Genomic DNA, 56,165 nt, shown 5'->3' on the forward strand with positions numbered 1-56,165 from the left:
CCGGCCACATCCAGCCGGGCCAGCATCGACCACACCGCAGCCAGATCCCCGAACTGCTTGTGCTGGCTACGGATCGGCTGCCCGGCCGGCGTCTCGGACAGCTTCGCCATCACCTCCTCCGCGCTGCCCAAATACTGCTGAGACACGATGCGCGGCTTGCCCTGCACTCGGGCCGATTCCACCAGGTAGTAATAGGTCTGCTTGCCGCGTCGCTTACCCACGATCGACGCCATATATGGGTAATACACTCCAAACCCACAAACCTCAAGCACCACAACACAAGACACGCCGCTCAACCACGAAGGCCGGAAACTCCCGCTAGGACCTGCGGCTCAGCGCGTCGGCGGCAGCTTCGGCCCACTGCCGCCACTGCTCGGCGTTCGCCTTGGCCTCTTCGGCTTCCTTGGTCCTGCCAGCGGCGGCCGCTTTCGCGGCCTGCTGCTCGAACTGCTCGGCGCGGGCGCGGAATTGTTCGGCGCGTGCCTGGGCTTGCGGGTCCGCCCAATCCGATTCGCCGGCGTCGCGCACCTTTTTCTCCACCGCGCGCAAGCGGCGCTCCAACTCGGCTGATCGCTCCCGCGGTACCCGGCCGACCGCGTCCCACTTGTCGGTAATGGTCCGCAGCGCCGCCCGGGCCGCGTCAAGGTTGCTGGTGTCGAGCTTTTCGGCTTGGGCCAGCAGTGCTTCTTTGGCCTTAGCATTGGCTTGCAGCTCGGCATCTTTTTCCGCGGTCGCGGCGTTGCGGACGGTAAAGAACGCATCCTGGGCGGCCTTGAAACGGCGCCACAAGGCGTCGTCGACGTCCTTGCTGGCCCGTCCGGCGGCTTTCCATTCGGTGAGCAGCTTGCGGAATTCCGCGCTGGTGGCGGTCCAGTCCGTGGAGTCGGACAATTCCTCGGCGCGCTCGCAGAGCCGTTCCTTGGTCTGACGGACACCGGAACGCTCCCGGTCGAGTTCGGCGAAGTGGGATCCGCGCCGGCGGTTGAAGGTCTCGCGGGCCGCCGAATACCGCTTCCACAGTGCGTCGTCGACTTTGCGATCCAGACCGGTGATCGTCTTCCATTCGTCGAGGATCGCCCGCATCCGATCACCGGCGGCCTTCCACTGGGTGGAGTTAGCCGCCAACTCCTCGGCTTCGGCGGCCAGTGCCTCCTTGCGCGCGGTCTGTGTGGCACGGTGCTCGTCGCGTCTGGCGCGGTCCGCCGCGACGACGGCCTCGGCCCGCTCCCGAAGGGAGTTCAGCCTTTCCGCAAGCGCCTCGACATCGCCCAACACGCTTGCCGTGGGCAAGGTCTCGGCCACTGCCACGGCGTTGGCCCGGATCTTGCGGGCATCTCCGGTGCCCGAGGCAAGTCGCTCTTCCATCAGCGTGACCTCGGTGCTCAGGTCGTCGAACCGCCTGCCGAAATGCGCAAATGCAGCTTCCGGATCGCCCGCCTGCCAGGTGCCGACAACGCGCTCGCCGGCCGAGGTGATCAGCCACACCGTGCCGTCGTCGTCGACACGCCCGAAGCGGTGCGGATCGCTGTGCGGGGGTGCTGCCACCGGGTGCCGGACGGGCCGCGACACCGGACCCGGGCGTGGTCCCGGACGTGGCACGGCGCCTGGAACGGGCCTCGGAACCGGCCCCGGCACCGGCGGGTGCGGATCGCTGCTGCGGGGCTCGTTAGCCGTCATGTGCTCGTCACCTACCCTTTGCACCCTTTCGCGCGTGGGATACCCGCGCATCGGCCGCGCGAAGCGGCACCGTACGGCCGGCAGGCCTGATGGGCCCTATGCGTCACCAGGGTTTCCGACCGGTTCCAACAGTATTGAAGCAGCTTGCCGGGCCGTGCGCCGCCACCTTATTCGGCGTCGCGCTACGGGTGCCCGATCACCAGTGCTTTTTCCACCAGGCGTAGAGCTGGTCGAGGTTGGGTCCCTCGGGATCCCCCTGGGCGAGGAAGATCATCAGTTGGGCCTCGTTGGTCCATACCACCGTCGGGCTGCTTTCCTGGACCGCGCAGAAGACCATGCCGCCCACTTGCGTGCTCTCGGGGCGATGCCAACCCGTCGGCGACTTGGATTCCCCGGGACAGTTGACCATGATGTCGGTTCGCAGCAGTCCGTCGAAGAATTGGCGCAAGGTGGCGGTTTCCCCGAACAGTGTGTAAATCGCGCGGGAGGGTCCGCCGGCGTCGACGTTCTTGTCGCAGATGACCCTGGCCAGTGCGTCTTTGGGCGGCAGGAAAGGCCTGCAGGTGCCTGGTGCATAGCCCAACGGCAGCAGGCTGAGCAGCCGGGCCAACGCGTCTGCGGATGCCGTCGAAGCGGGAGACGTCGGTGACGGGGAGGCTGTGACCGTCCGGGGACCCGATGCCGTGTTCGGCCGAACGGTGAGCCAGATTCCCTGCGCCGCGAACACCAGCAATACCGTCAGAGCTGCGGCCGCCAGCAGTATCCACGGGTTGCGCAGCCGCCCGGAAAACGACGGCGCGCGCCGGCCGGAAGGTGGCGTGGCATCCGTTTTTTGCGGTGGTGGCTGCGGCGGCGACGGCGGCGGTGGTGGTTGCGGTGCTGGGGTGCTGGCCACGCCGGGCCAGGAGCTGGCCTCCGGGTTGGACGACGAAATGTTCACCTCCGACGTCGGAAGTGACGGAAGTGCCAGCGGCGCGGACACATTGAGGTCCGGCTGCGCCGTCGCCGCTACCGGGGTGGGCACCGATGGCGTGGAGGTCGAAAGACTCCCGTAGGTGACGCCGGTGATGCCTTCAGCCAGGACGTCGCCGTACAGGCCGCCAGCCTCCTCGCTGCGCTTGAGGATGCGAAACTCCTGCGCTTGGTGTGCTCCACTGAGTGCTTGATGAGCCGCCAGCGCCAAGTCACCCGCGCTTGCGTAGCGGTCCTCCGGCCGTTTGGCCATCCCTCGTGCGATCACCGCGTCGAAAGCGGCGGGGATCCCGGGGCGTAACTGGCTGGGGCGTGGAATCGGTGCCATCAGGTGGGCGGTGATCAGCATGCCGGCGCTGTCGGCCCGATACGGCGGCGTCCCGGTCAAGCACTCGTGCAGCACGCAGGTCAAGGAATAGATGTCGGCGCGGTGCGTCACCTCGGCATCGGAAAATCGTTCCGGGGCCATATACCGCCAGGTCCCCACCGCACTGCCGAGTTGGGTCAGCTTCTCGTCCGTTGCCGCGCTGGCGATCCCGAAATCCACCAGGTACACAAAGTCGTCGCGGGTGACCAGGATGTTCTCCGGCTTGACGTCGCGGTGCATCACCCCGGCCGCATGGGCGGCGTCCAACGCCGAAGCCACCTGATGGACCAGGGCCACCGCCCACGGGGGCGTGACCGGGCCGAACCGTTCCAACAACAGCGCCAGATGGGTGCCCTCGATCAAGCGCATGTCCAAGTACAGTTGCCCGTCGATTTCTCCGTAATCGTGGATGGGCACCACGTGCGGTTCCTGCAGCCTGCCCGCGTTGCGGGCTTCGCGTTGCATCCGCATGCGGAACACCGGATCGTGGCTCAGCGACTCCGACATCAGTTTCAGCGCCACTACCCGCTGCCTGACGGTGTCGACGGCCTCGTAGACCTCGCCCATCCCGCCGGTACCCAGCAGCCGCTTGAGGTAGTAGGGCCCGAACCGGGTACCCACTCGCGAACCTCGCGTGGAGGCACTCATCGCCGACTCCTCAAACCAACGGGTAATCGCACCAGCAAGCCACACTCACCGGCCGACCTGCTGACCGCACACCCCGGCCTAGCAATCATGACGGTAATTGCTTGCTAAAGCGGGCGCACCAAAAATGAAGCATCCGTCCCACAGCTGCAATCGTTCCGTTAGCCGGGGTGCCCTACTGCGGTAGCGGATGGGCAAGGGTGATCGGCCACGCCGGTGCCGCAACCCGACCGTGCGATATGTGCGTGCAGCACGACTGGCGCCCGATTTGTGGTGTTCGACGGTAATCGGCGTGGGGCCCGGATCAGCGCTGTCAGCGGCGTTGCTCACCGTCGGCGCTGACCTCAGGTCGCTTTGCCGGCCGAGTCGGATTTTCGGCCGCGGAGCGAGGCCGGAAATGACGGCACCGTGATTCGCATCGTCGCGAACATCGGTGGCTTGTGGTCCGCAGAGTGCGAGGGCGGCGGCAACTGAGCCATTTCGAACGGAAAGTCCCGTTGTGATGCTTAACCAGCGCACAAGAGTCATTATTGAACAAGTGTGTATCAGACGTTCGTCTGAGCGCTTCCGGCCGTTCGCAGGGAGGTCACCTTGGCCAACGTCGAGTTCGCGACGTTACTCGCGCTGGGCGCCGCGTTGCTGGCCGGCGTCGGATATGTGACCCTTCAGCGGTCCGCTCAGCAGGTCACCGACGAGGAAGTCGGCCACTTCACGTTGTTCCATCTGTCGCTGCGCCACGCCCTGTGGTGGCTGGGCAGCCTGGCCGCCCTGGGCAGTTTCGGTCTACAGGCGGTGGCACTGACCATGGGATCGGTGGTGTTGGTGCAGTCCCTGCAGGCTACGGCGCTGCTGTTCGCCTTGCCGATCGACGCTCGCACGGCCCACTACCGGTGCACCGCCAGGGAGTGGATGTGGGCGGTGTTGCTGGCCGGGGCGGTTGCCGTCATCGTTCTGGCGGGTGATCCGACGGCCGGCCACGCCCGTGCTCCGCTGTCGGACTGGGCCGTGGTCGCGATCGTGATCGTTCCGGCGGTGCTGCTGTGTGTGGTCGGCGCGCGTGTCTGGTCGGGTGCAGCGTCCGCGGTGTTGCTGGCGCTGGCGTCGTCGGCGGCTTTGGCGGTGTTCACCGTGCTGACCAAGGGAGTCGTGGCCGAACTGGCGCACGGGTTCGAGGCGATGTTTCGGACTCCCGAGTTCTATGGCTGGATGTTGGTCCTGCCGATCGGGCTGATGCTTCAACAATCGTCGCTGAGGGCGGGGTCGCTGACGGCATCACTGCCGACGATCACGGTGGCCAGACCGGTGATCGCGTCAGTGCTGGGAATCACCGTGCTCGACGAGGCGGTCCACTCGGGTGAAGGGCAGCTGTTCACGCTGGCGGTTGCGGTGGCGGTGGTGGTTGCGGCGACGGTGGCCCTGGCCCGCGACGAGGCTGCCATGATGGCCGCACCGGTGCGCGATCTGAACATGCCGGGCCAGCTTGCGGTTCCCTGACGGGCCCTTCTTGCCCCGACTTGTCCAGTCGGGTCACAGTTCGGTTGCCTTCGGGCGCGCATCGGTGACGACCTCCACGCGACCGGTAGCGTGGCTGAGAACATCGGCGAGGCGGCATGGGGCCGCGTGAATCGGACCGGCCGGTGTTGCCGGTGGGGTGCTGACGGGGGTATCACCGTAGCCGGGCCGACCCTCGCGGCGCTGCTTTCGCTCGTCGCCGCGCTCGGGTTGGTCGGCGGTCAGTCCCGCCGCAGCGGGCTGGGCATAGCCGACGTGGCTTACGTGCCGTTGACATAGGGGTTCACAGCCGCCGCATAGCTGGTGACAGGTCGTGCATAGGCGGTTGGGGAAGTATCGGGGATTGACAACCGGCGAGCAACAGGCGAAGCCTCAGGGAACGTGAGCAGCGCCATAGGATCTTCGGTGAACTGCTAGCGAACAACGGGTGTACGTGCAGTTGACCGGGGGAACGCTGGTAGGCGAGCGGAGAGGTGGAGGGTCGGCCATGTCGAAGGTTGAGGTTGCCGCGCTGATCGCATTGTGTGCGGCGCTGGCATCGGCGGTGGGCGACGTGATTCGCCAACGATCCGCCCAGGAGATTACCGACAAGCAGGTGGGTCACCTGAGGCTGTTCGGCCTGTCTCTACGTGACAGCCGGTGGTGGCTGGGCGGCGCGGCCGCGGTTCTCAATTACAGCCTGCAGGCATTGGCACTGGCCTGGGCGTCGGTGATGCTGGTGACCTCGTTGCAGGTCACCGCGCTGCTGTTCGCCCTGCCTATCTACGCGCGGTTCGCGCATCACCGGATCACCCGTTGGGAGTGGATGTGGGCGCTGGCCTTGGCGGCCGCGTTGGCGGTGGTCATCATCGTCGGAGACCCGGCGGCCGGCCATCAGCGCGCCCCGCTGCACACCTGGGTCATCGTCGGTGTGGTCCTGGGCCCGATTTTGGTGTCGTGCGTTCTTGCGGCCCGGCTGTGCGTCGGTCGCCCCCAAGCGGCGGTGTTGCTGGCGGTGGTGTCGGGTGCATCGCTGGCATTGTTCGCCGTACTGACCAAGGGAGTGGTCGAGGTTGCCGAAGACGGCCTGGGCGCGGTGCTGCTTGCACCGGAGTTCTATCCCTGGCTCTTGGCGGCATTGGCCGGCATGATTTTCCAGCAGTCCGCTTTTCGCGCTGGTGCGCTGACCGCCTCGCTACCCACCATCACCGTCGCCAAGCCCGTGGTGGCGGCGGTTCTGGGCGTTACCGTGCTCGGCGAGACCTTGGAAGCCAGCGGTCCGGAGGCGATTGTGCTGGTGCTCGCGGTGGCAGCGGTGATCGCGGCGACCGTGGCGCTGGCCCGTGGCGAGGCCGCGACCATGGTTGCTCAGACCGGGCGCGACAGGATACTGACAACGCCGCCGACGTCGTCGGCCAAGCGCGATGCCGGCGTCGGTCAGATCACCGAACCCATCGTGGTGGTCGACGGTCCGGTCTGGGGATCTTCCTCCGGGTAATCCCCGGGATGGGGTTGCCACGGGCCCGCGTGCCCGCCTGGTGCACCGCTGGACGCGTTAGTTTGGTGGCGTGCTGGGCGCCATCGCGATCGTTCCGTCCGCGCCGGTGCTCGTTGCCGAACTCGCTGGGGCGGCGGCTGACGAGGTGGCCGGCATCCGTGCGGCGGTGACCGCGGCGGCGGCCATGTTGCCGCCGCGGTGGATTGCCGTTGGGGTAGGCCCCGCCGACGGGGTCGTGGACTGCGATGCCGTCGGCACGTTCGCGGGTTTCGGCGCCGACGTCCGCGTCCGGCTCTCGCCGCTGCCCGACGACGAGCCGGGACCGCCGGCCGAGCTGCCACTGTGCGCGCTGATGACGGCCTGGATGCGGGGCCGGGCACGGCCGGAGGCCACCGCGCAGGTCCGCGTCTATGCCGGCGACCATGATGTCGACGCGGCGCTGGCGCGCGGCAGAGACCTGCGGGCCGAGATCGACCGAGTGCCCGATCTGATCGGCGTGCTGGTGGTGGCCGACGGCGTCAACAGCCTGACGCCGCAGGCACCGGGTGGTTACGACCCCGGCGGCGCCGACGTCCAGCTGGCCCTCGACGACGCGCTGGCAGCCGGCGACGTGGCGGCGCTGAGCACATTGCCGCCGCGGGTTCTCGGGCGGGCGGCATTTCAGGTATTGGCGGGCCTGGCCGGATCCGGGCCGCAATCGGCCAAGGAGCTGTACCGCGGGGCGCCCTACGGGGTGGGGTACTTCGTCGGCGTTTGGCTGCCATGAGGCCATTGGCGATCATCGGGCCGACGGGGACCGGCAAATCGCAACTGGCGCTCGATATCGCCGACCGGCTCACCGGCGAGCTGGGCGCGGAAATCGTCAACGCTGACGCTATGCAGCTCTACCGCGGCATGGACATCGGGACCGCGAAGCTGTCCGTCGAAGACCGCCACGGCATCCCGCATCATCAACTCGACGTCCTCGACGTCACCCAAACGGCGACCGTCGCGCGCTACCAGCAGGCCGCCGCAGCCGATATCGCGGACATCCGGGCCAGGGGAGCGCTGCCGATCGTGGTGGGCGGCTCGATGCTCTATGTCCAGTCGCTGCTCGACGACTGGACGTTTCCGGCCACCGACCCCTCGGTGCGCGCGCGATGGGAACGGCGCCTTGCCGAAGTCGGGGTGGGCGAGTTGCACGCCGAGTTGGCTCGCCGCGACCCGGCCGCAGCCGCAGTGATCCTGCCGACCGATGGGCGCCGAACCGTGCGGGCGCTCGAGGTGATCGAACTCACCGGGCGCCCGTTCGCCGCGTCCGCGCCGCGCATCCGGGCGCCCCGGTGGGGCACCATCATAGTCGGATTAGACTGCGCCACAACGCTTCTCGACGAGAGACTGGCGCAGCGAACCGACGCGATGTTCGAGCAGGGCCTGGTTGCCGAAGTTCGCGCGTTGCTCGGTGAGGGCCTGCGGGACGGCGTCACCGCCGCACGGGCGCTGGGTTATGCCCAGGTGATCGCGGCGCTGGACGCCGGCGGGACCGCTGCCCAGCTGCGTGACGCGCGCGAGCAGACCTACGTGGGCACCCGTCGCTACGTGCGACGGCAGCGGTCCTGGTTCCGTCGCGACCACCGGGTGCACTGGCTGGATGTGAGCTCGGCCGACAGCCTGGTGGACCACGCGATCCGCGCCTGGCGGGACGTACCCTGATCTGGTGATGTTCGCCAAGGGCCACGGCACCGAGAACGACTTCGTGCTGTTGCCCGACATCAAGGCGCAGCTGTCGCTCGGCACTGCCCAGATTGCCGCCTTGTGTGACCGCCGCCGGGGACTGGGCGCCGACGGGGTGCTGCGGGTCACCACCGCCGAAGCCGCGGTGGCCGCCGGTGTCCTCGACCGGCTGCCCGACGGCGTCGGTGCGGCCGACTGGTACATGGACTACCGCAATGCGGATGGGTCGGTAGCGCAGATGTGCGGCAACGGCTTGCGGGTGTTCGCCCACTACCTGCGTGCCAGCGGTCTGGAGCGCCGGGACGAGTTCGTCGTCGGATCATTGGCCGGCCCGCGGCCGGTCACCGTACACAGCGTCGATGCGACCAACGCCGACGTCACCGTCGATATGGGCAAGGCCAACCGGATCGGCACGGGCACCGCTGTGGTCGGGGGTCGGCGGTTCACCGGCCAGGCCGTCGACGTGGGCAACCCGCACCTGGCGTGCCTCGATCCCCGGTTGACCGTTGCGGAACTGGCGGCTTTGGACGTTGCGGCGCCGGTGAGCTTCGGCCCGGAGCAGTTCCCCGACGGGGTCAACGTCGAGGTGCTGACGGCTCCGGTCGACGGCGTGGTCAGCATGCGGGTCCATGAGCGAGGGGTGGGTGAGACCCGTTCTTGCGGCACCGGGACGGTCGCAGCCGCCGTCGCCGCGCTGGCCGGCGCCGGGGCCGAGACCGGCACGCTCACCGTGCGGGTGCCCGGCGGTGCGGTCACGGTGACCGTCACCGATGCCACCAGCTTCCTGCGTGGGCCGTCGGTGCTGGTGGCCACGGGTGAAGTCAGCGGGGAATGGTGGCGCGCCCAACAGCGTTAATTGAGGTGCACGACACCGATTCAGCGTGCACTATTGCTAATTGCCTATGACATATCCCAAATTTCCCCATCAAGATCCGTTGGAGCCCAGCACCGGCGAACTTGCCCTCGAGGACAGGTCGGCGCTGCGCCGGGTCGCGGGGTTGTCGACCGAGTTGGCCGACATCTCCGAGGTCGAGTACCGCCAGCTGCGCCTGGAGCGCGTGGTGCTGGTAGGCGTCTGGACCGAGGGCAGCGCCGCCGACACCGAGGCCAGCATGGCGGAGTTGGCGGCGCTTGCGGAAACCGCCGGCTCCCAGGTACTGGAAGGGATCATCCAGCGCCGCGACCGGCCGGACCCGTCGACCTACATCGGCTCCGGCAAGGCGGCCGAACTCCGCCAGATCGTCGTGGCCACCGGAGCCGATACCGTCATCTGCGACGGAGAGCTCTCTCCAGCCCAGCTGACCGCGCTGGAGAAGGCGGTCAAGGTCAAGGTCATCGACCGCACCGCGCTTATCCTCGACATCTTCGCCCAGCACGCCACCAGCCGGGAGGGCAAGGCCCAGGTGTCGTTGGCCCAGATGGAGTACATGCTGCCGCGGCTGCGGGGCTGGGGCGAGTCGATGTCGCGGCAGGCCGGTGGCCGCGCCGGCGGCAGCGGCGGCGGAGTGGGTCTGCGCGGTCCCGGTGAAACCAAGATCGAGACCGACCGGCGCCGCATCCGCGAGCGGATGGCCAAGCTGCGCCGCGAGATCAAGGAGATGAAGCAGGCCCGCGACACCCGGCGCAGCCGTCGGGTGCACAGCGACCTGCCGTCAATCGCCATCGTGGGCTACACCAACGCCGGCAAGTCCAGCCTGCTCAACGCGCTGACCGGGGCCGGGGTGCTGGTGCAGGACGCGCTGTTCGCGACGCTGGAACCCACCACCCGGCGCGCGGAGTTCGATGACGGTTCGGGCCGGCCGGGCCGTTTCCTGCTCACCGACACCGTCGGCTTCGTCCGGCATCTGCCTACCCAGCTGGTGGAAGCGTTCCGCTCCACCTTGGAAGAGGTCGTCGACGCGGATCTGCTGGTGCATGTCGTCGACGGCGCCGACGCGAACCCGCTGGCCCAGATCAACGCGGTGCGTCAGGTGATCTCCGAAGTGATCGCCGACCACCGGGCTGAGGGCGGGGACGCGCCGCAGGAACTGCTGGTGGTCAACAAGGTCGACGCCGCCAGCGACCTGGCGTTGGCCAAACTGCGTCACGCGCTGCCCGGCGCGGTATTCGTCTCGGCCCGCACCGGAGACGGTGTCGACGCGCTGCGGCGGCGGATGGCCGAGCTGGCCGCTCCCACCGACGCCGCCGTGGACGTCGTGATCCCCTACGACCGTGGCGATCTGGTGGCCCGCCTGCACTCCGACGGACGCGTCCAGCACGAGGAGCACAGCGCCCACGGCACCCGGATCAAGGCGCGGGTTCCGGCGACGTTGGCCGGGCGCCTGCAGGAGTTCGCCGTCCGCTGAGTTGCGCCGAGACTGCCGCGGCGTGTCGCATGCGCGGTGGTCATGTCGCGCAACCGGACCACTGACCTGGCGCGCCGATTAAGGCACCAGACCCTCGGCGGCTGCCGACCAACCGGCTGGTTGGTATATGTTGGGCAGCAGAGTTCGCTTCGCCGGAGGTTATTCATGGGCAGTGCCGTCAAGTACCAGCGCACGCTTTTCGAGCCCGAGCACGACTTGTTTCGCGAGTCCTACCGGGCCTTTCTGGACCGCCACGTGGCGCCGTACCACGATGAATGGGAAAAGGCCAAGATCGTCGATCGCGGGGTGTGGCAGGAGGCCGGCAAGCAGGGTTTCCTCGGCATGGCGGTGCCCGAGGAGTACGGCGGCGGCGGTAACCCCGACTTCCGGTACAACACAATCATCACCGAGGAGACCAGCGCCGGACGCTACAGCGGCATCGGCTTCGGGCTGCACAACGACGTCGTGGCGCCGTATCTGCTGGCGCTGACGACTGAAGAGCAGAAGCAGCGCTGGTTGCCGAAGTTCTGCAGCGGGGAGTTGATCACGGCGATCGCGATGACCGAGCCGGGAACCGGTAGCGACCTGCAGGGCATCAAGACTCGCGCGGTCAAGCACGGTGATCACTACGTGCTGAACGGCTCGAAGACATTCATCACCAACGGGATCAACTCCGACCTGGTGATCGTGGTCGCCCAGACCGACCCCGAGAAGGGCGCGCAGGGCTTTTCGCTGCTCGTGGTCGAGCGCGGGATGCAGGGGTTCGAACGCGGCCGCCACCTGGACAAGATCGGGCTGGACGCGCAAGACACCGCCGAACTGTCGTTCACCGATGTGAAGGTTCCGGCCGAAAATCTTCTCGGCGAAGAAGGCATGGGATTCATCTACCTGATGCAGAACCTGCCGCAGGAACGCATCTCGATCGCCATCATGGCGGCCGCCGGAATGGAGGCCGTGCTGGAGCAGACACTGCAATACGTCAGGGAACGCAAGGCTTTCGGCAAGCCGATCGGCAGCTTCCAGAACAACCGGTTCGTGCTGGCCGAGCTGGCCACCGAGGCCACCGTGGTGCGGATCATGGTCGACGAGTTCATCGCCCTGCACCTCGAAGGCAAGCTGACGGTCGAGCAGGCCGCCATGGCCAAGTGGTATTCCACCGAGAAGCAGGTGTACTTGAACGACCGTTGTCTGCAGCTGCACGGCGGTTACGGCTATATGCGCGAATACCCGGTCGCCCGCGCCTTTCTCGATGCGCGGGTGCAGACCATTTACGGCGGCACGACCGAAATCATGAAGGAGATCATCGGCCGCGGTCTGGGTGTCTAGGCGCCCGGTCGGCTCATCCGTGCGCTTCGTGTGCGTCGTGGGCGCTGCGCAACAGCGCCGTCAGCTCTTCTTCCTGCTTGGTCGGTGCGCGATACGTCTTTGAGAGCGAGTCGATCTCGTGTTCGGCGGCCAGCAGTGCCGCGAAGATCTTCTCGCGTTCGGCCGGATCCGCCTCGTAATGCAGGTCGAGATATTCCAGTGCGTGCCGGCGTGCCCGGGCGACGGCGTTTTGCTTGCGCCCGCGGGGCGAGAACAACGACGCCACGGTGGTGATGAACAGGACGGCGACGATCACCGTCAACGACGTCGCCGTCGTGATCTCTACGATCGGTACCGGCCTGCCGTCGTTGATGAAGGGAATGTTGTTGTCGTGCAACGCTTCCAGCATCAACTTCACGCCGATGAAGCCCAGGATCGCGGCCAGCCCGTAAGACAGGTAGATCAACCGGTCCAGCAGATTGTCGATCAGGAAGTACAACTGGCGCAGCCCCAACAGCGAGAAGGCGGTTGCGGCGAACACCAGGTAGACATTCTGGGTCAGTCCGAACAGCGCCGGCACGGAATCGAACGCGAACAGCACGTCACTGCCGCCGATGGCGATCATGACCAGCAGCAGCGGCGTCATCACCCGTTTGCCGTTTTCGACGACGAACAATCGGTCGCCGCGGTAGTCCGGGGATGTGCGCAAGAATCGGTTGGCCAGCCGCAGGATCAGGTTATCATTGCGGGTTTCGGGCGGTTCCGGTTTGGCGAGGTTGCCCGCCATGACCAGCAGACCCAAGCCGAACGCGTAGAACGTCCAGTTGAAGTTGTCGATGAGCGCGGCCCCCAGCAGGATGAATCCGGTGCGTGCGACGAGCGCGAACGCAATACCGAACAACAGCACCTTCTGCTGAGCGACCCGCGGAACCCCGAAGCTGCTGATGATCACCAGAAACACGAACAGGTTGTCGACGGACAGAGCCTCGTTGCTCAGGTAGCTCGCGAAGTACTCGATTCCCATGGCAGCGCTGCCGAAGACGGCCACCGCGATACCGAACAGCACGGCGAAGCCGATGAACATCGCCGACCACAGCGCGGACTCCCGTAGCGTCGGGCCGTGCGTATGCCGTACGTGGAAGACGTAATCCACCAGCATCAGGGCCGTGATCATGACGATCGTGAGGACCCAGACAACTACGGAAACACCCATGTCAGCTGGGTATCCTCTCGTGGGGTCAGTCGGGCTGGGCTCTCGGGCACGTTAGCGTACAACTGGTGCGGGCCGAGTTGCGGTTCCTCGCGACACGCACGCGATCCGGCATCATTTCGGAATCAGCTGGATATCCGTTTTCGGAATATTTACGATTTGACTTCGCATTTGTCGTTCGCTAGAGCAAAGTTATGCGGGCCCGGCGACGATGCGGAACGTAGCTGGGGGACGGCCCACAGGTGGGAAATCCGCCAGCTCGCGGCGCGGGCAGGGCATCGGCTGGGAGGCTTGGTGAACGGGCAGAGAGGTCAATTGAGCAGGCTGGTCGGGCGTGCGTTGCTCAGCTTGGCGGCTACGGTGCTGGCTGTCGGGCTGCTGGCGCCTACTGCGGCAGCGTCTCCGATAGGTGATGCGGAAGCCGCCATGATGGCCGCGTGGGAGAAGGCGGGGGGCGCGACATCGACGCTCGGCGCCCGGAAAGGTGACGTCTATCCCGTCGGGGATGGGTTCGGCCTGGACTTCGACGGCGGCAAGATGTTTTACACCACGGATACGGGTGCCAAATATGTGTACGGCCCGGTCCTGGCAAAATATGAGGCGCTGGGCGGGCCGGCCGACAGCGACTTGGGATTTCCCACCATCAACGAGGTTCCCGGCCTCGCCGGCCCCGACAGTCGGGTGAGCACCTTTTCTGCCAGCGACAACCCGGTGATTTTCTGGACGCCCGACCACGGCGCGTTCGTGGTGCGCGGCGCGATGAACGCTGCGTGGGACAAGCTCGGCAGCTCTGGGGGCGTGCTGGGTGCCCCGGTCGCCGATGAAACCTACGACGGCGACGTCGTATCCCAGAAGTTCACCGGCGGCGAAGTCTCCTGGAACAAGAAGACCAAAGATTTCACCACGAACCCGGCGGTATTGGCTGATCAGCTGAAGGGCTTACAGGTGGCGCTCGACCCCACCGCCGCCATCAACATGGCCTGGCGCGCCGCCGGCGGCGCCGCCGGCCCGTTGGGCGCCAAGAAGGGCGCGCCGTACCCGATCGGCGGTGACGGTATCGCCCAGGACTTTGTCGGCGGCAAGATCTTCTTCAGTCCGGCCACCGGTGCGAACGCCGTGGAGGGCGCGATCCTGGCCAAATACGAGTCGCTGGGCGGTCCGGTCAGCAGCGACCTTGGTTTCCCCATCGCCAACGAGTCCGACGGCGGCATCACGTCGGCCAGCCGGATCGCGGCGTTCTCCGCCGCGGACAAGCCGGTGATCTTCTGGACCCCTGATCACGGCGCCTTTGTGGTGCGCGGAGCGATGAAGGCCGCCTGGGACAAGCTCAAAGGTGCCACCGGCAAACTCGGTGCGCCGGTCGCCGACCAGACCGTCGACGGCGACGTGGTGTCGCAGAAGTTCACCGGCGGCAAGGTGTCCTGGAACCGCGCGAGCAATACCTTCACCACCGACCCGGCGAACCTGGCGCCGCTGCTATCCGGGCTGCAGGTGTCCGGGCAGAATCAGCCCAGTACCTCGGCGGCTCCATCGCACGGCAAGAAGTTCACCTGGCACTGGTGGTGGCTGGTGGCCGTGGTCCCCGTCGTGCTGCTGATCGTGATGTTCGTGTTGGTCGTGTTGGGCGTGCGCCGGCGGCGCACCGGCCAGCCCGCCGTCTACGAGGCATACGAGCACGAGCAGGATCGCGATGTGGAGGCCGGCTATGACGCCGCCGGTGGGCGCTGGCCGCACGACGACATCGATTTCGGCTCCGAAGACTTCCCGGCTGACGACCAGCACCTACAGGAACATCGCGGTCCGGACGCCGGGGCGCCGTCGCGGGTCAGCTGGCCACGGGGCGCCGCGACCGGCGCTGGCGTCGACCAATATGCCTCTGGCAGTGGCGAATACGGCGGCGATGCACTGCGCGCGTCGGATATGGGCTTCGAGTTTGACGAAGAAAATCCCGACGCGGTGGATACCACGCCGACGCCCATCGTGACCCGCGCCGACCTCGCGGAGGCGGCGGTGCCCGAGCCCGACGTTCCGGAAACCGTGCTTGGCGAACCCGTGGTACCAGAGACATATGCGCCGGAAGCGGCGGTTCCGGAGGCAGCGGCTCCCGAGGTAGCCGTGCCGGAGACCGCGGTTGCGGATGCCGCCTTCCCGGATGCTTTCGCCCCGCGCGCTGCCTCCGCCGATGCCGAGCCCGGCTACGCGGAGGTCGCCCCGGAGGCATTCCCGGAAGTCTTCCCGGAGGTTTCGGCTCCTCACGGGAGGACGGGGCGCCACGCTGCCGCGGAGCCTGAGGATGAGCCGCAAGCGCCGGAATCGGCTCTCACGCCCACGGTTGCTTCCGGGCCGGGCCCGGCTGTGCGGCCGACCATCCACATGCCGCTGGACCACGACCCATATCAGGCGCCAGAGGGATATCCGATCAAAGCCAGTGCCCGGTTCGGCTTGTATTACACGCCCAGCAGTGCGCTCTATTACGACACGCTTGCCGAGATCTGGTTCGCCAGCGAGGAAGCCGCCCAAGCCAACGGTTTCATCAAAGCGGACTAGAGGAGTCCGGCTCCCGGCGATGTCTGCCGGGTGGCGGGTCGGCCCTATATCTTGCGGATCACCGTGACGACCTTGCCCAGCACCGTTGCGTCGTTACCGGGTATCGGGTCGAAGGCCGGATTGTGGGGCATCAGCCACACCTGACCGCCTGCGCCTTTGAAGGTCTTGACGGTGGCCTCGCCGTCGATCATTGCCGCGACGATGTCGCCGTTGTCGGCGACGTTCTGCTGTCGCACGACCACCCAGTCGCCGTCGCAGATCGCGGCTTCGACCATCGAGTCGCCGACGACCTTGAGCAGGAACAGCGTTCCCTCGCCGACGAGCTCACGCGGCAGCGGGAACACGTCTTCGACGGCTTCCTCGGCAAGGATCGGGCCGCCGGCCGCGATGCGCCCGAGGACCGGGACAAAGGTGGGCTCGGGCAGGGCGTCCGAGCCGGCGACCTCGGTGACCGCCGCCGGTGTCACGATGTCTTCGACACCGCGGACGTCGACCGCACGCGGGCGGTTCGGGTCACGCCGCAGATAGCCCTTGCGCTCCAGTACGCGCAGTTGGTGGGCTACCGACGAGGTCGACGTGAGACCGACGGCGTCGCCGATCTCGCGGATGCTGGGGGGATATCCGCGGTTGGTGACCGAGGTGCGGATGACGTTCAAGATGGTGCGCTGCCGCTCGGTGAGCGTGGGGTCCACGGAACCGACCGAGGGGGCGTTGCTGTCGCTCATGGCTCTGAATGTAACCCGACGGCGCCCGAGAATCAAACATGTGTTCGACCCCAGTGTGTCGGGGCGGGCTTGACGGCCGTCCTAGCCCAGTCCTGGCCCGGCCGACCCGCTGAGGTGCCGAATGACAAACGCGTAACTATTCGCCCGATCGGGTATCCGGTGCCTCATGGCAGCGACGGCGACCGACCGGCCTTGTCGGTGGCACGGTCTAGCGTTTTGTTCGCGCGACACGCTTCGATCAGATGTTCGGCAATCGAACACACAATCGACTAGGGTGTCGAACACACGAGCGGTTAATTCTCGGGCGGAGGAAGGAACATGACACTCAAGCAGGCATTCCCGGCGCGTACCCGTGGCGCGTCCCTGCCGGTAACCAGGCCGGTAACCAGGCCGGTCAATAGGCCGGTCAGCAGGCCTCTTCGTGGGCCTCTCGGGGCCCGGGGCGGGACGATGCCGCGGCGGCCGGGGCCGTGCCGGCCGGTCGGCGCGTCGCTGCGCTACCGGGGCACTGGCGTGGCGCTATCGACGGCTCCGCATCGCAGGCGTCCCGTCTCGGCGGCGACGACGGTGGGTCTGGCGGTGCTTGCCGGGATGATCACGCTGTGGCTGGGCCTGATGGCGCATTTCGGGGAGCTGGCCAACAGCAATTCCGCGGATTCGTCGACTCGGGCGCCCGACCGGCTTGCCGTGGTGCGAGTAGCGGCCGGCGAGTCGCTGCAGGACGTGGCGGCCCGGGTCGCGCCCGATACGCCGGTGCGTCGGGTTGTCGAACGGATCCGCGAATTGAACGACCTGGATTCGTCGACGCCGGTCGCCGGGCAGACGTTGATCGCCCCGGTCGGCTGAGGACACCATGCGGGATGGCGGCGAAAAGCGCCGCGCGCCAACGTTTCCGAGTTACCGCGGAATCGAACATGCATGGATGGCAACGGCGTTGGCAGTGCGTGGTAGCGCGCAGGTAGTCTCGGAGAGGTCTGAAACACCGGGATGCCACGACGGCGAAGGAGCGGCCATGCACTGTCCGTTCTGCCGGCATCCCGACTCGCGGGTGATCGACTCACGGGAAACCGATGAGGGCCAGGCAATCCGGCGGCGCCGGTCGTGCCCGGAATGCGGGCGACGTTTCACCACCGTGGAGACGGCGGTCCTGGCTGTGGTCAAGCGCAGCGGGGTCTCCGAACCGTTCAGCCGGGAAAAGGTCATCAGCGGGGTGCGCCGGGCGTGTCAGGGCCGCCAGGTCGACGATGACGCGCTGAACCTGCTCGCCCAGCAGGTGGAAGACACCGTGCGGGCCGCGGGGTCGCCCGAGGTGCCCAGTCACGACGTCGGCCTGGCCATCCTGGGGCCGCTTCGCGAACTCGACGAGGTTGCCTATCTGCGTTTCGCGTCGGTGTACCGGTCTTTTTCGTCGGCCGAGGATTTCGAGCGGGAGATCGAGGCACTGCGCGCGCACCGCAAGATATCGACTTCACGCTGATTCGGGCGCGACGCCGTTAGGATCCTTGTCATGTCTGCGGAGCTGCACCCCGATCTTGGACCCTTGGAGCCATTGCTGGGCACCTGGGTGGGCCGGGGTGCCGGTGAATATCCCACGATCGAGCCGTTCGAGTATTTCGAAGAGGTCGAGTTCTCACATGTCGGCAAGCCGTTTCTCGTTTACGGGCACAAGACCCGTGCGGCGGACGACGGCAGGCCATTGCATGCCGAGGCGGGTTACCTGCGTGTTCCCCAACCGGGCCAGGCGGAGTTGGTCTTAGCGCACCCCAGCGGCATCGCCGAAATCGAGTTGGGCACGTATTCGGTGGGCGACGACGCCGTGCACCTCGAGTTGGCCACCGCAACCATCGGATTGACTCCCACCGCAAAAGAGGTTACGGCGATCACCCGTTCCTTCAGCGTTGCCGGCGACGAGCTCTCGCACTCGTTGCGGATGGCCGCTGTCGGGCAACCCTTACAGCATCACGTCGCCGCCTTGTTGCACCGTCAGCGCTGACGTCAAACCAGTTGCATCACACCGTCATCGGCGACCAATCCGGCAACCGTGACCCAGCCCTCGGCGCTCCACGTCGTCTTGAGCACCGATCCCTTGCCCTGCGTGATGGTCAGGTCGCGGCTTAGGTAGTCGGTGATCCGCATGGCCGCCGAACCGGTCGCTTCGTCTTCCTCGACCCCCAGGTTGGAGGCGAACATCCGGGCCCGTAGGGCGCCGGCAGGCTCGTCGGTCCAGGTCCACAGGTAATGCGAGGTGTCGTCGGAGAAGTCGTCGGGGTCCGCGGCCGCCAGGGCATCGAGTGAGCCGAGATGATGGATGGCCAATTCGGGTGCCCATTCGGCTCGTGCGCTGATGGCGGTCAGGTCGTTGTCATAGCTAACCTGCACCAGACCGGCCGACACATGCAGTGTCTTGATCGGCATTCCCCGCTCACGCAGCCACCACGACACGCCCACGATAGGATGGCCGGCGAACGGAAGGCTGGTGCGGGGAGTGTGGATGGTGGCGTGGGCGGTGTGCGAGCCGGCGGCCGGGAGGTCGACGAAAATGGTCTCGCTGTAGCCCAATTGGTTTGCCAGCTGCTGTCGGTCGCGGGGTTGGACCCGGCTCGCATCGACTATGCCGAGCGGATTGCCGAAGTTCCCCTCGGAGTCGGTGAACACCCGCAACACCGTTACCTCGATGCCCATGGCCCGACTGTACGACGCCGCGCGAATCGATGACGGCCGGGTTGATCAAGTGGCGCTGCGTTCATCGGAACCCATCGCACTGAGCACGGCAATGCGGGTATCGGCCGGGCCAGAAACAGCTCCTTCGCCACCGCCGGTACGAAGCAATTCCCGAAGCGCGGCCTGATCGTATTCGGCCGGTTCGGTGCTGTCGATGAAGCGTTGCACGGAGTCGATGAAGCGGGCGGGATCGTCATGGAACGGGAAATGCCCGGAGCCCTCGAAGATCTCCAGGTGCGAGCCGGGTATCGCGGCGTGTGCCAGCCGGGCGTGGCGGACGGGGACCACGACGTCACGGCTGCCCCAGATGATCTGCACCGGGATGGCCTGGGTCAAATAGCATCGGTCCAGCATGGTGACGATCTGCCCGCGCCAGTCCACCACGGCGCGCAGGGTGCGCGTGAACGCCGACGAGGCCGTCGGCTCGGGCAGGTCGTCCAGGATTCGCAGCACATTGGGCAGGTCGCGGCCCAGGGCGGTTGAGCCGATCGCCAGCCCCAGCACCCGCCCGACCACCTGAACCGTTGGCCGCACCATCGGCAACCGCAGCAATGCCAGCGCTTCGGCGCCCATCGGCAGTGAGGCCAACCGGAACACGACGTTGACGTCCTTGGTGACGCCACCGGCGCCGATCAGGATCAGCCGGTCGACCAGCTGGGGAAACTGGTAGGCGAATTGCATCGCCACGCCTCCGCCGAGCGAATGGCCGATGACGGTCACCCGCTCGATGTCGAGCACGCTGAGCAGGTCGCGCATGCCGTTGGCATAGGCGGCCACCGAGTAGTCGGCGCGCGGCTTATCGGACTTTCCATGGCCCAACAGGTCCGGAGCAATCACGGTGAACCGCTGCGCAAGCTTGGCGTGGACGCCGGTCCAGGTCGTCGAATTGTCCCCGATGCCGTGGACCAGCAGGATCGCCGGCCCGGATCCGGCGATCCGGAACGCGCGCTTGTAACCGTGAATAGTGCGGAACTGCAGCGAAGGCGCAGTTATTTCGCGCACTGGGCGAAGGTTGCGCTTCCGCTCGGTCATTCGCCAACCTCGTTGTCGGGCCGCCTACGGCTTTCTCGGGGACGGTGTTGGAGGCATCAAGCCTGGTCGTCGTCGTCGTCGCGCTTCTTCTCTGCCTGCTGGGCCAGGAATCGCTCGAACTCCGCACCCAACTCGTCGCCGCTAGGCAGATCCTCGTCACGCGTGAGTAACGATCTGTTTTCCTGAGCGTCGATGAAGGCATCGTACTGGCGCTCGAGGGCTGCCACCACTTGGCCGACTTCCGCGCTTGCCTGGACTTGTTCGTCGATCTTGGCCCGGATCTCCGCCGCGGCTTCTGCCAGCGCCGCCAATGGCAGTTCCAACGATCCCGTCTTGGCGACTTGCTCGAGCAGCGACTGCGCGGCCGCCGGGTAGTCGGTCTGCGTCAGGTAGTGCGGGACGTGCACGGTGAACCCGACGACCTCATGACCATGCTGCGCCATTCGGTATTCCAACAGGTTGGACGCGCTTGCCGGAACTTGGATTTCGGAGATCCACGGCTGGAAGTCGGCGATCAGTTCCGGATTGTTGGAGTGGGCGGTCATCGTGATCGGGCGGGTATGTGGTACGGCCATGGGAACGGTGCCCAGGCCGATGGTCTGCCGAACCCCCAGGCGTTCGGCCAGCAGTCGCACGGCGGTGATGAATCGCTCCCATTTCAGGTCCGGCTCCAAACCGGCCAGCAGCAGAAACGGGGTGCCGACGCTGTCGCGCAGTGCATACAGGCTGAGCTCGGGGTCGTCATAGCTGGTGAAGTGGTCAGTCTTGAAGGTCATCAGCGGCCGCCGGGAGCGATAATCCAGTAATTCGTCGATCGCAAACGACGCGACCAGCTCGGTGTCCAGTGACCCCTTCAGGTGGGCAGCGGCCAGCCGAATTGCGTGCCCTGCGTCGGAAAAGCCCTCCAAAGCGTGCACCAACACCGGACCACGGCCATCCGACGTCGACAATTGCGGCGCCGGCAACTCGAGGTCGTACATGCCAGGTTGCCCGGGTTGGAAGTCCTGCGCCTCATCCCGGTCTTGATTGTGCGTCATGGGTGTTGCCTCCTCTCGGGGGTCTAACCGGGGTGCTCTGATCAGTGTCTCTCAAATCAACGGGCCCCAATGAACGAACATCTCACTTATGCGCACATCTTCATAACGCGAAAAGCTCCACGCCGTATTCGCAGCGAACCGCGACGGGCGACCGTGGACGGCCAAGTCGGCAGCCAAACCGCCGCCCCTCGTTCGACGAGCACCGTCCTGCGCTACCGGCCCAAGCCGCGCCGGCGCCCGGGCGATGTTAGGGCGATCCGAGGCCGACCGATTCCGACGATACGGCCTCGTGACGCATTAGCGGCGGAACTGATTGAGCGCCCGCACCTTGTTCATCACGTCGAGCGCTGCCACCTTGTAGGCCTCGGAGAATGTCGGATAGTTGAAAACCGCGTCGACCAGGTACTCGACGGTGCCTCCGCACCCCATGACGGCCTGTCCGATGTGCACCATCTCGGTGGCACTCGTGCCGAAGATATGCACGCCGAGCAGCTTGAGATCGTCGGTGGACACCAGCAGTTTGAGCATGCCGTAGGAGTCGCCGGCGATTTGGCCGCGGGCCAGTTCCCGGTAGCGCGCCACGCCCACTTCGTAGGGGATGGATTCCTTGGTCAGTTTCACTTCGGTGGAGCCGACGTAGGAGATCTCGGGGATCGAATAGATGCCGATCGGCTGCAGGTCGGTGATGCCGTCGGTCGGTTCCCCGAACGCGTGGTACGCAGCTAGCCGGCCCTGCTCCATCGACGTCGCAGCCAGCGCCGGAAAGCCGATGACATCGCCGACGGCGTAGATATGGTCCACCTTGGTCTTGAACTGTTCGTCCACCCATATTCGCCCGCGGCGTTCGACCTCCAGGCCGGCGTTGGACAGGTCGAGGTGGTCGGTCTGGCCTTGGCGTCCGGCGGAGTACATCACTGTCTCGGCGGGAATCTGTTTGCCGCTGGCCAGGGTGGTGACGGTGCCAGCCGAGCCGACGTCGACAGCGGTGACCTCTTCACCGAACCGGAATGTCACCGCCAGGTCGCGCAGGTGGAATTTCAGCGCCTCGACGACCTCGGGGTCGCAGAAGTCCAGCATGTCTTCCCGCTTCTCGACGACGGTCACCTTGGTGCCCAGCGCGGCGAACATCGAGGCATATTCGATACCGATCACGCCGGCACCGACCACGACCATCGAGGCCGGGAGCGACTTGAGGTCCAGGATCCCGTCGGAGTCGAGGACCCTTTCTTCGTCGAATTCGACGCCGGACGGCCGGGCCGGCCTGGTGCCGGTGGCGATCACGATGTAATCGCCTGTGACAGTGGTCTTTTCGCGGCGCGTCTGGTCTTCGACCATGATGGTGTGCGGATCGATGAACCGGCCGTGCCCCACCAGCAGGTCGACCCGGTTGCGCATCAACTGATTGCGTACCACGTCGACTTCCTTGCCGATCACATGCTGGGTCCGGGCCAGCAAATCGGCCGGGGTGATCCGGTCCTTGACGCGATAGCTGGCCCCGTAGAGTTCGCGCTGATTCATGCCGGTGAGGTAGAGCACCGCCTCGCGCAACGTCTTCGATGGAATGGTGCCGGTGTTGACGCAGACGCCGCCCAGCATTCGGCCACGTTCGACGATCGCAACGGATTTGCCCAACTTGGCCGAGGCAATGGCCGCCTTCTGGCCGCCAGGCCCAGAGCCGAGAACCACCATGTCGTACTCGCGCATCGACCCCATGAGATAGACAGTAGAACGCACAGTGGCGACTTCGTCCACAGGATGGCGGCCCAGGTGCCGGATGTGCGCACCGGCTGACGGTGCCGGTCGTCAGCGTTGACGCCTATGACGAAGCATCGACCTGACTTTGAACTGAATCGCCCCGGCGCCCTGATCGCCGCGCTGCCGGCCATCCTCGGCTTCGTGCCAGAAAAATCGCTGGTCCTGGTCTCGGTGGCCGACGGTGAACTGGGATCGGTGATGCGCGTTGACCTGTCGGAGGACCTTGGCCACCGGGTCGAGCAGCTCGCGGAGGTCGCCGGCGCGGCTGACCCCGAGGCCGCGATCGCGGTGATCGTCGACGCGGACGGAGCGCAGTGTCCGGGATGCAGCGACGAGTACCGCCGGGTCTGCGATGCGCTGACCGAGGCGCTGGCGCAGCGTGACATCGTGCTCTGGGCGGCCCACGTGGTCGACCGCATCGCGGTCGGCGGACGCTGGCATTGCGTCGACGGCTGCGGTTCGGGTGGCGTCATCGACGACCCGGCGGCGTCGCCGCTGGCGGTGGCGGCGGTGCTCGACGGTCGGCGGCTGTACCCGCGGCGTGCCGACCTGGAGGCCGTCGTCGCGGTGGACGACCGGGCGCGCACCGGCACACTGGCCGCCACCGTGAAGCGAGAGGCGGCCGAGCGTGAGATCGCCGAGCGCGCCGACCCGTTGGGCTGTAGCCGTCGCGACGTGGAGAAGGCGATGGCCGCTGCCGCGCGGGTGGCCGACGGGCAACAGCTATCGGACGTGGAGCTGGCACAGTTGGGCTGTGCGCTGACCGACGTGCGGGTGCGCGACACGCTCTATGCCCTCGCGGTCGGTGAGAACTCCGGTCCGGCCGAGTCGTTGTGGGCGGTACTGGCGCGCGCGCTACCCGAGCCGTGGCGGGTGGAGGCACTGGTGTTGCTGGCGTTCAGTGCCTACGCCCGCGGAGACGGTCCGCTGGCCGGGGTGTCCCTGGAGGCCGCGCTGCGCTGCTCGCCAGGGCATCGGATGGCCGGCATGCTAGACACGGCGTTACAGTCCGGGCTTCGGCCGGAGCACATCCGGGAACTCGCGACCACCGGCTATCGGTTGGCTCGGCAACTCGGCGTGCGGTTACCGCCGCGACGGGCGTTCGGTCCATCCGGTCAATCCGGCCGATGTGCGGGGTAGTCAGACCTTCTCGACTTTGACGGCGTGCGCCATCGCGTGGGGCAGGGTGACGTTCTCATGCCCCGGGATGACGATGGTCACGCCGCCTCCCGGACTGGTTTCGACCGTCACGCGGGCGTTCGGCACGACGCCGGCGTCCTTGAGCCGCGTGATCAAGTCGATGTCGCCTTGAACATGCTCGGTGAGCTGGCGAACGACTACTGCCACCGGCGGACCGGCCGGCAGCTCGGTCAGCCGCACCAGGTCGGCGTCTTCGGCGCCGAATTCCGGGCCCACGCCCAGGTCCAGCAAGCCCGGAATCGGATTGCCGAACGGAGACGTCGTCGGGTTGTTCAGCACCTTGACCAGCCGACGCTCGACATCTTCACTCATCACGTGCTCCCACCGGCATGCCTCGGCGTGCACCTCTTCCCACGGCAACCCGATGACGTCGACGAGGAGTCGTTCGGCGAGGCGGTGCTTGCGCATCACCGCGATCGCCAGCGCCCGGCCCTTGTCGGTGAGTTCGAGGTGGCGATCCCCGGCCACCCGGAGCAATCCGTCCCGCTCCATCCGGGAAACGGTCTGGCTGACAGTCGGCCCGCTCTGCTCCAAGCGCTCGGCAATCCGGGCGCGCAGCGGCGTGACGCCCTCTTCCTCGAGGTCGTAGATCGTCCGCAAGTACATCTCGGTGGTATCAACCAAGTCGTTCATTCAGCATCCTCCGTTGCCGCCGAGTCTACTTGGCCAGCTGCGCATGTGGTTGGCCCAAAACACCCCCGAGAGCAGTGTGCCCGCCGCTCATCGCGGCGGGCACACTGTCTTGTACCTAGCTTTTCGGCGCTTTTCTCGAAACGCTTTCTCGGCGCTTGTCGACGGGCGTCCGGCCGGTGTCTCAACTGGCGTATGACCGCAGCCGATCGGCACGTTCGCCATGGCGCAACTTGCCCATCACGTCCCGCTCGATCTGGCGCACGCGCTCACGGGACAGACCGAACAGCTTGCCGATTTGATCCAGCGTGCGCGGCTGACCGTCGTCCAGGCCGAAGCGCAGCCGGATCACCTGGTGCTCACGCTCGTCGAGAGTGGCAAGCACACTGCGGATATCGGTGTGCAGCAGTTCGGCGATGACGGCGTTCTCCGCGGACATGGCTTCGGCGTCCTCGATGAAGTCACCCAGCGGCGCCTCTTCCTCAGAGCCGACCGGCATGTCCAGGCTCACCGGATCCCGGCTGTGTTCGAGCAGGTCGTTGATCTTGTCAACCGGAATGCCGGACTCTTCGGCCAGTTCCTCCTCAGTGGCTTCCCGGCCCAGCTTCTGGTGCATCTCCCGCTTGATCCGCGCCAGCTTGTTGACCTGCTCGACCAGGTGAACGGGCAGACGAATGGTGCGGCTCTGGTCGGCCATGCCACGGGTGATGGCTTGGCGGATCCACCAGGTGGCATACGTCGAGAATTTGAATCCCTTTGTGTAGTCGAACTTCTCCATCGCGCGGATCAGGCCCAGGTTGCCCTCCTGGATGAGGTCGAGCAGCGGCATTCCGCGGCCCGTGTAGCGCTTGGCCAATGACACCACCAGCCGAAGGTTGGCCTCGAGGAGGTGACGGCGCGCTGCCTGGCCGTCGCGTACCACGGTCGCCAATTCGCGTTTCCGGTTCTCGCCCAACCGCTTTCGGGTTTCGAGCAGATACTCGGCATACAGCCCGGCTTCGATGCGCTTGGCCAGCTCAACTTCATCGGCGGCGTTGAGCAACGCCGTTTTACCGATGCCGTTCAGATATACGCGCACCAAGTCCGCTGCGGGGCTTTGAGCATCCAGATCACTGTCAGCCCGGCTTGTGGTGGCATGTGCCATAGCGCCCTCCCGATCGGCTTGTCCTGTCACGGGGTTTAACGACAGGCTCGACCACAGAGTTCCCGCCGCGCTGTCATCTCACACACCGTGACGTGCAGAAATGTGCCAGCGACCTGAGAATGTCCTGAGAAGTGTGTAGCGCCGCCCGGTTACGTGGGATCGGACCAGCCGTCGAAGTCTGGGGAGTCCGCTTGCGGCGCCGCGTCGCGCCGCGGCTCCAGAGCCGGACGCTTCGCAGTCGGAAACAGCGGGGTGCGCCTTCGGGCGTCGTCGAATCGTCGGGGCTCATCGGCGCTGCGGGGTGGTCTGTCGTTGGCGATGAGCACGGCCATCCACGGCAACGGAATCGAGACAGCCACGATCAGTAGTGAGACAAGACCGTTGTGCCAGGTCCCGTATGCGACGGCCGCCAGGATGAGCGCCGGAATCCGGAATGCCATCAAGGTCAGGTACTTGCGCACCCGGGCTCGGTGCTGCTCCTCGTAAGACGGCGCGGCGGCGGTGATCAGTACCGGGCGGCCCCGATCGTCGAAGTCGTCGAAACTCAGCTCGAAGCCGCGCTTCATTTCTCTACTCTCCCATATCCGGTCGATTCCGGCAGGAGCGAGTAGGGGGCACAATGTCTGGTATGCAGACGCAGACGATCGAACGCACCGACGCCGAGGAACGCGTCGACGACGGGACCGGCAGCGACACCCCGAAGTACTTCCACTACGTCAAAAAGGACAAGATCGCCGAAAGCGCGGTGCTGGGCAGCCATGTGGTGGCGTTATGCGGTGAGGTGTTTCCCGTGACCCGGGCACCCAAGCCGGGTTCGCCGGTGTGCCCGGACTGCAAACAGATCTACGAGACGCTCAAGAAGGGCTGAATTGGCGCCGCGGCTTCACAGTCGTGGTCTGCGACGCCCTCCGACGCCTAGTCGGCCGTGCCCGTGATTGCGGCGGTTCGGGCCCGCAGCCAGGTGCGCAGCCGGTGCGCGTGTGTCGCCGGCGCGGGCCATTCCTCTTGGATCGCGGCGTTGAGTTCGGCTCCGATCATGATCGCAAAACCGCCGAAGAACGCGAACAACAGGAAAGCGATGGGCGTGGACAGCGCGCCGTAGGTATAGCCCGTACTGGTGATCCACCTGAGATAGAACCGTAGACCCAGCGTCGCGATCAGGAACACCGCGGTGGCCAGTACTGCGCCAATGACCAGTCGGTGTGTCGGCAGCGGTACCGGCAGCGCGACCCGGTAGAGGATGATCACCCCGACCGTCAGGCCCGCGATCAGCCCCGGGTAGTAGCCGTAGTGCAGAAAGTTGGCGAAACCCGCCGAAATGTGTTCGCTCACCTTCCGCGGGCCGACCACCGCCACCGGCGCGGCGGCCACCAGGAACACCAGCATCACCACGTACAGGAACAGCGCGAAGAACCGCTGCCGCACCGGATGGCGCAGCGGAGTCTGGTCATGCGCCTCCACCACGGCATCGACGTAGGAAGAGATTGCCGACGATCCTGCCCACAATGAGATCAAGAAACCCAGCGACACCACCTCGCCGCGAGCGTTGGCGGTGATGTCGCGGATCGTCGGCTCGATGATCTCGTTGACCACACTGGGTGAGAAGAAGCTGTGGGCGGTGGAAATAATGGTTTTTTCGATCGCGGGCAAGGTGTCCTGACCGAATAGCGGAGCCACGTAGGCCAGGCTGCCCAGCATTCCCAAAAGCAAGGGCGGAAGGGATAGCGCCGACCAGAAACCTGCTTGTGCTGACTCGGAGAAGATCGAGTCGTCCCAACTCTTGGAGAGCGTCCGAAGGCTGATTCGCCAGATGTGGTGGCGGGACGGCTTTGGCGGTTGGTCGCTCATCCGGTCCAGCATTACCGAAGATCGGTCACACGTGGCACATTGGACCCGACTTTAGGGGAGCGAGTTTCGGCGAACCTAGTTTCCACTGACCTCCAGCACGGCCGACAGCTCGACCAGTTTCGCTTCGTGCTCATTGGCGTGGTGCTGGCAGAAGAGAAGTTCGGCACCCGAAGGCAGCTTGGCGCGAACCCGCGCTGCTGCGCCACAGCGGTCGCAGCGGTCGGCTCTAGTCAGCTCAGGACTGGTCAACGTTGCGTTCATGACTTCTCCATATCTAGGTAAGTTCACTGTCTCAGACGTTCCCCGTTTCCGCCTTGTTCCCCAGGTGGTATCAGGTGTGTCCTTTCTCACGGATTTCGGGACGATGAGTCGGGCAAGCTGGCTAGTATGTCGTCCACTCCGGCGGTGTTGGTGCACATGTGTGCGGCCTCCGAATGGTCGTCCGCCCGCCGCTGCGGCGGCTTCCGTCCCGGATCAGCCACCGGGTTCATCCATCTGTCGACGCCTGAGCAGATACACCTGCCGGCCAATCGGCTCTTCCTCGGCCGTCGTGACATGGTCCTGCTCTACATCGACCCGGCGGCGCTCGATTCGCCCGTGCGTTGGGAGCCCGGAACGGTAGCGGATCCGGATTGGATGCTGTTCCCGCACCTGTACGGCGAGCTTCCGGCACGGGCGGTGATCAGCGTCGCGGCCTACGTCCCGGCGGCGGACGGCACCTTCCCGCTGATTTCGGGACCTCAGGGATCCGTGTAGGCGTCGGCTTCGATCTCAACCAGCAGGCCGGGCGCGATCAGCGCCGAAACCTCGACCATGGTCGCCGCGGGTCGGATTCCGCCGAAAACCTCGGCGTGTACATCGCCGACCTCGCGCCAGCGTGAAATGTCGGTCATGTAGATGCGGGTGCGGACCACGTCGGCGAGCCTCGCACCCGCCTGTCCGAGTGCGGCCTCGATGCGGCGCAGGGCGTCTCTGGTTTGCGCGGCGACATCGCTGCCGCTGCCGGTGGTTCCGGCCACTGCCACATGCGGGCCAACGCGCACCGCGCGCGAATAGCCAACGGCCGACTCGAAGTCGGATCCGGAGGAGATGCACCTGCGGGTTGCTGACATGCCGTGACAGTACGACGGCGTCGGCCGATGCGCAGCTGTTGGGTGGGACAGCTGGCGTTCCGGTCGTCGGGAAGCATCCCGTGTCGGGGCATGTGACTGGAGGGCAGCCCCGGTCGTCGCGACTTTTCGCGACTTTTTCACGGACCCAACCGGTTTCGTCGCATCAAATGTGGGAGATCCTCGATCGACGGCTCTAGCTAGACGCTGGAGGCTTTCTCATGGATCAGCACCCGAATCCGCCGCCCAAACCCCACGACGCCAGGAAGGCTACCGACGAGCAACGTGACCTGCAGGAAAAGCTGCAGCACCAAGGCGATGACCCGGCCGCGCCCGGTCTGCACCAGACTCGCGATCAACTTGCCGACGAGACATAGGGAAACCGAAGGGTCCCACCGCGCCGGCGGGCTCACTCAGTCCAGGTAGTCGCGCAGGACTTGCGACCGGCTGGGGTGGCGCAATTTGGACATGGTCTTGGACTCGATCTGCCGGATGCGTTCCCGGGTCACGCCGTATACCTGGCCGATCTCGTCGAGAGTGCGTGGCTGGCCGTCGGTGAGGCCGAAGCGCAGCCGTACCACGCCGGCCTCGCGCTCGGACAGCGTGTCCAGGACCGACTGCAGCTGGTCTTGCAGGAGTGTGAACGACACCGCGTCCACGGCCACCACCGCTTCGCTGTCCTCGATGAAGTCGCCCAGCTGGCTGTCGCCCTCGTCGCCGATGGTCTGGTCCAGCGAGATCGGCTCCCGGGCGTATTGCTGGATCTCGAGCACCTTCTCCGGGGTGATGTCCATCTCTTTGGCCAGCTCCTCGGGAGTGGGCTCGCGGCCCAGGTCCTGGAGGAGCTCACGCTGGATTCGGCCGAGCTTGTTGATCACCTCGACCATGTGCACCGGGATACGGATGGTGCGGGCCTGGTCGGCCATGGCGCGGGTGATGGCTTGGCGGATCCACCAGGTTGCGTAGGTGGAGAACTTGTAACCCTTGGTGTAGTCGAACTTCTCGACCGCCCGGATCAGGCCCAGGTTGCCCTCCTGGATCAAGTCCAGGAACGCCATCCCCCGCCCGGTGTAGCGCTTGGCCAGTGAAACCACCAGCCGCAGGTTGGCCTCCAGAAGATGGTTCTTCGCGCGATCGCCGTCGCGGCAAATCCACATCATGTCGCGACGTTGCGCGGCGGGTAGCTTCTCGCCGCGCTCTGCCATCTCCGCCATCAACTGCGTGGCGTAGAGACCGGCCTCGATCCGCTTGGCCAGCTCGACCTCTTCCTCGGCGTTGAGCAGCGCCACCTTGCCGATTTGCTTGAGGTAAGCGCGAACCGAGTCCGCGGAGGCGGTGAGTTCGGCGTCTTTGCGCGCCTGGCGCAACGCTTCCGACTCGTCCTCGTCCCAGACGAAATCGCCTGAGGCCTTGTCCTTTTCGGTGGGCTCGGCAATCTCCTCGTCATCGACGGCGCTGCCGGGCGCTGCAACAGCCGGAGATTCAACCGCGTCGGTGTCCACGGCGTCGGTTGGATCGAGTTCGCTGTCGACGACGACGACGACGGCGACGTCGTCGTCTTCCACGTCGTCTTCCAGGTCCTCTAGGCCGATACCGGCCTCGAGGTCGAGGTCCTCAACGGGGTCGACGTCAAGGTCTGGTTCGACGTCGAGGTCTTCGGCGGCATCGAGCGCAACCGCCGGATCCGTAGCCGCGCCTTCGAGTTCCTCGCCGAACGTGTCGGCGTCACGGGCCGGCGCGTTTGCGGCTTTGGCCGCGGTACGGCCCTTCTTCGGGGCGGTGGTCTCGGCGTCGATGGTGGCATCGGCGGCCTTTGTGGACCGGCCCGCCGCCTTAGTGGCCCGCTTCGCGGGGGTAGCGCCATTGGCTGTCTTTGCCGCCGGTCGCTTGGCGCCGGCTTTGGCCGGGGACTTGGTGGCGGTGCGCTTCACCGGCTCACCGGTCGCCTGGCTGGCCCTGGTCGCTGCCACATACACCCCTTCGGTGGTACTCGCTTCCGGTATGAGTCTGGGCGTGCTGAACCGAAAGTGTCTGCTATGTCGAATGTCGGCGTTGATATCGGCGTGAAAACTCGCGCTCTATCGGTCGGGCGGTCGCCGACGACCATTGTAACTTCACTGCGCGCCGGTACCGCCCGAGCGGAGAAATTCAGTGGGTCACATCCGTTGTGGACGCCATTGCTGCGCCGACTATCCCGGCGGCGTTCTGCAGGGTTGCCGGCACTACGCGGGTGCGATTGTCCAGCAGGTGCACCCATTTGTCGGCTTTGCGGCTGATGCCGCCGCCGGCGATGAACAGGTCGGGCCACATGGCGTTCTCAATAGCGACCAGAACCCGAGTCACCTGCTGGGCCCACTTTTCGTAGCTCCAGCCTTTCCTTTCCTTGACCGATGACGCGGCCCGCTGCTCGGCCTCCTTACCCCCGACCTCGAGATGCCCGAACTCGGTGTTGGGTATCAACTTGCCGTTGTGGATGACCGCAGACCCGATACCGGTTCCGAAGGTGAGCAGGATGACCAACCCGGAGTTGTCCTTGCCGGCTCCATAGCGTTCTTCGGCAAGCCCGGCCGCATCGGCGTCGTTGAGAACCGTCACCGCTTGACCGCCTAACTCGGCGGCGATGACTTCGCTGGCGTTGGTGCCGATCCATGACTTGTCCACATTGGCCGCCGTCTGGGCGACGCCGTGCGTGACTACGCCGGGATAGGTCACCCCGAGTGGTCCGGTCCAGCCGAAGTCGTGGACCACCTCGGCGATGGTCTTGGCGACCGCTGACGGAGTGGCCGGTTGGGGAGTCAGCAGCTTGATCCTGTCCCCGATCAGCTGGCCGGTGTCCAGGTCGACGATTCCGCCCTTGATGCCGCTACCACCGACATCGATGCCGAACCCGCGACGTTGTTGTGTGTCAGCGGGGGTATGGGGCAGGGGGTCGGCGCTGGTCATCGGTTCTCCTCGGCGAGACATATGTGTCCGAATACCTTAGCCCGCGTGCTTGCCGAGACCGGGCATTCTGGCTCGGCCTGACGACGATGCGCGCGGGTCCGGGCGACTGTGATGCGATAGAGCGGTGACACGATCCGACAACCAGCCCGCGCGGCTGCGTGCGGTGGCGGAGACTCTCGCCACGGAGGCGGCCGAGTTCGTGCGTGGTCGGCGCGCCGAGATATTCGGTCTGCATCCGGCCACTGACGGCGGCGACGCGGTCCGGACCAAGACCACCCCGACCGACCCGGTGACCGTCGTCGACACCGATACCGAGCGACTGCTGCGTGAACGGCTGGTTCAGCTTCGGCCCGGTGACCCGATTTTGGGCGAGGAGGGCGGGGGCCCGGCAGACTCGACGGCCGCGCCGGCCGATGCCGTGACTTGGGTGCTTGACCCCATCGACGGCACCGTGAACTTCGTCTACGGCATTCCGGCCTACGCTGTGTCGGTCGGAGCCCAAGTCGGCGGCGTGTCGGTGGCCGGCGCGGTCGCTGATGTCGTCGGCGGCAGGGTGTATTCGGCTGCGGCGGGGCTAGGCGCGCAGGTCACCGACCAGCACGGGACTCGCCGGTTACGCTGCACCGATGTCGACAATTTGTCGATGGCCCTGTTGGGCACCGGCTTCGCGTACTCGACGCGACGCCGCGCTACCCAGGCAGCGCTGCTGGCCCGGATGCTGCCGGTGGTCCGAGATGTGCGCCGGATCGGTTCTGCGGCCTTGGACTTGTGCATGGTCGCCGCCGGCCAACTGGATGCCTACTACGAGCACGGGCTGCAGGTGTGGGACCGCGCGGCGGGTGCTCTGATAGCAGCCGAAGCGGGAGCCCGGGTGCTATTGCCCGCCGCGAATGCCCCGGAAGGGGGCTTGGTGCTCGCCGCCGCCCCCGGCATTGCCGACGAGCTGTTGGCGGTGCTGACGCGATTCGATGCTCTCGAGCCGATCCCGGACTGAGCTGCTCAGCAACTGCTTGCGTGGACCTTGGCCACGAGCGTGGGATCCGTCAGCTCGGTGGCACCGGGCCGCAGGCTCGCGAGTACGGCGTCGATGTCGTCGTTGTGGGCCAACGTGGTGAAGTCCGTGCCGAGGACTAGGTCGACCGAGTCGTCGGCACGGCTGTCGTGGAACAGCTCGGTACACGGCGCCACCAGCCATACCGCGGCGGCTGCGGCTTGACCTGCGGTGCCGAACCGGATCTGGCCCTGACAGGTCAGCCGGGTGCCGGCATAGACCGGGTCGTTGGCGGCCGTCGGCTGGGCGAAACCGAGATCCTGCATGGCCCCGGCGATGTCGCCGGCTTGACCTCCCCGTCCGCTGGCGTTGAGGACGCGCACTTTGGTCTCGCTGAGTTTGGCCGGGGCGACGTCGGTCATTTCGGTTCGCGACACCGGCTCACCGAGCCTGGGCGGCGCCGTCGACCCGGCCGGCTGTGGCGGGGGGTTGCACGTCGCGGCCTCGCGGACATCTGTCGGGCGGGTCAGGGCCACCGTCCACGCCACTGCCGTCGTGATCGCCAGCAGGATCACGACGACAATCGCGGGGCGGGGATTGCGCCGCCGAAATGGCCGACCGTGCTTGTCAAAGGCGGTGCCCTCGGTGATTTGTGCGACCACACGTGCACTGTAGTCCGCGCCTGGATTGCCCCGTTGAGGGCCGATCACGCGGTCGCCGAGGGAGGTGTGACGTAAATCACAGTTGATTGAGCCGAGTTCTGGGCACGAATCGTTTGGTGGATGCGTTCGACGCTGGTACAAAGCGATGCTTGAACTAATGAGAGGGCATGCGAGGGGACGGAATAATGCCTACCGACTATGACGCTCCACGGCGCACCGAGGCCGACGATGTGTCGGAGGATTCGCTGGAGGAGCTGAAAGCTCGACGGAACGAGGCGGCGTCGGCCGTGGTCGACGTGGACGAGTCCGAGTCCGCCGAGTCATTCGAGCTGCCTGGCGCCGACTTGTCCGGTGAAGAGCTGTCGGTGCGTGTTATCCCGAAGCAAGCAGACGAGTTCACCTGCTCGAGCTGCTTCCTGGTGCAACACCGCAGTCGACTGGCCAGCGAGAAGAACGGCGTGATGATCTGTACCGACTGCGCGGCGTGATCGCTGCACTCAGCTTGTCAGGGCAGACAGCACCCGTTCGGGGTGACGGCAGCTCACCAGCCAGTACGGGGTGGGGTCCTCGGGGTCGTCGAGCACCAACACAACCATGGGGCCGACCCATGCGCGATGCAGTACAAATGCTGCCGGGTCGAGCTGTCGGCCCAGTGCCGCCGACTTGGCGGTGCGCGCCACTTCGGCCGATCGGGAGACCACGGCGACCGGCAGATGCGCCGCACCGGCCCACAGCTCGACGCCGGTCTGGTCGGCCGTGACTCGGATCTGCACCCGGCCCAGCCACAGCAGCGTGCCGGCCGCGACGGCGAACAGCGTCGCGAACGGCAGCCAGTCGGGCAGAGCGGCGATACCCATATCGACTTCGAAAGCGATGAGCGCCGCCGCCGCAAACCCCAGCGGCCACCACCACCACGGCACCCAGAGTCGTTCGCGGTATCGCACACTGTGCGGCGCGACGCGGGTGCCCGACATTCGGTCAAGAGTAGTCTGTGGCCCCGTGTCGACCAGTCTGGCCGTTGTCCGTCTCGACCCCGGGCTCCCGCTGCCCAGCCGCGCTCATCACGGCGACGCGGGGGTAGATCTCTACAGTGCGCAAGACGTGGAGCTGGCCCCCGGGCAGCGTGCCCTGGTGCCGACGGGGGTTGCGGTCGCCATCCCGTTCGGGATGGTGGGTCTCGTCCATCCGCGCTCGGGCTTGGCCTCCCGGGTGGGGCTTTCGATCGTCAACAGCCCCGGAACCATCGACGCGGGCTACCGTGGTGAGATCAAGGTCGCGCTGATCAACCTCGACCCCGCCACGCCGATCGTGGTGCATCGAGGTGACCGTATTGCCCAGCTGCTGGTGCAGCGGGTCGAGTTAGTCGAGCTGGTCGAGGTCGCGTCATTCGACGAGGCCGGGCTGGCCGAGACATCCCGTGGCGATGGTGGTCACGGCTCCTCCGGCGGACATGCGAGTTTGTGATGGCATTCGGCAGACGCACACGCAAGACAGACAGCGGGTCGACTTCGGAAGAGCCGGAAGCACCGGCCGCCGCTGCGCCGAAAGCATCGGAACTGGCCGACGAAGACGGCGACGAGTTGGTGGGCCCGTTCGACATCGAAGACTTCGACGACCCTTCGGTCGCGGAGTCGGCCAGACTCGACCTGGGTTCGGTGTTGATCCCGATGCCGACGGCAGGTCAGGTGCAGGTCGAACTGACCGAGAACGGCGTCCCCAGCGCGGTGTGGATTGTCACGCCCAACGGCCGCTTCACCATCGCGGCCTACGCGGCGCCGAAGTCCGCCGGCCTGTGGCGTGAGGTGGCCGGCGAGCTGGCCGATTCGCTGCGCAAGGACTCCGCTCAGGTTTCCATCAAAAACGGCCCGTGGGGTCGGGAAGTGATCGGTACGGCCTCCGGCGTGGTGCGTTTCATCGGTGTCGACGGCTATCGCTGGATGATCCGGTGTGTGGTCAACGGCCCGCAAGAGACGATTGATGCGTTGACCGACGAGGCTCGTGAGGCGTTGGCGGACACTGTTGTGCGCCGCGGAGACACACCCCTACCGGTACGTACCCCGTTGCCGGTGCAGTTGCCCGAGCCGATGGTGGAGCAGCTGCGCGAGGCCGCGGCCGCCCAGGCACAGGCGCAGGAGCAGGAGCAGCAGCAATCCAACCCACCGGCGGCGCGCCGCGGTGCCGGTGGGTCGGCGATGCAGCAGTTGCGCAGCAGCACCAGCGGCTAGGGCTTGGCGAGCGTTCTAGGAGGCGTCCCGGACCTCGGCCAGCGCTGCCAGGCAGGCGGCTCCCAGTGCGGCGGGATCCGCGCCGATCTCATCCAGCGTCACCGTCCGTAGTGCGGCATGCGGCGCCGCGGTCACCCAGTCAACACCGACCTGCAGCGGGTGAATCGGATCATCGACGGCGGCAGCGACCCCCAACGGCGCGGCCAGCCGCTCCAGGTCGCTGCGGCCAGGCGCGATATAGGCTGCGGCTTCCTCCATGGCGTGAGGTAATTGCGGCCATTGAACCCGCCAGGATCGGGCCAGCTCGTCGGCCAACCAGGTGGGGCTGGATGCCCGCATCTGCGTCGTCGTCGTCGCCAGCCCGTCACGGCGCAGCTGTGAGGCCGTGTATCGCGCCGCGTGGGCGGCTGGGGCTGATTCGGGCGGGCCCGTCCACGCAGGTAACGCGGCCAGGACGGCCAGGGTCCGGTCGGGATGGGCCAGCGCCCACGCGACGGCAACGGCGGCTCCGATCGAGATGCCGCCGACCATCACCGGACGTGTCCGCGCGGCGTCGTCCAGTGCGGCCAGGTACCCGGCGATCAGGTGCTCTGGTCGTGGCTCAGGTGTCAGCAGCGCCGCGCCGACCCCGTGCAGGGGGCCGGAAAACGCCCGGTAGACGTAGTCGTCGTCGGAACCGGTTCCGGGTAACACCACGGCCGTGACTCCGCGAAAATCGACTGGCATTCCTTGATAGTGCTCCGCCATTGCGGGTACTCCGAGCCCGGTGCATCGATACGTGTGGCGGACGGGAACCAACAGGTCTACGGTGACCGTTGGCATAGATGGAATGCTGATCGCAAGAAGAGCTTCCGTTACGACGTTGGAGTGTCAGGAGAGGCCATGGGCGCCCAAGGTTATCTGCGCCGGCTGACCCGTCGGTTGACGGAAGATCCGGAGCAGCGCGACGTCGAAGAATTGTCGGACGAAGTCCTCACTACCGGCGCGCAGCGCGTCATTGATTGCCAGCGTGGTCAGGAGGTCACGATGGTGGGCACGCTGCGCAGTGTGGAAACCAACGGCAAGGGTTGCGCCGGCGGTGTTCGCGCCGAGTTGTTCGACGGTAGCGACACCGTGACGTTGGTGTGGTTGGGCCAGCGCCGGATCCCCGGCATCGACTCCGGCCGCACGCTGCGGGTGCGCGGCCGGCTGGGCAAGCTCGAAAACGGGAGCAAGGCCATCTACAACCCGCACTACGAAATTCAGCGGTGACCATTTCCGTTATCCGGGTTGGTCTGGGGTACGCAGTCTCGAGCCGGCTAGCGGCAGCGGCCCCGGCATGAGTACGCACCGTATCAGCGCAGAGCGTCTGCTGGCACAGGCCGGTGGCGTCAGTGGTCTGGTCTATTCGTCGCTGCCGGTGGTCGTCTTTGTCGCGGTGTCCAGTGTGGCCGGACTGTTGCCCGCAATCGGGTCTGCCGTGGGCGTGGCCGCATTGGTGTTGCTATTGCGGCTGATTCGGCGGGAATCCACCCAGCCTGCCGTTTCCGGGTTCTTCGGGGTCGCCGTGTGTGCGCTGATCGCCTACCTGGTGGGTCAGTCCAAGGGCTATTTTTTGTTGGGTATTTGGATGTCGTTGCTATGGGCGGTGATTTTCGCCCTGTCGGTGGTGATTCGCCGGCCCGCCGTCGGTGTCCTCTGGAGCTGGGCCACCGGGCGGGACCGCGGCTGGCGCGACGTACCCCGCGCCCGCTACGCGTTTGACATCGCCACGGTGGGTTGGACGCTGGTGTTCGCCGCCCGGTTCATCGTCCAGCGGCTTCTCTACGATGCCGACAAGACCGGCTGGCTGGGCGTCGCGCGCATCGGGATGGGCTGGCCGCTCACCGCGATGGCGGCACTGGCGACGTACGCCGCGATAAAGGCCGCTCAGCGGGCGATACCGGTCCTCGAAGGCCCTGCGGTGGCGGGGATGGCAGAAATCGATACCGACGCCGGTCGCGAGCTCTAGCGACTTGCGGGTGTGCGCTCGCGGCGCTGACCTTGTGGTGACGGCTCTCAATGCGCGGCCGCGGCGGGATTGCCACCGATTGGGCCGGCCCCGCTCGCACCGGGAAAGCGGTCGGCTCAGGCTCGAGGGACGGGCTCACCCGCCGGTGAGGTCGGCGGCAGCAACAGCCGGCTCAGCTCCTCCTCTGCCTCGGTGACCGCGACGAACAGCAATTCGTCGCCCCCTTCCAGCGGCTCATCGGCTTGCGGCACGATGACCCGCGGTCCGCGCAGGATCGTCACCAGTACCGCATCCCGCGGTAGTTGCAGCTTGCGCACGGGCTTGCCGCCCCAGGGTGTGTCGTCGGGCAGCGTGATCTCCACGAGGTTTGCCTGGCCCTTGCGGAATTCCATCAGCCGTACCAGGTCGCCGACCGCGACGGCCTCCTCGATCAGCGAGGCCAGCATGCGCGGAGTGGACACCGCCACGTCAACGCCCCAGGCGTCGGTGAACAGCCACTCGTTGCGGGGATCGTTGACTCGGGCCACCACCCGCGGCACCGCGAATTCGGTCTTGGCCAGCAGGCTGAGTACCACGTTGACCTTGTCGTCGCCGGTAGCGGCGACCACGACATCGAAATCCTCGAGGTGCACCGACTCCAGCAGGCTCAGCTCGCAGGCATCGCCCAATTGCCAATGCGCGGTCGGGATGGCATCGGGGTCCAGGTGGTCGCGATTGCGCTCGATCAGGGTCACGTCGTGCCCATTTCCGATGAGCTCACGGGTGACTGAGCGGCCGACGGCGCCGGCCCCGGCGACGACTACCTTCATCTGCGCCACTCTCCCCCGCAAGCGGGTGGTACCCCCATAACCCCGGCTCGAAGCCGGGCCGAGCCGGCGTCTTCGTCGTCGGCGCGCTTCATTTGCGCGGCCCGGACTCGAAGTCCTCGCTGGGCGGCAGGGCCGCAATGGCCACCGCCTCGGCCGCCCGGCCGGAGATGGCGGCGACGTAGACCTGGTCGCCGGCCTGCAGGATCGTCTTCGGCTCGGGCAGCACCCCGGTTCCGAATCGGATCAGGAACGCCGCCCGGGCGCCGGTGGCCTGCTCCAAGTCGGTGACCCGGTGCCCGATCCAGTCCTCGTGCAAGATGACCTCGGCGACGGCGACGGTGCCGGTGGGATCGCGCCACTTGGCGGTCTCAGTTTCGCGGAGCAGCGCGTTGAGCAGCCGATCGGTGGTCCAGGGCACCGTGGCGATCGTGGGGATACCCAGGCGTTCGTAGACCTCGGCGCGCTTGGCGTCATAGATGCGGGCGACCACTCGCGGCACACCGAAGGTTTCCCGGGCCAACCGTGCCGAGATGATGTTGGAGTTGTCTCCGGAGGACACCGCAGCGAATGCGTCGGCACCTTCGATGCCTGCCCGCAGCAGCACATCTCGGTCGAATCCCTGGCCAAGCACCCGCTCACCGGCAAACTCGGGGCTGAGCCGGTTGAAAGCGGTGCTGTCGCGGTCGATGACCGCGACGTCGTGGCCGATGCGGGATAGCGCGTCGGCCACCGACGAGCCGACCCGGCCGCACCCCATCACTACCACTCGCACGTGACGTCCTCTCGGCTGTAGCTGATTCCGGTGCGGAAAATTCTCGCCCAGGGAACGCTACCGTCAAAGCCGTCGGGGCTTACCCTTGGCTCTCGTGTCCAAACTTTCCACCGCCGCGCGCCGGCTGCTGATCGGCAGGCCGTTTCGCAGCGACCGGCTGAGCCACACGCTACTGCCCAAGCGGATCGCGTTGCCGGTATTCGCCTCGGATGCGATGTCGTCGGTGGCCTACGCCCCCGAAGAGATCTTTCTGATGCTGTCGGTGGCCGGTCTGGCCGCGTACTCCATGGCGCCGTGGATCGCACTGGCGGTGGCCGCGGTGCTACTCGTGGTGGTATCGAGCTACCGGCAGAACGTGCACGCCTATCCATCCGGGGGCGGCGACTACGAAGTCGTCAGCACCAACCTGGGCCCCACCGCCGGTCTCGTGGTCGCCAGCGCCCTGATGGTCGATTATGTTCTCACAGTTGCGGTTTCGATCGCATCGGCGATGTCGAACATCGGTTCGGCGATCCCGTTCGTGTATGAGCACAAGGTGTTCTTCGCGGTGAGCGCCATCGTGCTGGTGACGGCGATGAACCTGCGGGGGGTCCGCGAATCCGGGCTGGCATTCGCCGTTCCGACCTATGCGTTCATCATCGGAGTCGGCGCGATGCTCTGTTGGGGGCTGTTCCGGATCTACGCGCTGGGCAACCCGCTGCGCGCCGAGTCCGCCGGATTCGTGATGCACGCCGAACACGGCAAGGTCGTCGGTGCGGCACTGGCATTCCTGGTGGCCCGCTCGTTCTCCTCGGGCTGCGCGGCACTGACGGGTGTGGAGGCGATCAGCAACGGGGTCCCGGCCTTTCAGAAGCCCAAGTCCCGCAACGCCGCCACGACACTGCTCATGCTGGGCACCATCGCGGTGACCTTGCTGATGGCCATGGTCCTGCTCGCGGTGGAAACCGGGGTCCAGGTCGTCGACGATCCGGAGACGCAGCTGACCGGCGCGCCGGCGGGCTATCAACAAAAAACGTTGGTCGCTCAATTGGCGCAGACCGTGTTCGGCGGCTTCCACGTCGGGTTCTTGTTGATCGCCGCGGTCACCGCGCTGATCTTGGTGTTGGCGGCCAACACCGCGTTCAACGGCTTCCCGGTGCTCGGCTCGGTGCTGGCGCAGCACAGCTACCTGCCGCGCCAGCTGCACACCCGCGGTGACCGGCTGGCGTTCTCCAACGGGATCTTGTTCCTCGCGGCGGCTGCCATCGCCGCGGTGATGGCCTTCCGCGCCGAACTCACCGCGCTGATCCAGCTGTATATCGTCGGTGTGTTCATTTCGTTCACACTGAGCCAGATCGGGATGGTCCGGCATTGGACTCGGTTACTTCGCACCGAGACCGATCCCGCGGGCCGGCGCAAGATGATCCGCTCGCGGGTGGTCAACTCGGTCGGATTGGTGTCTACCGGCACCGTCCTGCTGATCGTCCTGGTCACGAAATTCCTTGTGGGCGCCTGGATTGCGATCGTCGCCATGGGCGCCCTGTTCATGCTCATGAAGTTGATCCGCCGCCACTATGACGCGGTCAACCGGGAACTGGCGGAACAGGCCGCAGCGCAGGACAACGAAATCGTATTGCCCAGCCGCAATCATGCCGTGGTACTGGTTTCGAAGTTGCATCTGCCGACACTGCGTGCGCTGGCCTACGCGCGGGCGACCCGTCCCGACGTGCTCGAGGCCGTCACGGTCAGCGTCGACGACGCCGAAACCCGTGACCTGGTGCACAAGTGGGAGGAAAGCGATATCAGCGTGCCGCTGAAGGTCATCGCTTCGCCCTACCGTGAGGTGACCCGTCCGGTTCTGGATTACGTCAAACGGGTCAGCAAGGAATCCCCTCGGACCGTGGTGACGGTGTTCATCCCGGAGTACGTGGTGGGCCGGTGGTGGGAGCAGCTGTTGCACAACCAGAGCGCGCTGCGGCTCAAGGGCAGGTTGCTGTTCATGCCGGGGGTGATGGTGACATCGGTTCCTTGGCAACTGACTTCGTCGGAGCGGGTGAAGACGCTACAGCCTCATGTGGCTCCCGGCGATGCGCGGCGAGGCATTTTCGATTGACCCTGGCACCCGAACTGACGTTGGTCACCGGTGCGCCCGCAAACGGCGGTAGCTGTGTGGCGCGCCACGAAGGCCGGGTGGTGTTCGTCCGCTATGCCTTACCCGGGGAGCGGGTGCGGGTGAGGATCACCTCCGAGCGTCAATCCTATTGGCACGCAGAGGTTATCGAGGTGCTCGATCCGTCTCCGGACCGGATCGAGTCGTTGTGCCCGATTGCCGGGGTGACTGGCGCCGGCTGTTGTGATCTGGCTTTTGCTGCCCCGGAAGCGGCGCGGGCGCTCAAGGCGCATGTGGTGGCCGATCAACTGAAACGGCTCGGCGGATACGACTGGTTCGACGCCGTCGAACCGCTTTCGGATGCCGGTCCCACCGGTTGGCGCACCCGGGTGCGACTCGAGGTGGGACCCTACTGTCGCGTCGGCTTTCACCGCTACCACAGCAGCGCGTTGGTGACCGATCTGCAGTGCGGGCAGGTCCGCGCCGGGATGCTGGACGGCCTGAATTCGGGTCGCACCTGGCCGCCGGGCGGCCAGGTGAACGTGGTGCTCGACGACGACGGCCAGCGTCACGTGATGCTCACGGTGCGCCATGGCCGGCGGGTCGCCACCAGGGCGGTCGAGGGTGGGTATCGCGCGGTGCAGCGGGTCGGCGGGCGAATCTGGCGCGTGCCGGTGACGGCCTTTTGGCAGGCGCATCGCGATGCGGCGGCGGTGTACAGCGGCCTGGTCGCGGACTGGGCGCAGGCTGCTACCGGCATGACGGCGTGGGATCTGTACGGCGGTGCCGGTGTTTTCGCCGCGGTGCTGGGTGAGGCGGTGGGGGAGTCGGGACGGGTATGGACCGTCGACAGCGCGCGTGCGGCGTCGAGGACCGCCCATGTTGCGCTGGCCGATCTGCCGCAGGTAGCCGTCGTCAGCGATTCGGTGCGGCGGATGCTGGAGGGGCAACCGGGCGGCGCCGACGTCGCGGTGCTGGATCCGCCGCGTACCGGGGCCGGACGCGACGTGATCAACCTGCTGGCCGCCGCGCGGGTGCCGCGGGTGGTGCATATCGGTTGTGAGGCAGCGTCTTTCGGACGCGATATCGGCCTTTACCGCAGTCATGACTACGTGGTCGAGAAGATCAGGGTGTTCGACGCGTTCCCGCTGACCCATCACGTGGAATGCGTTGCGCTGTTGACCTGCTAGCCCGATGCCGAGCGGCCCGGATCTTGATTATGCTGGCGACGGCGCTCCGGGAAGTCTGGTCGGATGTCGGTATTCGTATTGACGCGGTACGACGGAAGGACGCGCATGCGGGACCCCGAGCCGGCAGTGTCGGATGTTATGAGCGAGGTGATCCGGGTCCGTCGGCTCACCTATACCTATCCCAAGGCGTCCGCGGTGGCGGTGCGCGGAATGGATTTCACCGTGGGCCGCGGGGAAATCTTTGGATTCCTAGGCCCCAGCGGCGCGGGTAAGTCGACGACGCAGCGGATTCTCATCGGCCTGCTGCGCGGTCACGGCGGTGAGGTCGCCGTCTGGGGAAAGGACCCGGCGGCCTGGGGGTCTGACTATTACGAACGCATCGGCGTGTCGTTTGAGCTGCCCAACCATTATCAGAAGCTCAGCGGCTTGGAGAATCTGCGGTTTTTCGCTTCGTTGTATGCGCAGCCCACCCTGGACCCCATGCAGCTGCTGAATGCCGTAGGTCTGGCCGACGACGCCCATACCCGGGCCGGCAAGTACTCCAAGGGCATGCAGATGCGCCTGACGTTCGCCAGGTCGTTGATCAACGACCCCGAATTGCTCTTCCTCGACGAACCGACCGCCGGCCTGGACCCGGTGAACGCCCGCACCGTCAAGCACATGATCATGGATCTGAAAGCGCGTGGCCGCACAGTGTTTCTCACCACGCACGACATGGTGACGGCTGACGAGTTGTGTGACCGGGTGGCCTTCGTCGTCGACGGGAGGATCGTCGCGTTGGATCGCCCCGCCGAGCTGAAGACCGCCCGGAGCCGGCGCCTGGTGAAGGTCGAGTACCGACGCGACGGCGGCGGCCTGCGCGCTGCCGAGTTTCCGCTCGACACCCTGGCCGACGACCCGGCGTTCTACGCGGTGCTGCGTGACCACCACGTGGAGACCATCCACAGCAGGGAAGCCAGCCTCGACGACGTCTTCGTCGAAGTCACCGGCCGGCGGTTGTTGTGATGCGGCTGGCACAGGCATTGCGACTGGAGGTGACGCTGCAGACCCGGCAGCGGTTTCTGCATGCGGCGATATTTTCGGGGTTGATCTGGCTGGCGGTGCTGCTGCCGATGCCGGACCACCTGCGTCGGGTCGCCGAGCCCTATGTGCTCTCCGGCGATGTCACCATCATCGGGTTCTTCTTTGTTGCCGGTACTGTCTTCTTCGAGAAACAGGAACGCACGCTGAGCGCGGTTGTCGCCAGCCCGCTGCGCTTCGGCGAGTATCTGGCTGCCAAACTTATTGTCCTGCTGATGATCTCGCTCGGGGTAGCAGTCGTGGTAGCCACTATCGTGCACGGGTTCTCGTATCATCCGGCGCCAATGATCGTCGGGGTGGGGCTGGGGACGTTGCTGATGCTGCTGGTAGGTTTCATCAGCTCGTTGCCGTTTGCCTCGATCAGCGACTGGTTTCTGGTGGCGACCATCCCGCTGGCGGTGATGAACCTGCCCGTTCTGCACTACTCCGGTGTGTGGCCAAACCCGGTGCTGTATCTGCTGCCTACCCAGGGACCGCTGCTGTTGCTGGGCGCGGCCTTCGACCAGCTGCGCCTGGTGCCCTGGCAGATCGGGTACGCAGTGGTGTACCCGGCGGCCTGCGTGGCTGCATTGTATTGGGCGGCCGATGCGATGTTCGGCCGCTACGTCGTCGCAAAGGCCGGCGGATGGTAACGGCGCGGTCCCAGGCAGGACGGGCGCTGGTGGCGTTCGGGCGCAACGACCTTCGTGGTACTTACCGCGATCCGTTGCTGGTGATGATCGTCGTCGCTCCGGTCATCTGGACCAGCGCTGTCGCGTTGCTGACTCCGCGAGTTACCGCTATGTTGGCCAACCGCAACGGCTTCGACTTGGTTCCCTACTACCCGCTGATCTTGACCGGCTTCCTGCTGCTGACGAGCATCATCATCGTGGGCGGCCTGGCGGCGTTCCTCGTCCTGGACGAGCTCGACGCCGGCACCCTGACCGTGCTGCGGGTGACCCCGGTCCCGCTGTGGGCCTTCCTCGCCTATCGCGCAGCGACCGTCATGGTGCTCACCACCGGCTATGTCATCGTCACGCTGTCGTTCAGTGGCATACTCGAGCCCGGGTTGGTGCCGTCGCTGGTCCCGATCGGACTGCTGTCCGGGCTCTCGGCGGTCGTGACCTTGCTGCTGATTCTGACCTTGGCGCACAACAAGATTCAGGGTCTGGCCGCGGTTCGTGGACTGGGTATGCTCATCGCGGGTTTGCCCTGTCTGCCTTGGTTTGTCGACTCGTATTGGAACATCGCGTTCGGAGTCTTGCCGCCGTACTGGGCCGCCAAGGCGTTTTGGGTGGCATGTGACCACGGCATCTGGTGGCCGTATCTCATCGCGGGTGCTGGCTATAACGTGGTCATCGCCTGGGTACTGTTTCGGCGCTTCTATGCCAAAAGCGTGATGCCGGCCTAGATCCCCCACACGAAGTAACGCAGCCACAAGTAGACCGCTGCCACCGCTAGCGAGATCGTGGTGACCAGAATGCCTTTGCGGGTGAATTCCCAGAAAGAAATGGGAGTGCCTGCGCGCCGGGCGATTCCGAGCATGACGACGTTGGCGCTGGCTCCGACGGCGGTAAGGTTGCCGCCGAAGTCGGCGCCCAGTGCCAGCGCCCACCACAGCACGTTGGAATCGACCTGACCGGGCATCACCGTGACAAGTTCAGTGACGATCGGCGTCATCGTGGCGACATAAGGAATGTTGTCGATGATGCCGGACACCGGCGCCGACACGCCGATGATCAACATCACCGTGAGCAGTTCATTACCGCCGGTTAATTCGATCGCCCCGCGCGCCAGCTTCTCGACGACGCCGGTCTTCACCAACGCGCCGACCATGATGAACAAGCCGGCAAAGAACATCAGAGTTTCCCACTCGACGCTGGACAGGTAGTCCGAACCGTCCAGCGCCGAAATCACGATGAGAACGCCGGCGCCCAGCAACGCCACGACCGACGGCTGGATATGCAGCAGCGGATGGGCGACGAAAGCGGTGAACACCGCTAGCAGGACGACGCCGGACTTGATGAGCAGCTTGCGGTCGCGGATCGCCTCGCGCTCGTTGAGCGACATCACGTCGGCCACCCGGTCGGGCTTGACCGTAGCGGGACGAAACAGGCGGGGGAGCAGCGCGACGAAGACCACCATCACCACGAGGACTACCGGCGCCATGTGCACCAGGAAGTCGTTGAACGACAGCCCCGCCCGGCTGGCGATGATGATGTTGGGCGGGTCGCCGACCAACGTCGCCGCGCCGCCGATGTTGGACGCGAAGACTTCGGCGATCAGAAACGGCGACGCGTCGATTGCCAGCCGGTCACACACCAGTAGCGTGACCGGAGCAATCAACAACACGGTGGTGACGTTGTCGAGCAAGGCCGACCCGAAAGCCATCACCAGCACCAGCAGAATCATGATGCGCAGCGGGGAGCCATTCGCGCGTTTGACGGCCCAGATCGCGACGTATTCGAAAACACCGGTCTGTCGTAGGACGCTGACGATGATCATCATGCCCAGCAGTAGAAAGACGACGTCCCAGTCGATTCCGGTCTCGTGGGAGTAGAACGCGTCATGTGAGCGGACGACCCCGAGCGCGAGCATGATCGCCGCCCCCGACAATGCTGCACGGGTCTTGCTCACCCGGTCACTGGCGATGAGCGCATAGGTGATGACGAACACCGTGACTGCGATGATGTTCACGGGATGTCCCACCAATCCTCATGTGCGCCGCCCATGGCGGCGTCAGCCCTACCAATACCCGGCGTATGCAACGGTCAGCCCAACACGAAGTAGCGAACCCACAGGTAGATCGCCGCCAACGCGACCGAGACCGCGGTAACCACAATGCCTTTGCGGGTGAATTCCCAAAATGAGATAGGAGTGCCTGCGCGCCGGGCGATACCGAGCATAACGACGTTGGCGCTGGCTCCCACTGCGGTGAGGTTGCCCCCGAAGTCGGCGCCCAGGGCAAGTGCCCACCATAACGTGTCGGGGTTGATGTGACCGGGCATGACCGCAGCCAGCTCGGCGACAATTGGCGTCATCGTCGCAACGTAGGGGATGTTGTCGATGATGCCGGACACGGGTGCTGAGATGCCGAGAATCAGGAACACGGTGGACAATTCGTTTCCGGCGGTCAAATTGGTCGCCGCCCGCGCCAGCTGATAGACGACACCGGTTTTTACCAGGGCACCGATCATGATGAACAGCCCGGCAAAGAAAAGCAGTGTTTCCCATTCGACGCTGGATAGGTAATCGGACCGCTCCAGCCCGGAGATCACCACCAGGATGCCAGCGCCCACCAGCGCCACCATGGATGGTTTCATATGCAGTGCCGAATTTGCGACGAAGGCCGTGAACACCGCCACGAGGACGACACCACACTTGATCAGCAGCTTGTGATCGCGAATGGCTTCCTTTTCTTCCAACGACATGACGTCGCCGATCCGCGTGGGATCGGCGGTAAATGCGCCGGGAAACAGGCGCGGCACGATGAGGATGAACGCCGCTAGCACGATTATCACGATCGGGGCCAGATTGATCAGGAAGTCGTTGAACGAAAGCCCGCCCTTGCTGGCGATGACGATGTTGGGGGGGTCGCCGACCAATGTCGCGGTGCCGCCGATGTTCGATGCGAACGCTTCGGCCATCAAGAACGGGTTCGCGTTGATCGCCAACCGGTCGCACACCAGCAGGGTCACCGGGGCGATCAGCAAGACCGTGGTGACGTTGTCCAGCATCGCTGATGCGATCGCGGTGACCAGCACTAACAGGATCATGATGCGCACGGGCGAGCCGCCGGCCCGTTTGGCCGCCCAGATCGCGACGTATTCGAACACCCCGGTCTGCCGCAGCACGCTGACGATGATCATCATGCCCAGCAGCAAAAAGATGACGTCCCAATCGATTCCGGTCTCGTGAGAATAGAAGACGTCTTCGGAATTGATGACGGGTAGGGCAACCACGATCGCCGCACCGGCCAGCGCTACCAGCGTCTTGTTGATGCGTTCGCTGGCGATCAATGCATAGGCGACCACAAATACGCAGACCGCGATGACACTCATCGGGTGGTCACCTGTGTTGGCGCCGGGACACCGCTTATCGCCGAGACCTTCGAGATCACCGCTTCAGCGCCGCTGCCAGGAGGCGCGATGCCGTGATCACCCCGAGCAGACTGCCGTCTTTGACCACTGGGAGGAGCGGGCTGCGCAGCCGAGCCATGATCGCGGCCACCTCGATGATGGTGTCGTCGGCATTCACCGGAGGAACGTCGACCAGGTGATCCGGCAACACGTCGCGGACTGTCTTGCCGCTCAACTTTTCCGCACAGCGGTCAGCCATCGATTCGTTGAGCACGCCGGCCAGCGAAGGATCGTCCTGGACGTAGCGGGGCACGATGAAGCGCACGACTTGGGAGGCCGGCAGCACTGCGTACGGTTTTCCTGTGGGCTTGGTGACCAAGAGCCCGGGCAGGCGATGCTCGGCGAGCATGCGGGCAGCATCCAGCGCGCTCGAATTGACGTCGACTACCGGAAAATCTTCGGCGATGTCCTCGGCGCGCATATGCCGACGATACGTCGGTGTCGGGGTCGCGGTCAGCTCTGCTGGGCCCATGATGTTCTTTCGCGTCGTCGGACATTGCTGGTACCACTCGACGCCGACCAGGCTTCCCGGCTCACCGGTCACTGACGTTATCAAGAGCGCTCACGGGCGCTAAATGGGACCTTGCTGCGTACACTGGCGAGATGCTGCAACAGATCCGTGGGCCCGCCGATCTGCAGCACCTTTCCCAGGCGCAGCTACGGGAGCTGGCCCAGGAGATCCGCGAGTTTCTGATCCACAAGGTTGCCGCGACCGGGGGACACCTCGGGCCGAATCTGGGTGTCGTGGAACTGACGCTGGCGCTGCATCGGGTGTTCGATTCGCCGCACGACCCGATCATCTTCGACACGGGTCACCAGGCCTACGTCCACAAGATGCTGACCGGACGTGCCCAGGACTTCGAAGGCCTGCGTAAGAAGGGTGGGCTGTCGGGGTATCCGTGCCGCGCCGAAAGCGAACACGACTGGGTGGAGTCCAGCCATGCCAGCGCGGCATTGTCGTATGCCGACGGCCTGGCCAAGGCGTTCGAGTTGACCGGGCACCGCAATCGGCACGTGGTCGCCGTGGTGGGCGACGGCGCACTCACCGGCGGTATGTGCTGGGAGGCGCTGAACAATATCGCCGGGTCGCACCGGCCGGTGATCATCGTGGTCAACGACAACGGCCGCAGCTACGCCCCGACCATCGGCGGCGTCGCCGATCATCTGGCCACGCTGCGGCTGCAGCCGGCCTACGAGCAGATGCTCGAGAAGGGCCGCGACGTGGTGCGTGCGGTGCCGCTGGTCGGTGAGGTGTGCTACCACTTCCTGCACAGCGTCAAAGCCGGCATCAAGGACTCCCTGTCACCGCAGCTGATGTTCACCGACCTCGGGCTGAAGTACGTCGGACCCGTCGACGGGCACGACGAACGGGCGGTGGAGGTCGCGCTGCGCAAGGCCCGCGGTTTCGGCCGCCCGGTGATCGTGCATGTGGTCACCCGCAAGGGCATGGGTTATGCCCCGGCCGAAGCCGACGAGGCCGAGCAGATGCACTCCACGGTCCCGATCAACCCGGTCACCGGGCAAGCCACCAAGGCGGCCGGCCCGGGCTGGACGGCGACCTTTTCCGACGCGCTGATCAGCTACGGCCGGCAACGCCGCGACATCGTTGCCATTACCGCGGCCATGCCCGGACCGACCGGGCTGACGGCATTCGGGCAGCGCTTCCCGGACCGGTTGTTCGACGTCGGTATCGCCGAGCAGCACGCGATCACCTCGGCCGCCGGACTGGCGATGGGCGGGATGCACCCCGTGGTCGCGATCTATTCGACGTTCCTGAACCGCGCTTTCGACCAGATCATGATGGACGTGGCGTTGCACAAGCTGCCGGTCACCATGGTGCTGGACCGCGCCGGCATCACCGGCTCGGATGGCCCCAGTCACAACGGCATGTGGGACTTGTCGATGCTCAACATCGTGCCCGGCATCCGGGTGGCCGCACCCCGCGACGCCACCCGGCTGCGTGAGGAACTCGGTGAGGCGCTCGACATCAGTGATGGGCCGACGGCCCTCAGATTCCCGAAAGGTGATGTGGGCGAGGATATTCCGGCTTTTGAACGGCGGGGCTCGAGCGTGGCGGGTGTCGACGTGCTCGCGGTGCCGGCCGACGGCCTGAACCACGATGTGCTGCTGGTGGCGGTGGGCCCGCTGGCCTCGATGGCGTTGGCGGTGGCCAAGCGGCTACATACTCAGGGCATCGGGGTGACGGTGATCGACCCGCGTTGGGTGTTGCCGGTGTCCGACGGTGTTCGCGAGCTGGCGGTGCGGCACAAGCTGCTGGTCACGCTGGAGGACAACGGGGTCAACGGCGGCGTCGGCTCGGCGGTGTCGGCTGCCTTGCGGCGCGCGGAGATCGACGTGCCGTGCCGCGACGTCGGGCTGCCGCAGGAGTTCTTCGATCACGCCTCACGCGGTGAGGTGCTGGCCGATCTGGGGCTGACCGACCAGGACGTGGCCCGCCGCATCACCGGTTGGGTCGCCGCGCTGAGTACCTCCGAGGCAGGCGACGAATCGGGCCGGTTTGGCCCGACCGGTGGCCGGACCCTCGGGCCGGCGTCTGAGATCAGCGAGCATCTCGACTAAGGATTGTCGCTCTCGGATTCGGCATTGGCCCGGGCCACCGCCGCGGCCAGCACCGGCACCACCAGTCGACGCTGCCACGCCCGCGCGTGGCCGGCCCGCAGGAACTCGTCGATCGCGTCGGCGGCGCCCTCCCGGGGACCGGCCCACTCCCAACACAGCCGTCGCACCAACTCGGGTGAGACCAGGTTTTCCGTCGGTACCCGCACCCGCTGCGACAGTTCTGCCAGCGCCGCCCGGACCGCCTCCAACCGTGCGGCCGCATCGGGTTTCCGCCTGCTCCACCGCGCCGGCAGCGGCGGCCCATTGTCCGACTCGGTCACCTCCGGCGGATGCTGGGTTTCCCGGGCCGCTTCCAGTGCCGCCAGCCAGATCGCGGCATTGCGACGCTGGTTGCGCCCGCCGAACACTGGCAAAGCGACGAGGTCCTCGACCGATCTCGGGTCGGCGATGGCCGCGTCGATGATGGCCGAGTCCGGCAGGATCCGGCGCGGCGCGATGTCGCGCAGCCGGGCAATCCGGTCGCGGGCCAGCCACAGCTCGCGAACCGCGGCCAACCTCCGACGGTCGCGCAACTTATGGATACCGGAGGTGCGGCGCCAGCGGTCTGGCCGCGCCGTCGCCGCGGCCGTCCGCGACTCGTATGTCCGCAGATGCTCGAATTCCTCTGCGGCCCAACCGGTTTTGCCTTGTTCGGTCAGCACTTGCGAGATCGCTGCGCGCAGTTCGATGAGCAGCTCGACGTCGAGGGCGGCATAGTTCAGCCAGGCCGAAGGCAGCGGACGCTTGGACCAGTCGGCCGCGCCGTGGCCCTTGGCCAGCCCCATCCCCAGTAGCCGCTCGACCATGGTCGCCAAGTTCACCCGATCGAACCCGGCCAGGCGTCCGGCCAGCTCGGTGTCATAGAGCGCCGACGGCCGCATGCCGACCTCGGCCAGACACGGCAGGTCCTGATCGGCGGAGTGCAGAATCCACTCGTCGTCCCTGAGTACCTCGGCGACCGGCTGCAGCACGGCCGCCGGGTCGCCGCCATGGCTGACCGGGTCGATCAGTACGGTGCCGGCGCCGGCCCGCCGAATCTGGATCAGATAGGCCCGATTGGAGTAGCGAAAACCCGACGCCCGCTCGGCATCCACCGCAAAAGGCCCGTGGCCGCGGTCCAAGAGCTCCGCGGCGGCCTCGATCTGGCCCACGGTCACCGAGAGGTCCGGCATCCCGTGCGCCGGCCGCAGCAGCAGCGTCGGCACGGATGCCGTGCCGCCCGACGGTTCAGTCTCCGCGGGAGACGGGTCGGGGCACATGTCAGGCGCGTGACCGCGGGCTCAGGTCGATGACCCCGGCTGGGGGTAGGCCCGCGGCATGCTCGAGAACATCGCAGAACGCCTCGACGTGGCTGCCCACCTCGGGCGTGGTCGCCGTCCACGACGCCCGCAGCTCGAGCTGATGGGCGCGCGGCGGTCCGGAAATGTCGCCGTAGCGCACCGATGTGGTCGCGGTGACGGTGCCGCCCAGGGCGGTCATGTGCTCGGTGCGCGACTCGAGCGCCTCCACCAGCCAACTCCACGCCACCTCGGGCAGCAACGGGTCGATGGCTTCCTGTGAGTCCAGGTCGGCCTGGATGTAGGCGACCAGGCGAATGGTGCCGTCCCAGGCGTCGGAGCCCTCCGGGTCGTAGAGCAGGATGAGCCGGCCGAACGCGTCACCCTCGGACCGCTCGGGGACGATGTCGAGATCGGGATGTTTGACCTCGGCGCCCAGCGCGTAGCTGTAGGGCGCCAGCCGCTGCGGCGGACGGATGGGACCGAGCTCGATCTCCGGGCGCACGGTGACCGCATTCATGGCCGCGACCGCTTCGCGGAAGGGGGCCGGTTCGGCTGCGGTCACGAGCGTCGCTCCTGCTTGTCGCTGCGCTCCGCATTGTCGTCGGCGCGAGTCACAAAATCCGACGGTAGACCTAACGTCCGACACGCGCAGACAGGCGCGCCGAATCACGCTCAGCCCCCGGTACCGGCGCCAAATCGCGCCGCACGCTTCTCGCGGTGCGCGGCCAATCCTTCGCGCACGTCAGGGCCGCTGAACCCGAGGAATTCCAGGCCCAGCGACGTTTCGAAGGCGGGCCCGAACATGCGGTACCAGTGATTGAGGCTGTGTTTGGTCCAGCGAATCGCGTGTTGGGCGCCCTGTGCCAGATTCTCGGCAAGGCGCGTCGCGGTGGCAAGCACGTCGTCGTCGTCGACGCACGTCGAGACCAGGCCGATGCGCTCAGCTTCCTCGCCGGACAGCGGCTCACAGGTCAGCAGGTAGTACTTGGCCTTGGCCATGCCCACCAGCAGCGGCCAGCAGATCGCGGCGTGGTCGCCGGCGGCCACCCCGAGCTTGGTGTGGCCGTCGATGATCTTCGCCGTCCGGCCCGCCACCGAGATGTCGGCCAGCAGGGCCACCACCAGGCCCGCGCCCACGGCCGGGCCGCGGATCGCCGAAACCACCGGCTTGTCCAGGTTGACCAGGTTGAACACCAGGTCGCGCGCCTCGCGCATGATGCGGGCCCGGTCTTCGAAGTCGCCCATGGTCTGGTCGATCAAGTCGAAACTGCCGCCGGAGGAAAACGCTTTGCCTTCACCGCGCACCAGCACCACTCGCACCTCCGGATCGCGGTCGATCACCGGCCAGATGTCGGCCAGGTCGCGGTGCATCTGCGGCCCGACCGAATTCAGGCCGGGGGAGTCCAGAACCAGGTTCAGCACGCCGTTATCGGTGTGTTCTAGTCGCAGACTTGGGAACTCGTCGTAGTCGACTGGCGGGTGGCGCACTGGCATACCAGGATGTTACGCACGGGCTGATCGGCTGCCGACCAGGGCGTCTGCCCGCACGTCACCGCGCACGATCCGCTCGGCCAGGCGCGCTGCGAGCGCCATGATGGTTAACGCCGGGTTGGCGCTGCCCTGGGTGGGGCACACCGAGCCGTCGGCGATGAACAGATTGGGCACTGCCCAGGTTCGCTGGTCGGAGTTGACGACGCTGGTCTGCGGGTCGCTGCCCATCCGGGCACCGCCGATGAGGTGCGCGAAGCGCTGGATGGTCAGCACGTCCTGCGCGCCGGCGGCGTGCAGGATGTTGGTGATCACCTGGGTGGAGTACTCCATGTTGGCCTTGTCGTTGTCCGACAGGTTGTAGTCGAATCGGGCGACGGGCAGCCCGTATTGATCGGTCTCGTCAGCGAGGGTGACGCGGTTGTCTTCGTGTTGCAGCAGCTCGTTGAGCACACCGATCGTGGACCAGTGGTTGTAGTCACGCATGTATTCGCGCAGTGTGGCGCCCCAATGCCCGTCAGCGAGCACATGTTCGGCCCAGCCGATCGGCAACGGCGAGACTGTTTGGATGGAAAACCCCCGGGCGAAACCGCGGTCAGGATCGGTTTCGTAGAACTGCTCCGAGGACACCTCCGGCGGCGGCGCCTTGTACATCCGCAGTTCCTCGCGCCAGCGGCCCGCGGTCTGCGAGGCACCCTGCACCATCACGTAGCGGCCCACCTGGTCGTGGTTGTTGCACAAGCCGTTCGGGAAACGCGGACCGGCGGAATTGAGCAACAACCGCGGCGTCTCGATCGAATAGCAGGCCACCGCGACCACCTTGGCCCGCTGGCGCCGCTCACCACTCCCAGCCTCGTCGAAATACGTTACCCCGCTTGCATTTCCGCTCTCGTCGAGCTCGATCCGGCTGGCCATGCAGTTCGCCCGGATCTCGACGCCGTGGACCAGCGCGTCGGGCAGGTGGGTGACGTACGGGCTGGCCTTGGCGTTGACCTTGCACCCCTGCAGGCAGTAGCCGCGGTACATGCAGTGCGGCCGGTTACCGAAGGTGCCGTTGACGATGCCGACCGGGCCGACCCGCATCTCGATGCCGAGTCGTATAGCACCTTCCCACAGCTTCATCGCGGCGCCCGAAACCGGATGCGGCGCATGCGGATAGCGATGCGGATCGCCCCACGGCCAGTTCTGACCGGCCACCGGCAGCTCCAGTTCCAGTCGTTCGTAATGCGGCCGCAGGTCGGCGTAGCTGATCGGCCAGTCGGCGCCGACCCGGTCGCGGGTGAAGGTCTCGAAGTCGCTGGGATGGAAGCGCGGCGTGTAGCCGGCGTAGTGCACCATCGATCCGCCCACGCCGCGCCCGGAGTTGTTCTTGCCCAGCTCGATCGGATCGGATCCGCCGATGATCCGCTTCTGCGTCCAGTACAACTCGTGGGAGCCGGCTTCGTCGGATACCCAGTCCTCGTCCGGGTGCCAGAACGGGCCGGCCTCGAGGATGACGATGCGCCAGCCGGCCCGGGCCAGCCGCTGGGCCAGCACCGAACCGCCCGCGCCGGCGCCGACGATTAACAGGTCGACTTCCTCGTCGTCGGAATAGCGGCGCATGGTGGACTCGCCGGGCAGATCACGGGAGTGCACGTCGAGCAGGAACCGCGAATCGTTGTCGCGCGGCCCCGTCCCGACCGTCGAACAGGAACACATCGATGGGTGATTTCTGGCGCGGACTGCTCAAGGGCTCGCTTGGCTCCCGGAGCCTCGAAGGGTTCGCGGCTGCCCACACCGCCCAGCCGCATGAAGCCGCGGGGATAGGCCGGGCCGCCGAAGCCGATCTCGTTCCAGGCCCACGGATGGCTGTAGAAGCCGCTCAACGTCATCCGCATCACCCGACCAGGCCCGGGAGACGTTCAGCTTCTCCCAGCTGCCGCCGGACAACTCACCGTCGGCGAACCGCTGCACGACGGATTCGCGGGTCGCGAGATCGGCCGCCGCGAACGACTCCACCCCGGAGGCGATCTCGCGGGCTGTCTCGTCGAGACCCGACAGCACCAGGCGCCAGGTGTCGCGGTCGTCGGGCATGTCGGCGTATTGATAGCCGTCCAGCCGGCCGTCGGCGAGCTTGGCATCGACGAATTCGGCCACCGGTATCCGCGGCTCGGCGTCCTGAGCTAACACGGTGTCGCAGAACGCGCGCAGCGTCGGCTCCTGCGACTCGTCGAAGAACCGCAGCGGCCCCGGCTTTTCCAACCGGGCCAGCACCACTTTTCGGGCGGCCTCGTCCCAGGTGTCGACGGTCGACAGCACGTCGTAGTCGGGATAGCGGCCGATCATCTGCGGGGTGGTGCCGCGGCGTTGGCGCGGCAGCCAGGACGGATGCAGCGGCTTGCCGTCCGGTCGCAGTTTCGGCAGGTGGTGCCCGTTCGAGATGTCAGGCACGGCGCTACTTCTCCCGCCGCAGGACCGCCGCCAGCAGACCCATCGCCCCGACGATGCTCATCAGGCCGGGCGCGGCAATGGGTGGACCCATCGGCACGTTGTAGTTGTACAGCCGCCAACCGCCGGGGCGGCGCGCGACACCGCGAGCGTGGAAGTATTCGCCCAGCAGGCCGTTCGCCGCGTATATCGCCGCGGTCGCCGGCAGCCACCGCTTGGCCCAGCGCTTGGAGAACGCTCCGCCCACCCCGGCAACCACCACCGGCGGGGTGACGACGATCGAGCTCCACATCCATTTGTTGCCGAAGCTGGCGCGATAGTGCTCGAAGTACACCTCCGCGGTGGTCAAGGCGCCGCAAACGCCGTCAAGCCCGACAGCGACCGCTCGAAGCGACCGTGGGCGACGTTGTGCAACACCCGGTCGACGAAATACTCCGCCTCCTCGACCAAATGCCCGCCAGGTGCCGAATCTCGAGTCAGCAACATGAACCCGTCTCATTGCCTGCCATCT

At 66.2% G+C, this 56,165-nt stretch carries 54 protein-coding genes and 4 pseudogenes; 27 read left to right on the forward strand and 31 right to left on the reverse strand.

Annotated elements, in window-relative coordinates; genetic code table 11:
• The 3 genes and pseudogenes from EET03_RS09260 to EET03_RS09270 form a co-directional block, all read right to left on the reverse strand.
• Nucleotides 1–233 (reverse strand): annotated as a pseudogene (locus tag EET03_RS09260) (IS1634 family transposase); the annotation flags it as partial.
• 85 nt (nt 234–318) lie between these two features.
• On the reverse strand, nt 319–1,677 hold the full coding sequence (locus tag EET03_RS09265) for a DUF349 domain-containing protein (RefSeq protein WP_075541018.1): 1,359 nt from the start codon (nt 1,675–1,677) through the stop codon (nt 319–321).
• Nucleotides 1,678–1,873: 196 nt separating this feature from the next.
• A complete protein-coding gene (locus EET03_RS09270; protein ID WP_075541017.1) occupies nt 1,874–3,664 on the reverse strand; it encodes a serine/threonine-protein kinase in 1,791 nt (596 codons plus the stop codon).
• Nucleotides 3,665–4,252: 588 nt separating this feature from the next.
• On the opposite strand from EET03_RS09270, the gene EET03_RS09275 reads away from it, so the two are divergent.
• The 7 genes from EET03_RS09275 to EET03_RS09310 all read left to right on the forward strand — a co-directional run bounded on the left by EET03_RS09275 (nt 4,253) and on the right by EET03_RS09310 (nt 12,034).
• Entirely contained in the window at nt 4,253–5,155 is a 903-nt protein-coding gene (locus tag EET03_RS09275) for a DMT family transporter (protein ID WP_099194090.1), read from the forward strand.
• A gap of 505 nt (nt 5,156–5,660) precedes the next feature.
• Nucleotides 5,661–6,650: a DMT family transporter gene (locus tag EET03_RS09285; RefSeq protein WP_082274420.1), complete on the forward strand. Its 990-nt coding sequence runs from the start codon at nt 5,661–5,663 to the stop codon at nt 6,648–6,650.
• A 70-nt stretch (nt 6,651–6,720) separates the two neighbouring features.
• Complete coding sequence (locus EET03_RS09290) at nt 6,721–7,416, forward strand: class III extradiol ring-cleavage dioxygenase family protein (protein WP_075541014.1); 696 nt, start codon at nt 6,721–6,723, stop codon at nt 7,414–7,416.
• Nucleotides 7,413–8,342, forward strand: coding sequence for a tRNA (adenosine(37)-N6)-dimethylallyltransferase MiaA (gene miaA, locus EET03_RS09295; protein WP_075541013.1), 930 nt, complete (start codon nt 7,413–7,415; stop codon nt 8,340–8,342). The genes EET03_RS09290 and miaA overlap by 4 nt, the downstream gene beginning before the upstream one ends.
• 4 nt (nt 8,343–8,346) lie before the next feature.
• Nucleotides 8,347–9,219, forward strand: a complete 873-nt coding sequence (dapF, locus tag EET03_RS09300; protein ID WP_075541012.1) for a diaminopimelate epimerase — start codon at nt 8,347–8,349, stop codon at nt 9,217–9,219.
• Nucleotides 9,220–9,265: 46 nt separating this feature from the next.
• The gene (hflX, locus tag EET03_RS09305; protein WP_075541011.1) at nt 9,266–10,708 is read left to right on the forward strand and encodes a GTPase HflX; all 1,443 of its coding nucleotides are present in this window, start codon (nt 9,266–9,268) and stop codon (nt 10,706–10,708) included.
• A gap of 165 nt (nt 10,709–10,873) precedes the next feature.
• The gene (locus EET03_RS09310) at nt 10,874–12,034 is read left to right on the forward strand and encodes an acyl-CoA dehydrogenase family protein (RefSeq protein WP_075541010.1); all 1,161 of its coding nucleotides are present in this window, start codon (nt 10,874–10,876) and stop codon (nt 12,032–12,034) included.
• Nucleotides 12,035–12,047: 13 nt separating this feature from the next.
• Here the strand turns inward: EET03_RS09310 and EET03_RS09315 are convergent, their stop codons facing one another.
• Entirely contained in the window at nt 12,048–13,226 is a 1,179-nt protein-coding gene (locus EET03_RS09315; protein WP_075541009.1) for a TerC/Alx family metal homeostasis membrane protein, read from the reverse strand.
• Between the two features lie 291 nt (nt 13,227–13,517).
• Between EET03_RS09315 and EET03_RS09320 the strand changes: the two genes are divergently transcribed.
• Entirely contained in the window at nt 13,518–15,770 is a 2,253-nt protein-coding gene (locus tag EET03_RS09320) for an LGFP repeat-containing protein (protein ID WP_208649026.1), read from the forward strand.
• 44 nt (nt 15,771–15,814) lie between these two features.
• On the opposite strand, the gene lexA is transcribed toward EET03_RS09320, so the two are convergent.
• A complete protein-coding gene (gene lexA, locus EET03_RS09325) occupies nt 15,815–16,495 on the reverse strand; it encodes a transcriptional repressor LexA (protein ID WP_075541008.1) in 681 nt (226 codons plus the stop codon).
• A gap of 318 nt (nt 16,496–16,813) precedes the next feature.
• Between lexA and EET03_RS09330 the strand changes: the two genes are divergently transcribed.
• From EET03_RS09330 to EET03_RS09340, 3 genes are all read left to right on the forward strand, one after another.
• Entirely contained in the window at nt 16,814–17,341 is a 528-nt protein-coding gene (locus EET03_RS09330) for a LysM peptidoglycan-binding domain-containing protein (RefSeq protein ID WP_075541007.1), read from the forward strand.
• Nucleotides 17,342–17,507: 166 nt separating this feature from the next.
• Nucleotides 17,508–17,972 (forward strand): transcriptional regulator NrdR, encoded by a 465-nt coding sequence (nrdR, locus tag EET03_RS09335; protein WP_075541006.1) that lies wholly within the window; start codon nt 17,508–17,510, stop codon nt 17,970–17,972.
• A gap of 30 nt (nt 17,973–18,002) precedes the next feature.
• Nucleotides 18,003–18,488: a peroxynitrite isomerase gene (locus EET03_RS09340; RefSeq protein ID WP_075541005.1), complete on the forward strand. Its 486-nt coding sequence runs from the start codon at nt 18,003–18,005 to the stop codon at nt 18,486–18,488.
• A gap of 2 nt (nt 18,489–18,490) precedes the next feature.
• On the opposite strand, the gene EET03_RS09345 is transcribed toward EET03_RS09340, so the two are convergent.
• The 4 genes from EET03_RS09345 to sthA all read right to left on the reverse strand — a co-directional run bounded on the left by EET03_RS09345 (nt 18,491) and on the right by sthA (nt 22,989).
• Entirely contained in the window at nt 18,491–19,177 is a 687-nt protein-coding gene (locus EET03_RS09345) for a PhzF family phenazine biosynthesis protein (RefSeq protein WP_075541004.1), read from the reverse strand.
• Nucleotides 19,178–19,222: 45 nt separating this feature from the next.
• Nucleotides 19,223–20,248, reverse strand: a complete 1,026-nt coding sequence (locus tag EET03_RS09350) for an alpha/beta fold hydrolase (protein ID WP_075541003.1) — start codon at nt 20,246–20,248, stop codon at nt 19,223–19,225.
• A gap of 56 nt (nt 20,249–20,304) precedes the next feature.
• Complete coding sequence (locus EET03_RS09355) at nt 20,305–21,285, reverse strand: proteasome assembly chaperone family protein (protein WP_075541002.1); 981 nt, start codon at nt 21,283–21,285, stop codon at nt 20,305–20,307.
• Nucleotides 21,286–21,582: 297 nt separating this feature from the next.
• The gene (gene sthA / locus EET03_RS09360) at nt 21,583–22,989 is read right to left on the reverse strand and encodes a Si-specific NAD(P)(+) transhydrogenase (protein WP_099194364.1); all 1,407 of its coding nucleotides are present in this window, start codon (nt 22,987–22,989) and stop codon (nt 21,583–21,585) included.
• A gap of 114 nt (nt 22,990–23,103) precedes the next feature.
• Between sthA and EET03_RS09365 the strand changes: the two genes are divergently transcribed.
• Nucleotides 23,104–24,180, forward strand: a complete 1,077-nt coding sequence (locus EET03_RS09365; protein WP_075541000.1) for a DUF4192 domain-containing protein — start codon at nt 23,104–23,106, stop codon at nt 24,178–24,180.
• On the opposite strand, the gene ideR is transcribed toward EET03_RS09365, so the two are convergent.
• The 3 genes from ideR to EET03_RS09380 form a co-directional block, all read right to left on the reverse strand.
• A complete protein-coding gene (gene ideR / locus EET03_RS09370) occupies nt 24,181–24,873 on the reverse strand; it encodes an iron-dependent transcriptional regulator IdeR (protein WP_063469091.1) in 693 nt (230 codons plus the stop codon). It abuts the gene before it with no gap.
• A gap of 181 nt (nt 24,874–25,054) precedes the next feature.
• Complete coding sequence (gene sigB / locus EET03_RS09375) at nt 25,055–26,014, reverse strand: sigma-70 family RNA polymerase sigma factor SigB (RefSeq protein ID WP_075540999.1); 960 nt, start codon at nt 26,012–26,014, stop codon at nt 25,055–25,057.
• A 149-nt stretch (nt 26,015–26,163) separates the two neighbouring features.
• A complete protein-coding gene (locus EET03_RS09380; RefSeq protein WP_425271512.1) occupies nt 26,164–26,598 on the reverse strand; it encodes a DUF3099 domain-containing protein in 435 nt (144 codons plus the stop codon).
• 44 nt (nt 26,599–26,642) lie between these two features.
• Here EET03_RS09380 and EET03_RS09385 point away from each other — a divergent pair, with 44 nt between their 5' ends.
• Nucleotides 26,643–26,882 carry a DUF3039 domain-containing protein gene (locus tag EET03_RS09385; RefSeq protein ID WP_063469094.1) on the forward strand — a complete coding sequence of 80 codons (240 nt, stop codon included), beginning with the start codon at nt 26,643–26,645 and terminating at the stop codon, nt 26,880–26,882.
• 47 nt (nt 26,883–26,929) lie between these two features.
• Here the strand turns inward: EET03_RS09385 and EET03_RS09390 are convergent, their stop codons facing one another.
• A complete protein-coding gene (locus EET03_RS09390; protein WP_075541023.1) occupies nt 26,930–27,862 on the reverse strand; it encodes a YihY/virulence factor BrkB family protein in 933 nt (310 codons plus the stop codon).
• Between the two features lie 75 nt (nt 27,863–27,937).
• A complete protein-coding gene (locus EET03_RS09395; RefSeq protein ID WP_075540998.1) occupies nt 27,938–28,123 on the reverse strand; it encodes a DUF7455 domain-containing protein in 186 nt (61 codons plus the stop codon).
• A 126-nt stretch (nt 28,124–28,249) separates the two neighbouring features.
• On the opposite strand from EET03_RS09395, the gene EET03_RS09400 reads away from it, so the two are divergent.
• On the forward strand, nt 28,250–28,618 hold the full coding sequence (locus EET03_RS09400) for a DUF952 domain-containing protein (protein WP_075540997.1): 369 nt from the start codon (nt 28,250–28,252) through the stop codon (nt 28,616–28,618).
• Here the strand turns inward: EET03_RS09400 and EET03_RS09405 are convergent.
• Nucleotides 28,603–28,974: a RidA family protein gene (locus tag EET03_RS09405; protein WP_075540996.1), complete on the reverse strand. Its 372-nt coding sequence runs from the start codon at nt 28,972–28,974 to the stop codon at nt 28,603–28,605. The two genes, EET03_RS09400 and EET03_RS09405, sit on opposite strands and share 16 nt — an antisense overlap.
• 218 nt (nt 28,975–29,192) lie before the next feature.
• On the opposite strand from EET03_RS09405, the gene EET03_RS30175 reads away from it, so the two are divergent.
• Nucleotides 29,193–29,348 (forward strand): hypothetical protein, encoded by a 156-nt coding sequence (locus tag EET03_RS30175; RefSeq protein ID WP_167470614.1) that lies wholly within the window; start codon nt 29,193–29,195, stop codon nt 29,346–29,348.
• A gap of 36 nt (nt 29,349–29,384) precedes the next feature.
• Here EET03_RS30175 and EET03_RS09410 read toward each other — a convergent pair whose 3' ends face one another.
• A complete protein-coding gene (locus tag EET03_RS09410; protein WP_075541022.1) occupies nt 29,385–30,941 on the reverse strand; it encodes an RNA polymerase sigma factor in 1,557 nt (518 codons plus the stop codon).
• Between the two features lie 178 nt (nt 30,942–31,119).
• On the reverse strand, nt 31,120–31,914 hold the full coding sequence (ppgK, locus tag EET03_RS09415) for a polyphosphate--glucose phosphotransferase (protein WP_063469096.1): 795 nt from the start codon (nt 31,912–31,914) through the stop codon (nt 31,120–31,122).
• A gap of 124 nt (nt 31,915–32,038) precedes the next feature.
• Here ppgK and EET03_RS09420 point away from each other — a divergent pair, with 124 nt between their 5' ends.
• Nucleotides 32,039–32,908, forward strand: coding sequence for an inositol monophosphatase family protein (locus tag EET03_RS09420; RefSeq protein WP_075540994.1), 870 nt, complete (start codon nt 32,039–32,041; stop codon nt 32,906–32,908).
• Between the two features lie 5 nt (nt 32,909–32,913).
• Here the strand turns inward: EET03_RS09420 and cei are convergent, their stop codons facing one another.
• Nucleotides 32,914–33,567, reverse strand: coding sequence for an envelope integrity protein Cei (cei, locus tag EET03_RS09425; RefSeq protein WP_075541021.1), 654 nt, complete (start codon nt 33,565–33,567; stop codon nt 32,914–32,916).
• Nucleotides 33,568–33,752: 185 nt separating this feature from the next.
• Between cei and EET03_RS09430 the strand changes: the two genes are divergently transcribed.
• Nucleotides 33,753–34,055, forward strand: a complete 303-nt coding sequence (locus EET03_RS09430; RefSeq protein ID WP_023372621.1) for a DUF4193 domain-containing protein — start codon at nt 33,753–33,755, stop codon at nt 34,053–34,055.
• A gap of 9 nt (nt 34,056–34,064) precedes the next feature.
• Here the strand turns inward: EET03_RS09430 and EET03_RS09435 are convergent, their stop codons facing one another.
• Entirely contained in the window at nt 34,065–34,541 is a 477-nt protein-coding gene (locus EET03_RS09435; RefSeq protein WP_075540993.1) for a DUF3093 domain-containing protein, read from the reverse strand.
• Between the two features lie 25 nt (nt 34,542–34,566).
• Between EET03_RS09435 and dut the strand changes: the two genes are divergently transcribed.
• Nucleotides 34,567–35,031, forward strand: a complete 465-nt coding sequence (dut, locus tag EET03_RS09440; protein ID WP_075540992.1) for a dUTP diphosphatase — start codon at nt 34,567–34,569, stop codon at nt 35,029–35,031.
• Nucleotides 35,028–35,792 (forward strand): DUF3710 domain-containing protein, encoded by a 765-nt coding sequence (locus EET03_RS09445; RefSeq protein WP_075540991.1) that lies wholly within the window; start codon nt 35,028–35,030, stop codon nt 35,790–35,792. The genes dut and EET03_RS09445 overlap by 4 nt, the downstream gene beginning before the upstream one ends.
• A 15-nt stretch (nt 35,793–35,807) precedes the next feature.
• Here the strand turns inward: EET03_RS09445 and EET03_RS09450 are convergent, their stop codons facing one another.
• Entirely contained in the window at nt 35,808–36,518 is a 711-nt protein-coding gene (locus tag EET03_RS09450; protein WP_075541020.1) for a hypothetical protein, read from the reverse strand.
• Nucleotides 36,519–36,674: 156 nt separating this feature from the next.
• Here EET03_RS09450 and EET03_RS09455 point away from each other — a divergent pair, with 156 nt between their 5' ends.
• Both EET03_RS09455 and EET03_RS09460 read left to right on the forward strand, forming a co-directional pair.
• Complete coding sequence (locus EET03_RS09455; RefSeq protein WP_036411151.1) at nt 36,675–37,043, forward strand: OB-fold nucleic acid binding domain-containing protein; 369 nt, start codon at nt 36,675–36,677, stop codon at nt 37,041–37,043.
• Nucleotides 37,044–37,110: 67 nt separating this feature from the next.
• Nucleotides 37,111–37,782, forward strand: a complete 672-nt coding sequence (locus tag EET03_RS09460; RefSeq protein WP_063469102.1) for a DUF3159 domain-containing protein — start codon at nt 37,111–37,113, stop codon at nt 37,780–37,782.
• Nucleotides 37,783–37,898: 116 nt separating this feature from the next.
• Here EET03_RS09460 and EET03_RS09465 read toward each other — a convergent pair whose 3' ends face one another.
• Nucleotides 37,899–38,591, reverse strand: a complete 693-nt coding sequence (locus tag EET03_RS09465) for a potassium channel family protein (protein ID WP_075540990.1) — start codon at nt 38,589–38,591, stop codon at nt 37,899–37,901.
• An 88-nt stretch (nt 38,592–38,679) separates the two neighbouring features.
• Nucleotides 38,680–39,363, reverse strand: coding sequence for a potassium channel family protein (locus EET03_RS09470; RefSeq protein WP_063468686.1), 684 nt, complete (start codon nt 39,361–39,363; stop codon nt 38,680–38,682).
• Nucleotides 39,364–39,457: 94 nt separating this feature from the next.
• Between EET03_RS09470 and EET03_RS09475 the strand changes: the two genes are divergently transcribed.
• The 5 genes from EET03_RS09475 (at nt 39,458) to EET03_RS09495 (ending at nt 45,112) form a co-directional block, all read left to right on the forward strand.
• Nucleotides 39,458–41,455 (forward strand): APC family permease, encoded by a 1,998-nt coding sequence (locus tag EET03_RS09475; protein WP_075540989.1) that lies wholly within the window; start codon nt 39,458–39,460, stop codon nt 41,453–41,455.
• On the forward strand, nt 41,452–42,642 hold the full coding sequence (locus EET03_RS09480; protein ID WP_425271511.1) for a class I SAM-dependent RNA methyltransferase: 1,191 nt from the start codon (nt 41,452–41,454) through the stop codon (nt 42,640–42,642). Before EET03_RS09475 ends, EET03_RS09480 begins: the two co-directional genes overlap by 4 nt.
• A 105-nt stretch (nt 42,643–42,747) precedes the next feature.
• A complete protein-coding gene (locus tag EET03_RS09485) occupies nt 42,748–43,647 on the forward strand; it encodes an ABC transporter ATP-binding protein (protein WP_075540988.1) in 900 nt (299 codons plus the stop codon).
• Nucleotides 43,644–44,354, forward strand: a complete 711-nt coding sequence (locus EET03_RS09490) for a fluoroquinolone export ABC transporter permease subunit (RefSeq protein ID WP_075540987.1) — start codon at nt 43,644–43,646, stop codon at nt 44,352–44,354. The genes EET03_RS09485 and EET03_RS09490 overlap by 4 nt, the downstream gene beginning before the upstream one ends.
• Nucleotides 44,348–45,112 (forward strand): fluoroquinolone transporter permease, encoded by a 765-nt coding sequence (locus EET03_RS09495; RefSeq protein ID WP_075540986.1) that lies wholly within the window; start codon nt 44,348–44,350, stop codon nt 45,110–45,112. Before EET03_RS09490 ends, EET03_RS09495 begins: the two co-directional genes overlap by 7 nt.
• Here EET03_RS09495 and EET03_RS09500 read toward each other — a convergent pair.
• The 3 genes from EET03_RS09500 to EET03_RS09510 form a co-directional block, all read right to left on the reverse strand.
• Nucleotides 45,109–46,398, reverse strand: coding sequence for an ArsB/NhaD family transporter (locus EET03_RS09500; protein WP_075540985.1), 1,290 nt, complete (start codon nt 46,396–46,398; stop codon nt 45,109–45,111). The genes EET03_RS09495 and EET03_RS09500 overlap by 4 nt on opposite strands.
• Before the next feature lie 74 nt (nt 46,399–46,472).
• Nucleotides 46,473–47,762 carry an ArsB/NhaD family transporter gene (locus tag EET03_RS09505; RefSeq protein WP_075540984.1) on the reverse strand — a complete coding sequence of 430 codons (1,290 nt, stop codon included), beginning with the start codon at nt 47,760–47,762 and terminating at the stop codon, nt 46,473–46,475.
• A gap of 55 nt (nt 47,763–47,817) precedes the next feature.
• Nucleotides 47,818–48,261: a CBS domain-containing protein gene (locus EET03_RS09510; RefSeq protein WP_075540983.1), complete on the reverse strand. Its 444-nt coding sequence runs from the start codon at nt 48,259–48,261 to the stop codon at nt 47,818–47,820.
• Between the two features lie 182 nt (nt 48,262–48,443).
• Between EET03_RS09510 and dxs the strand changes: the two genes are divergently transcribed.
• The gene (gene dxs, locus EET03_RS09515; protein ID WP_075540982.1) at nt 48,444–50,420 is read left to right on the forward strand and encodes a 1-deoxy-D-xylulose-5-phosphate synthase; all 1,977 of its coding nucleotides are present in this window, start codon (nt 48,444–48,446) and stop codon (nt 50,418–50,420) included.
• Here dxs and EET03_RS09520 read toward each other — a convergent pair.
• From EET03_RS09520 to EET03_RS09545, 6 genes and pseudogenes are all read right to left on the reverse strand, one after another.
• Nucleotides 50,417–51,718, reverse strand: coding sequence for an HRDC domain-containing protein (locus tag EET03_RS09520; protein ID WP_075540981.1), 1,302 nt, complete (start codon nt 51,716–51,718; stop codon nt 50,417–50,419). The genes dxs and EET03_RS09520 overlap by 4 nt on opposite strands.
• A 1-nt stretch (nt 51,719) precedes the next feature.
• A pseudogene (locus EET03_RS09525) lies at nt 51,720–52,354 on the reverse strand (DUF3000 domain-containing protein).
• A gap of 57 nt (nt 52,355–52,411) precedes the next feature.
• On the reverse strand, nt 52,412–53,233 hold the full coding sequence (locus tag EET03_RS09530; protein ID WP_075540980.1) for an enoyl-CoA hydratase/isomerase family protein: 822 nt from the start codon (nt 53,231–53,233) through the stop codon (nt 52,412–52,414).
• Nucleotides 53,234–53,242: 9 nt separating this feature from the next.
• Complete coding sequence (locus EET03_RS09535; RefSeq protein WP_075540979.1) at nt 53,243–54,925, reverse strand: GMC family oxidoreductase; 1,683 nt, start codon at nt 54,923–54,925, stop codon at nt 53,243–53,245.
• 41 nt (nt 54,926–54,966) lie between these two features.
• Nucleotides 54,967–55,657, reverse strand: a pseudogene (locus tag EET03_RS09540) (gluconate 2-dehydrogenase subunit 3 family protein); the annotation flags it as partial.
• A gap of 4 nt (nt 55,658–55,661) precedes the next feature.
• Nucleotides 55,662–56,140: pseudogene (locus EET03_RS09545) on the reverse strand (hypothetical protein).
• Nucleotides 56,141–56,165: the final 25 nt, after the last annotated feature.

This window comes from Mycobacterium innocens (assembly GCF_900566055.1).
Taxonomy (GTDB): Bacteria; Actinomycetota; Actinomycetes; order Mycobacteriales; family Mycobacteriaceae; genus Mycobacterium; species Mycobacterium innocens.

What these genes read in the sequence shown, in the direction of transcription:
- EET03_RS09395 (WP_075540998.1), bottom strand. Translation starts at nt 28,123, where the DNA reads ATGAACGCAACGTTGACCAGTCCTGAGCTGACTAGAGCCGACCGCTGC.
- EET03_RS09520 (WP_075540981.1), bottom strand. Translation starts at nt 51,718, where the DNA reads ATGTGCCCCGACCCGTCTCCCGCGGAGACTGAACCGTCGGGCGGCACG.
- EET03_RS09460 (WP_063469102.1), top strand. Translation starts at nt 37,111, where the DNA reads ATGAGTACGCACCGTATCAGCGCAGAGCGTCTGCTGGCACAGGCCGGT.
- EET03_RS09450 (WP_075541020.1), bottom strand. Translation starts at nt 36,518, where the DNA reads ATGCCAGTCGATTTTCGCGGAGTCACGGCCGTGGTGTTACCCGGAACC.
- ideR (WP_063469091.1), bottom strand. Translation starts at nt 24,873, where the DNA reads ATGAACGACTTGGTTGATACCACCGAGATGTACTTGCGGACGATCTAC.
- EET03_RS09435 (WP_075540993.1), bottom strand. Translation starts at nt 34,541, where the DNA reads ATGTCGGGCACCCGCGTCGCGCCGCACAGTGTGCGATACCGCGAACGA.
- sthA (WP_099194364.1), bottom strand. Translation starts at nt 22,989, where the DNA reads ATGCGCGAGTACGACATGGTGGTTCTCGGCTCTGGGCCTGGCGGCCAG.
- EET03_RS09365 (WP_075541000.1), top strand. Translation starts at nt 23,104, where the DNA reads ATGACGAAGCATCGACCTGACTTTGAACTGAATCGCCCCGGCGCCCTG.
- EET03_RS09530 (WP_075540980.1), bottom strand. Translation starts at nt 53,233, where the DNA reads ATGCCAGTGCGCCACCCGCCAGTCGACTACGACGAGTTCCCAAGTCTG.
- ppgK (WP_063469096.1), bottom strand. Translation starts at nt 31,914, where the DNA reads ATGACCAGCGCCGACCCCCTGCCCCATACCCCCGCTGACACACAACAA.
- nrdR (WP_075541006.1), top strand. Translation starts at nt 17,508, where the DNA reads ATGCACTGTCCGTTCTGCCGGCATCCCGACTCGCGGGTGATCGACTCA.
- EET03_RS09330 (WP_075541007.1), top strand. Translation starts at nt 16,814, where the DNA reads ATGACACTCAAGCAGGCATTCCCGGCGCGTACCCGTGGCGCGTCCCTG.
- EET03_RS09385 (WP_063469094.1), top strand. Translation starts at nt 26,643, where the DNA reads ATGCAGACGCAGACGATCGAACGCACCGACGCCGAGGAACGCGTCGAC.
- EET03_RS09390 (WP_075541023.1), bottom strand. Translation starts at nt 27,862, where the DNA reads ATGAGCGACCAACCGCCAAAGCCGTCCCGCCACCACATCTGGCGAATC.
- EET03_RS09510 (WP_075540983.1), bottom strand. Translation starts at nt 48,261, where the DNA reads ATGCGCGCCGAGGACATCGCCGAAGATTTTCCGGTAGTCGACGTCAAT.
- EET03_RS09315 (WP_075541009.1), bottom strand. Translation starts at nt 13,226, where the DNA reads ATGGGTGTTTCCGTAGTTGTCTGGGTCCTCACGATCGTCATGATCACG.
- EET03_RS09340 (WP_075541005.1), top strand. Translation starts at nt 18,003, where the DNA reads ATGTCTGCGGAGCTGCACCCCGATCTTGGACCCTTGGAGCCATTGCTG.
- EET03_RS09350 (WP_075541003.1), bottom strand. Translation starts at nt 20,248, where the DNA reads ATGACCGAGCGGAAGCGCAACCTTCGCCCAGTGCGCGAAATAACTGCG.
- sigB (WP_075540999.1), bottom strand. Translation starts at nt 26,014, where the DNA reads ATGGCACATGCCACCACAAGCCGGGCTGACAGTGATCTGGATGCTCAA.
- EET03_RS09505 (WP_075540984.1), bottom strand. Translation starts at nt 47,762, where the DNA reads ATGAGTGTCATCGCGGTCTGCGTATTTGTGGTCGCCTATGCATTGATC.
- miaA (WP_075541013.1), top strand. Translation starts at nt 7,413, where the DNA reads ATGAGGCCATTGGCGATCATCGGGCCGACGGGGACCGGCAAATCGCAA.
- EET03_RS30175 (WP_167470614.1), top strand. Translation starts at nt 29,193, where the DNA reads ATGGATCAGCACCCGAATCCGCCGCCCAAACCCCACGACGCCAGGAAG.
- EET03_RS09285 (WP_082274420.1), top strand. Translation starts at nt 5,661, where the DNA reads ATGTCGAAGGTTGAGGTTGCCGCGCTGATCGCATTGTGTGCGGCGCTG.
- EET03_RS09405 (WP_075540996.1), bottom strand. Translation starts at nt 28,974, where the DNA reads ATGTCAGCAACCCGCAGGTGCATCTCCTCCGGATCCGACTTCGAGTCG.
- EET03_RS09355 (WP_075541002.1), bottom strand. Translation starts at nt 21,285, where the DNA reads ATGACGCACAATCAAGACCGGGATGAGGCGCAGGACTTCCAACCCGGG.
- EET03_RS09535 (WP_075540979.1), bottom strand. Translation starts at nt 54,925, where the DNA reads ATGTGTTCCTGTTCGACGGTCGGGACGGGGCCGCGCGACAACGATTCG.
- EET03_RS09430 (WP_023372621.1), top strand. Translation starts at nt 33,753, where the DNA reads ATGCCTACCGACTATGACGCTCCACGGCGCACCGAGGCCGACGATGTG.
- EET03_RS09345 (WP_075541004.1), bottom strand. Translation starts at nt 19,177, where the DNA reads ATGGGCATCGAGGTAACGGTGTTGCGGGTGTTCACCGACTCCGAGGGG.
- EET03_RS09495 (WP_075540986.1), top strand. Translation starts at nt 44,348, where the DNA reads ATGGTAACGGCGCGGTCCCAGGCAGGACGGGCGCTGGTGGCGTTCGGG.
- hflX (WP_075541011.1), top strand. Translation starts at nt 9,266, where the DNA reads ATGACATATCCCAAATTTCCCCATCAAGATCCGTTGGAGCCCAGCACC.
- EET03_RS09465 (WP_075540990.1), bottom strand. Translation starts at nt 38,591, where the DNA reads ATGAAGGTAGTCGTCGCCGGGGCCGGCGCCGTCGGCCGCTCAGTCACC.
- EET03_RS09485 (WP_075540988.1), top strand. Translation starts at nt 42,748, where the DNA reads ATGCGGGACCCCGAGCCGGCAGTGTCGGATGTTATGAGCGAGGTGATC.
- EET03_RS09400 (WP_075540997.1), top strand. Translation starts at nt 28,250, where the DNA reads ATGTCGTCCACTCCGGCGGTGTTGGTGCACATGTGTGCGGCCTCCGAA.
- EET03_RS09270 (WP_075541017.1), bottom strand. Translation starts at nt 3,664, where the DNA reads ATGAGTGCCTCCACGCGAGGTTCGCGAGTGGGTACCCGGTTCGGGCCC.
- EET03_RS09265 (WP_075541018.1), bottom strand. Translation starts at nt 1,677, where the DNA reads ATGACGGCTAACGAGCCCCGCAGCAGCGATCCGCACCCGCCGGTGCCG.
- lexA (WP_075541008.1), bottom strand. Translation starts at nt 16,495, where the DNA reads ATGAGCGACAGCAACGCCCCCTCGGTCGGTTCCGTGGACCCCACGCTC.
- EET03_RS09310 (WP_075541010.1), top strand. Translation starts at nt 10,874, where the DNA reads ATGGGCAGTGCCGTCAAGTACCAGCGCACGCTTTTCGAGCCCGAGCAC.
- dxs (WP_075540982.1), top strand. Translation starts at nt 48,444, where the DNA reads ATGCTGCAACAGATCCGTGGGCCCGCCGATCTGCAGCACCTTTCCCAG.
- EET03_RS09455 (WP_036411151.1), top strand. Translation starts at nt 36,675, where the DNA reads ATGGGCGCCCAAGGTTATCTGCGCCGGCTGACCCGTCGGTTGACGGAA.